Here is a 44,386-nt window from a genome sequence, read left to right on the forward strand (position 1 = left end):
AGCGGTCTCGGCGGGCTTGGTGAGGGCGATGGCGATTTTGCCCGGGACAGGTTGGGCGTGGTAGTCGAGTGCCTGTTGGCGGAGATCGTGCTGCTGATCGGACATGGGGGACCCCGATACGGAAATGAATGAGTGATGCGTTGGCTCGCCAGCGGGCGAGGGCTGAGGATCATAAAGAAATCCCCCGCCCTTTCACAGCATAAAATATCGCTGGATAGCAATGACAGGCTAATCAGTAGCATGTCATGCCACCCAAAACTACCCAATTAGTTATAGATTCGATTTCAATCCATGACTGGAATGCCGGCTTTTGCCTCTGCCTGCCGGGCGATGGCCTCCGTCATCCCCTGGAAGATGAAGAGGTGAAACGGCAGCATGGCAAGCCAGTAGGCCAGCCCCCAGGCCCCCTGCGGATGCCAGTGGGCCGTCACCCGCAGCCGGGTCAGGCCGGACTCCAAGGGCTGGATGTTGAACTCCAGCCGACCGACGCCGGGGGCCTTCATGTTGAACAGCAGATCCAGCCTGCGTCCTTCATCCACCCCGAGGATCTGCCAGGAGTCCAGCATGTCCCCCTTCACGAAGCGATCCGGGTTGGTGCGTCCCCGGGTCCGGGCCGGGCCGCCGATCAGGTGATCCATCCATTCGCGCACCACCCACAGCTCGTTCATGTAGAAGTAGCGCTGCTCACCCCCCAGTTGCTGCAACACCTGCCACACCACCTCGGGGGCGGCGAGGCAATCCGCCTCCCCGCTGGCGGTGCGGTCGTAGAAGCCATACTCGGGATGACGCCAGCGCAGACCAAGGGGCGTCTCCTCCCCGTGCTGCTCGGCACCGAGCCTCTGCTCCAGCGCCAGGCTCTCCGCCAGCGCCTCATCGAAGCTGAGCAGATGCTGGGGCAACAGGGCGCGCAAGGGGCCATCATCCGCCGGGATGTCGTGCTTGAGCCCCCCCACCAGCGCCTTGGCGATGGGCTGGGGAACCGAGGTGGCGAACTGCAGCCACCAGGCGGAGAGCCGGGGGCTCAAAAAAGGTATCGGAATGATGGGGCAGCGTTTGCCGATATGGGTGGCGAACTTCTGGAGCTGCTGCTGGTAGCTGAGCAGCTCGGGGCCGGCCGCATTGAAGATCTGGCCATCCACCCCGTCGGCTTCCACCAGCCCGCCCAGATAGTGCAAGAGGTTGGAGAGGGCAATGGGGGGCGTGCGGGAACGCACCCACTTGGGCGTCACCATCATGGGCAGGTTGTACACCAGATCCCGCATCACCTCGAACGCCGCCGAGCCGGGGCCTATGATGATGCCGGCACGCAGCTCTACCGTGGGCACCCCTGCGCTGCGAAACAGCTCCCCACAGTAGCGCCGGGAGTTGAGGTGGCGACTGTTGCAGGGCTCGGGCTGGATGGCGCCGAGATAGACGATACGGCGCACCCCGGCGGCACGGGCGGCGGCGGCGAAGTTCTTCACTCCCTGCTGCTCCAGCCGGTGAAAACCGGCCCCCGCCCCCATGGCGTGAACCAGATAGAAGACGGTGTCGACCCCCGCCAGCGCAGGGGGCAGGGTGGCCGGCTTGAGGCTGTCGGCGAGGCGAAACGCCACCCCCTCCGGCAGACGGCAGGGACGACGGGCCCCGGCGATGACCCTGTACCCCAGACCCTGCAGATGAGGCACCAGGTAGGATCCTATGTACCCGGCAGCTCCCATCACCAGACATGTGCGCATCGGCTCTTCTCCCTTGGTTGAGCCAACACCATAGGGCAAAGCGGGGAATTACAGAATGGCGGCCAATAAAAAAGGCACCCGATGGGCGCCTTTTTCAGAATTCTTCAGAAGCAAGATTACTTCTTGGAGGTCAAGCCACCGAAACGCTTGTTGAACTTGTCTACGCGGCCGCCGCTAGAAACTTCTTTCTGCTTGCCGGTGTAGAACGGGTGGCACTCGGAGCACACGTCCAGGTTCAGATCTTTACCGATGGTAGAGAAGGTGTTGATGACGTTACCGCAAGAGCACTTGGCGGTGATGGCTACGTAGTCAGGATGGATACCAGCTTTCATGGACAACCTCAATTATCAGGCCGTGTCGCCATCCGATCTCTTGTCGGACACCACACGATTGTTGAACACAGTTTCAAAGGCTGCGAATAATATAGGAAACGCCTGAGATCAGGCAAGTGGCTTCGCAGAAAAAATAGGCAACCCCTGGTGAATTCTTCCCAAACGCTGGATCTGGTTCGTGTGGCTGTACCGGTGCCGTTACGCCGTCATTTCGACTATCTCTCTCCCCTGCCCTTGCCTGCCCCCGGTTGCCGGGTCGAGATCCCGTTCGGCCCGCAGACCCTGGTTGGTCTGGTGGTGGATCACCCGACCGAGAGCCAGGTCCCCCGCAACAAATTAAAACCCTTGAAGAGGGTGCTCGACCGCTCCCCCGTGCTGGGGCCCGACATTCTGGCGCTGATGGCCTGGAGCGCCGGTTACTACCAGCATCCGCTGGGGGAAGTGCTGCCCCATGCCCTGCCGGTGCTGGTGCGCAAGGGTGAGCCCGCCGCCTATCGGGAGCTGGAGTTCTGGTTTGCTACCGATGCGGGCATGGCCATCGACCTCAACGAGCTCAAGCGGGCGGCCAAGCAGCAGCAGGCCCTCGCCTTGCTGCGCAAGGGGCCGCAGACCCCCTCCGCCCTCAAACAGGAGGAGATCCAGAGCGCGGCCCTCACCGCGCTGGAGAAGAAGGGACTGCTGGAGAAGCGCTCGCTGGAGCCGAGCCATGATGGCGACTGGGCCACCCGCTTCGAGCCGGGTGAGGGGCTGCGCCTCAACGGCGAGCAGGCGCTGGCGGTGGCCGCCGTCACCAGCCAGAGCAACAAGTTCGGTGCCTTCCTGCTGGACGGCATCACGGGCTCCGGCAAGACCGAGGTTTACCTCAGCATCCTCGAGCCCCTGCTCAAGGCGGGCAAGCAGGCGCTGGTGATGGTGCCGGAAATCGGCCTCACCCCCCAGACCATCAACCGCTTTCGCCGCCGCTTCAACGTGCCCGTGGTGGCGATGAACTCCGCCATGAACGACAGGGAGCGGCTCGATGCCTGGCTGGCCTGCCGCGACGGTGGTGCCGCCATTCTGATCGGCACCCGATCCGCGGTGTTCACGCCGTTCAAGGACCTCGGCATCATCATCATCGACGAGGAGCACGACGGCTCCTTCAAGCAACAGGACGGCTTTCGCTACCACGCCCGGGATCTGGCGGTGATGCGGGCCCATCGCGCCGGCATTCCCATCCTGCTTGGATCTGCCACCCCGTCGCTGGAGACGCTGCACAACGCCCGTAGCGGCAAGTATCACCACCTCAGCCTGACCCGGCGCGCCGGCAACGCCCAGACCGCTCGCCAGGTGATCCTCGACATCAAGAACGCGCGGCTGCAGGCCGGGCTCTCCCCCCAGCTGGAGCAGCTGATGGCCGAACACCTGGCGGCGGGCAACCAGGTGATGCTGTTTCTCAACCGCCGGGGTTATGCGCCGGCACTCATCTGCCACCAGTGCGGCTGGAGTGCCGCCTGCGAGCGCTGTGACGCCTGGTACACCTGGCACCAGGCCGGTCGGCGGCTGCACTGCCACCACTGCGACAGCGTGCGCCCGCTGCCCCACCACTGCCCAGAGTGTGGCAGCAACGAGCTGATCGGCTCCGGGGTCGGCACCGAGCAGCTGGAGCAACTGCTTGGCACCGTGTTCCCGCAATATCCGGTGGTGCGCATCGACCGGGACAACACCCGCCGCAAGGGGGAGCTGGAGACGCACCTCGGCGACATCAAGGCGGGCAAGTACAAGATCCTGATCGGCACCCAGATGCTGGCCAAGGGCCACCACTTCCCGGACGTGACGCTAGTGGGCCTGCTGGACGTGGATGGCGCCCTGTTCAGCGCCGATTTCCGCGCCGCCGAGAAGCTGGCCCAGCTCTACACCCAGGTGGCGGGCCGGGCTGGTCGCGCCAGCAAACCGGGGCTGGTGGTGCTGCAGAGCCACCATCCCGAACACGCCCTACTGCAGGATCTGACCCAGAACGGCTATGGCCACTTCGCCGACACGGCGCTGAAAGAGCGCCGCCTGCTGGGGCTGCCACCGTTCAGCCATCAGGGACTGTTCCGGGCCGAGGCCAACGGCCGCGACGAGGTACAGCTGTTCCTCAGTCGTCTCGCCGATACCCTGCGCAGCGCCCGCTATCCCCAGGTGCAGGTGCTGGGGCCCATCAGCGGCTTCATGGAGCGCAAGGCGGGCAAGTTTCGCATGCAGCTGCTGGTGCAGGGGCCCAGCCGTGCACCGCTGGCCCAGCTGCTCGACTGGGCGGTGACGGAGCTGGAGGGGTGGCCCGAGACCAAGCGGGTGCGCTGGAGTCTGGATATCGACCCCACGGAACTGAACTAGCGCGGCTCTGCCAGCACGGCCTCCGCCAACACCCTGGCCTGTTCCAGAGCCAGGGGCTGCTCATAGCTGTGGGCCATCACCACGGCCCCTTCCAGCAGCAGGCATAACCCGGTGGCCTGCACCTCGGTGCATTCGAGGGCCTCCCTGACCCAGTTCAGCAACGCACGCTTGTGGGCCACCACCAGCTTGCGCACCGGGTGGCGAGGATCGGAGAACTCGGCGCTCGCGTTGATGAAGTTGCAGCCGTAGAAGTCGCGGCGGCCAAACCAGTCTGCAAAGCCATCGAGCAGCGCCAGCAACCTGGCCTCCCGCCCCGACACCCCATCCATCCTGGCATCGAGCAGGGCAAAGAACTCCGCATCCCGTGCCATCAGCACGGCTTCGATCAAGGCATCCTTGGTGGGGAAGTGGCGATAGAGGGTGCGTTTGGTACTGCCCGCCTCGGCCCAGATGCGATCGATGCCGGTGGCGTGAAAGCCGTGACGATTGAACAGCCGATAGGCTGTCGTCATCAGCTGTTGCCGTTTTTCGCTCATGGTGAATTTCCTCTTGAAGTACACCGATCTGTCTACCTAATGTCGCAGGCTGGATCAAGTGATCCGGCACAGACAAGGAGACAGGAGATGGAAACAAGACGATGGCGAAGTGCCTGGCTGGCAGGGCTCGGTGCCTGCCTGGCCATAATGTTGCTCGGCTGGCTGGACATGAGCTGGCAGTCAACCCTGTTGATGGCACCGTTCGGGGCAAGCTGTGTGCTGCTCTTCTCACTGCCGGACAGTCCGCTGGCCCGTCCGCAGAACGTGCTGGGAGGCCACCTGTTATCGGCCACCGTGGGTTTGGTGGTGCAATTGCTCCCGCTACCGATGGAACTCAAGCTGGCGCTGGGTGTGGGCCTGTCCATTGCACTCATGCAGGGACTGGGGCTGATCCACCCCCCCGCCGGAGCCAATCCACTGTTGATCCTGCTCACCACCCAGTCCTGGCCTTTCCTCTGGCAAACAGTGCTGCCCGGCGCCTTGCTGCTGATCATGGTGAGTCATTGCGCCAAGCGGCTGCAAACGTCACGGCTCACACCCACATAAACAACGAGGGGGCCAAGGCCCCCTCGTTGTTTAATAGCAAGGCAAAGATGGCTTATTCGGCGACCTGGGAGACCCCGGTCAGGCGCACCTCGACCCGGCGATCCGGGGCCAGGCAGGCGATCATCTGCGCCTTGGCGCCATCCGGGCAGCTGCCCCCGGTCACGGGCGAAGACTCTCCCCGCCCTTCGGCACGCACCTTGTCGGCAAACAATCCCTTGGCGATGAGATAATCCGCCACCGTGCGGGCACGCTGTTCGGAGAGGGACTGGTTGTAGGCCTCCGAGCCGATGCGGTCGGTATGACCGATCACCGTCGCCACCCCGTCTTTCGGATTGGCCGCCAGAATCTGGGCAAACAGGTTGTCGAGGGCCTGGCTGGCGGCTGGCTTCAAGGTCGCCTTGTTGAACTCGAACAGCACATCGGAATCCAGGCTGAACTGCTTCTCCACCAGCACGGGGGCCGGGGCGGGCGCAGGTTCAGGCGCAGGCGTTGGTGCCACCGGCTCGTCGCCGATCTGGCCGAAGCGATAGAGCATGCCGACCGACAGCAGGCCGTTGTCCATCTCGATGCCTGACTCGTCGAGGGAAGTCTTGCCAAGGGGTGTGGTGTACTGGTATTCGAGGCGGGCGGCCCAATCCTTGTCGATGGCGTATTCGACCCCCAGCGCCCCGACAAAGGCGGCACCATGATATTTGTTGCCCTCATGGGATTCGGAGAGGCTGCTGGTGCCATCGCTGGCCCTGACGTTGAGTGAGCTCTCGGTCCAGGCATAGGCCCCCCCGAGACGGCCGTAGATATCCAGTGCCGAGGTTGCAGGCAGGATGATCTTCATGGTGGCCTGCACCATCTGGGCCTTGGCCTCGCCATCGAGTGCGAAATCAACTCCGTTGCCCGAGTAGTGCTTGTCCACCTGATACTTGCCGAGCCAGTCATAGCCGAGCTCAACCGCCACGTTTCTGTTCACCTGATAACCGGCAAACAGCCCCAGACCGAGATCATCGCTGTTCTCGTTCACCTTGGTCGCATCGAACAGCTCTTCGACCTGAGCGTTGTAATCCACCCCGTAATAATTTGACCAGCCGGCCTTGCCGCCGACATACCAGGTGTTGTCCTGGGCGGCAGCCTGCACCGTCCCTGTTGCCATCAAAGCGCCGATCAGGACGGCGAGCATAGATCTGTTCATGGATGAGCCCCTGCAATGAATTGTTATGACGCGGCTGCGTCTCTCTTCCCTGACGGGGCCCTGAACCCATGCCCCGCATTCAGATTATCCCATCTGCAACCAGCCTCAAACGACCAGGGACTCAGGAGTGTGATATTGGCGACATTATCAGCCACCGTGCCCCCAATCATGGGGGCCGGCGCGTTGCCCATAAAAAAACGAAGAGCCGGGCTCTTCGTTTTTCATCTGGCAAGGGGATGGCCCCCGCTCACTGACTGCCCTGGCTCGCCAGGAACAGGCGGTAGGCGGGATCCTCGCTCACCTCTTTCCAGCCGTAGCCAATCTCGTGCAGGTAGTCGTGGAAAGCCGCCACGTCCTCGTCCGGCAGCTCGAAGGCGCAGAGCACCCGTCCGTAGTCGGCGCCGTGGTTGCGGTAGTGGAACAGGCTGATGTTCCAGCGACAGCCCAGGGTCTCGAGGAAGCGCATCAGGGCCCCCGGCTGCTCAGGGAACTTGAAGCTGTAGAGACGCTCACCGAGGGGCCGGGCCGGGCGGCCGCCAATCATGTAGCGCACGTGGTTCTTGGCCAGCTCGCTCTCGGTCATGTTGACCACCGGATAACCGTTGCCGCCGAGCTGATCGATGATCTGGCCCAGCTCCTCGTCACCGCCGGTGAGGCGCACCGAAACGAACAGCGACGCCTGCTCGGCATCCGCATAGCGGTAGTTGAACTCGGTCACCATGCGCGGCCCCAGCTGACGACAGAAGTCGAGGAAGGCCCCCTTGCGCTCGGGGATGGTCACCGCCAGCATGCCCTCGCGCTTCTCGCCGATTTCGCAACGCTCCGACACATAGCGCAGGCTGTGGAAGTTGACGTTGGCGCCGGACAGAATGGCCGCCATCCGTCCCCCTTTCACCTGCTCTCGCTCGCTGTAGGCCTTGAGGCCTGCCAGGGACAAGGCCCCCGACGGCTCGGCGATAGCGCGACAGTCATCGAAGATGTCTTTCAGTGCGGCGCAGATCTGGTCGTTGGAGACGGTCACCACCTCGTCCAGATACTGGTTGCACAGGCGGAAGGTCTCCTCGCCGATGCGCTTGACCGCCACCCCGTCCGCAAACAGGGAGACCCGCTCCAGATTGACCGGCTCGCCGGCCGCCAGCGCCGCCTTGAGGCAGGCGGACCCCTCCGCCTCCACCCCGATCACCTTCACATCCGGCAGCAGCTGCTTGATGTAGACCGCCACCCCGGCGGCCAGGCCGCCGCCGCCCACCGGCACGAAGACGTGGGTGAGGTGGGTATCCTGCTCCAGCAGCTCCTTGCCGATGGTGCCCTGGCCCGCGATCACCTCGACGTCGTCGAACGGCGGGATCAGGGTGTAGCCCTCCAACTCGGCGAGTCGGCGGCTCTCGCCGTAGGCCTCATCGAAGCTGTTGCCAAACAGCATGACGTTGCCGCCCTGACGGCGCACCGCGTCGATCTTGATGTCCGGCGTGGTCTTGGGCATCACGATGATCGCCTTGATGCCGAGCTTGGCGGCCGACAGGGCGACCCCCTGGGCGTGGTTGCCGGCAGAGGCGGCGATGACGCCGCGTTCTTTCTGCTCCTGGGTCAGGGTGGCGATCTTGTGGTAGGCGCCGCGCAGCTTGAAGGAGTGAACCGGTTGCAAATCCTCCCGCTTCAGGCTGACGTGATTGCCGAGCCGCTCGGAGAGTTTCTTCAGGGTTTGCAAAGGGGTGACCCTCGCCGCCTCGTAGACGGGGGAGAGCAGTACCTTGCGTAGATAATCCGCCGCAGAGACCATGGTTTATACCCCCGTCTCGTGGCGAAGGGCGTGCAATGCGCCCATATCATGACAGTTCATCCTCTCACTCCCCCAGCAGGGTGCGATCGCGCACCGCGCCCTTGTCGGCGCTGGTGGCGAACATGGCGTAGGCACGCAGGGCAAAGGAGACCTCGCGCTGACGATCGACCGGCTTCCAGCCACGGGCAGAGACGGCGGCGCGACGAGCAGCCAGCACGCTGTCGGCCACCTCCAGCACCATGCTGCGGGCCGGGATGTCGATGTTGATGATGTCGCCATCCTCCACCAGACCGATAGTGCCACCGGAGGCCGCCTCCGGGGAGACATGGCCAATGGAGAGACCCGAGGTGCCGCCGGAGAAGCGACCGTCGGTGATGAGGGCACACGCCTTGCCCAATCCCATCGACTTGAGATAGGTGGTGGGATAGAGCATCTCCTGCATGCCGGGGCCCCCTTTCGGGCCTTCGTAGCGGATCACCACCACTTCACCGGCTTTCACCGTGCCGTCCAGAATGCCGCTCACCGCGCTCTCCTGGCTCTCGAATACCCGGGCCGGGCCGCGGAAGGTGAGGTTCTCCTCGTCCACCCCGGCGGTCTTGACGATGGCCCCGTTGAGGGCGAGGTTGCCAGCGAGGACCGCCAGGCCACCTTCCTGGCTGTAGGCGTGATCGAAGGAGCGGATGCACCCCTCGGCGCGGTCCAGATCCAGCTCGGGCCAGCGGCAATCCTGACTGAACGCCTTGGTGGTACGGATGCCGGCAGGACCTGCACGGTAGAAGTCGTGAACCCCCTTGTCATTGCTGCGGCTGACGTCATATTCAGCCAGCAGCTCCACCAGGGAGGTGCCCAGCACGTTGCGGGTATCGCCGTGCACCAGGCCCGCTTTTTCCAGCTGACCCAGGATGGCGACCACGCCGCCGGCGCGGTGCACGTCTTCCATGTGGTACTTCTGGGTGGAGGGCGCCACCTTGCAAAGCTGGGGCACCTTGCGGGACATGCGGTCGATATCGGCCATGGTGAAGTCGACACCCGCCTCCTGGGCTGCCGCCAGCAGGTGCAGCACGGTATTGGTGGAGCCGCCCATGGCGATGTCGAGCGCCATGGCGTTCTCGAACGCCGCCTTGGTGGCGATGTTGCGCGGCAGTGCCGAGGCATCGTCCTGCTCATACCAGCGCTTGGCCAGAGTGACGATGCGCTGGCCCGCCAGCTTGAACAGCTGCTCGCGATCGGCGTGGGTCGCCAGCAGGGAGCCGTTGCCCGGCTGGGAGAGACCCAGTGCCTCGGTCAGGCAGTTCATGGAGTTGGCGGTGAACATGCCGGAGCAGGAGCCGCAGGTGGGGCAGGCGCTGCGCTCGATCTGATCGCTCTGTGCATCGGAGACCTTGGGGTCGGCGCCCTGGATCATGGCGTCCACCAGATCCAGCTTGATGATCTGGTCGGAGAGCTTGGTCTTGCCCGCTTCCATGGGGCCGCCGGAGACGAAGATCACCGGGATGTTGATGCGCAGGGCAGCCATCAGCATCCCCGGGGTGATCTTGTCGCAGTTGGAGATGCAGACCATGGCGTCGGCACAGTGGGCGTTGACCATGTACTCCACCGAGTCGGCGATGAGCTCCCGGGACGGCAGGGAATAGAGCATGCCACCGTGGCCCATGGCGATGCCGTCATCCACGGCGATGGTGTTGAACTCCTTCGCGACCCCGCCAGCCGCCTCGATTTCGCGGGCGACCAGTTGGCCCAGATCCTTGAGGTGGACGTGGCCCGGCACGAACTGGGTGAAAGAGTTGACCACGGCGATGATGGGCTTGCCGAAATCCTGATCGGTCATGCCGGTGGCACGCCAGAGGGCGCGGGCCCCGGCCATGTTACGTCCGTGGGTGGTGGTGGCGGATCTCAACTTCGGCATTGTCTCTACTCCCTGAATGCCCCTGGGGCGCATTGTCTTTCAACATGAATGTGTGATTCGCGGATCGGGAATCGATCCTGGTGAAGGCACCTCGGGGAGCCTTCACCGGAAGCGACTCGGGGAGGCGTGACGCCTCCCCGCTATCATCAGTCGTTGACCGGCGTCAGCCAGCCCCACTTGTCTTCGGTCTTGCCGTTGAACAGGCCGAAGAAGGCGTTCTGCAACTGCTCGGTCACCGGGCCACGGCAACCGGCGCCCACCTTCATCCGATCCACCGAGCGCACCGGGGTCACCTCGGCCGCCGTGCCGGTCATGAAGATTTCGTCTGCGACGTACAGCGCCTCACGGGGCAGCGCCTGCTCGCGCACCTCGTAACCCAAGTCGCGCGCCAGCGTCATGATGGTGTCGCGGGTGATGCCGGGCAGGATGGCGGCAGTGGCGGGCGGGGTGAACAGCACGCCGTTCTTCACCAGAAACAGGTTCTCCCCCGCCCCTTCGCTCAGGTAGCCGTTCACGTCCAGCGCCAGCCCCTCGGCGAAGCCGTTGCGCTTGGCCTCGCGGCTGATGAGCTGGGAAGAGAGATAGTTGCCCCCCGCCTTGGCACCGGTCGGGATGGTGTTGGGAGCGAGCCGGTTCCAGGAGGTGACGCACACATCTACCCCGTTTTTCAGCCCCTCTTCTCCGAGGTAGGCGCCCCAGGGCAGGGCCGCGACCATGAGGTCGGCCTTGGCATCCAGCGGCGGATGCAGCCCCAGCCCCACGTTGCCGACAAAGGCCAGCGGGCGCAGGTAGCCGCTCTTCAGGCCGTTCTCGCGCACCACGGTGCGGCAGGCTTCATTCACCTCAGACTCGCTGTAGGGGACGTCCATCCAGTAGATCTTGGCGGAGTCGAACAGGCGGCGGGTGTGCTCCTGCAGGCGGAAGATGCAGGTCCCCTTGGGAGTGTCATAGGCCCGCACCCCCTCGAACACCGAGGAGCCGTAGTGCAGGGCATGGCTCATGACATGCACCTGGGCATCCTGCCAGGGGACCAGCTTGCCGTTGAACCAGATGTATTGGGGGTGGGCGGCGGATTGGGAAGGCTGTGACATTGGCTTGGCTCCTTAAGCTCTGATCCGGGGTTGCTGTTCCAGTGCATCGACCCGGGAGACATCCACCAGCTTGACCAGCTGGCTCCACAACTGCTGGATGGGACGTACCGATTCGACAGTAACCGTGATCCGCAGCTGTTGGCAATCCTGCTCCATGTTGAGGGCGCAGAGATTGAAACCGCGGTGACGGACCACCCGCAGCACCCGTTCCATCACTTCGGGTCTGGGTTGGGCATGGATTTCCAGGGTGCTGGTATTGAGCTGGTTCATGGGCGTTGCTCCATCATCTTGTGGTTGGCGACTCCTGGCGGAACCAGGGGCCAGACATTTTCTTCCTCTGAAATAGCCACATGCAGCAGATAGGCACTCTCGCTCGCCAGCAGGCGATCCAGTGCCGGACCTATCTCTTCCTTGCATGTGATGGTCTCGCCGGGAATGCCGAAGGCGGCAGCCAGGGCGACGAAATCGGGGTTGTCGGACAGATTGGTCTCGCTGTAGCGACCGTCGAAGAACAGCTCCTGCCATTGGCGCACCATGCCGAGGCGCTGGTTGTCCAGCAGCACCATCTTCACCTTGAGCCGGGCCCGGCGGATGGTGCCGAGCTCCTGCACGTTCATCATGAAGGAGCCGTCCCCGCTCACCAGCACCACCTCGTCATCGGGGCGCGACATCTTGGCGCCGATGGCGGCGGGCAGGCCGAAGCCCATGGTGCCGAGGCCGGCACTGGAGAGGTGGTTGCGCGGGCTGGTGAAACGCATGTGCTGGGCCACCCACATCTGGTGCTGACCCACGTCGCAGGCCACCACGCTGGTGTCAGGCAGCTGGCTTGAAAGCTCTTTGAGCAGGGCCGGGGCGTAGATGGCCTGACCCGGATGGTCGTAGCGGAAGGCGTATTCCCGAGCCATGGTGGCGCAGTGCTCGCGCCAGGGGTCGAGGGTCAGCGTCATCGCCAGGGCGGGCAGCACACGCTTGAGATCCGTGGTGATCCCCACATCGGCGGCGCGGCGCTTGCCGAACTCGGCGGCGTCCACATCCAGGTGGATCACCTTCGCCTCGGGGGCAAATTCCTCCAGCTTGCCGGTCACCCGATCATCGAAACGGGCGCCTACCACCACCAGCAGATCGCACTGCTGTACCGCCAGGTTGGCGGCCTTGGTACCGTGCATGCCGAGCATGCCCAGATAAACGGGGCTGTCGGGGTCGAGGGCACCTATCCCCTTGAGGGTGGTGACCGCCGGCATCCCCGTGGTGGCGGCAAAGTCGCGCAGCTGCTGCTCGGCATTGGCCATGCCCACCCCGCCGCCGACGTAGAGTACCGGACGCTCAGCTCCGGCCAGCAGGGTACGGGCGACCGTCAGTTCGGCCGGATTCAGGGGGTCGGGTTCCTCCACGGCAAACAGCGGGCTTTGAGAGGGAACGGCGGCCAGTTGCACATCCTTGGGCAGGTCGATGAGCACGGGGCCTGGACGCCCTTCGGTGGCGATGGCGAAGGCTTCGGCAATGACCCGTCCCAGATCCGCCGGGTCCGTCACCATGAAGGAGTGCTTGGTGCAGGAGAGGGACATGCCGAGCACGTCCACTTCCTGAAAGGCATCGGTACCGACGGCGGCGCAGGGCACCTGGCCGCTGATGGCCACCAGCGGTACAGAGTCGAGCAGTGCCTCCGCGAGGCCGGTGACCAGGTTGGTGGCGCCGGGGCCAGAGGTGGCGATGCAGACCCCCACCTGACCGGAAGCGCGGGCATAACCCACCGCAGCCATGGCGGCACCCTGCTCGTGGCGGCAGAGCTGATGGGCCAGGCCACCGTCATACAGGGCGTCGTAGACCGGCATGATGGCCCCGCCCGGGTAACCAAATACCTGGGTCACACCCTGTTTTTTGAGAGCCTGTACCAAAAACTGCGCGCCGTTCATGTGGAAAATCCTGTCCTTTGGTCGAAAAAAAACCCCCGGGCCGTGAGGCTCGGGGGTCGCTTGTTTCGTTCTGTCCGGTGGTGGGTCTATCCCTTGTTCCGTGCAGCCAAACGAGCCCCGAGCGGTGAGATAATAATCACCACTAGGACCACAATAATGCTGACGAAACGGGAGGCCATGTTCATAGTTACAACCGGAAATCCTGTGAAATGGGAGCGGAGCTTGCCGCGAATGGCTATTAGAACTAGCACGGTGATTTTTATTGGGCAAGCACTTTTTACCTGACAAGACTCTGATTTTTACTGCTCTGAAACCTGACGACTGGAACAAAAAACTAATAAAAAACGGTTAACCAGCATATACATCAAACCAAGGACGGTATTTATGTCATTAGCTGTTGTTTATAGCCGTGCCAGCCTGGGGATAGCGGCGCCGCAAGTCACGGTGGAGGTGCACCTCTCCAACGGCCTGCCCGCCTTCAACATGGTGGGGTTGCCGGAAACCTCGGTGAAAGAGTCGCGGGATCGGGTGCGCAGCGCCCTGCTCAACGGCAATTTCGAATTTCCGGCCAAGCACATCACGGTCAACCTGGCACCTGCGGATCTGCCCAAAGAGGGGGGCCGCTTCGACCTGGCCATCGCCATCGGCATTCTCGCCGCATCCAAGCAGATACCCGCAAAATACCTGCTAGATCACGAATTTTTAGGGGAATTGGCCCTGACCGGCGAGATCCGCCCCGTGCTTGGGGTGCTCCCCTCGGTGCTCGCCTGCCGCGACGCGGGGCGCACCCTGCTGGTCCCACGGGAGAACGGTCCGGAGGCTTCCCTCATACAGGATGCCGAGGTGCGCACCGCCCACCAGCTGCTGGCGGTCACCGCCTGGCTGGCGGGCCAGTACGAACTACCGCTGCCGGAACCCCAGAGCGCGGAGACCCTGCCCGACGTGCCGGATCTACAGGACGTGATCGGTCAGTCCCAGGCGAAGCGGGCGCTGGAGATCGCCGCAGCCGGCAGCCACAACCTGCTGTTCATCGGCCCCCCCGGCACCGGCAAGAGCATGTTGGCCAGCCGTCTGCCCGGCATTCTGCCGCCGCTCAGCGAACAAGAAGCGCAGCAGACCGCCGCCATCCACTCCATCGGCGGCCTCACCCCCCGCGCGGGCCACTGGCACCACAGGCCGTATCGCACGCCCCATCACAGCGCCTCGGCGGTGGCGCTGGTGGGCGGGGGTACCCATCCCAGGCCTGGCGAAATTTCCCTCGCCCACAACGGGGTACTGTTTCTGGATGAACTGCCGGAGTTCGAGCGCAAGGTGCTCGACTCCCTTCGCGAGCCGCTGGAGACCGGGCACATCACCATCAGTCGTGCCGCCCGCCAGGTGGATTTTCCCGCCCGCTTCCAGCTGGTGGGTGCCATGAATCCCAGCCCCTGCGGCCATTATGGCGACGGCCAGACCCGCTCCAGCCCGGATCAGATCCTGCGCTATCTGGGCAAGCTCTCCGGCCCCTTTCTCGATCGGTTCGATCTGACGGTAGAGGTCCCGCTCTTGCCCAGGGGGAGCCTGACCGGCAAGGCGGAGCGGGGGGAATCGAGCCAGCAGATACGCGAACGGGTGCTGGGGGCGCGAGAGCGCATGCTGAGTCGCAGCGGAAAACTCAACAATCTGCTGGATAGTCGTGAAATCGAAGATGTTTGCAGATTATCGCCACAGGATGCCGAGTTTCTGGAGGGTGCAATCCAGAAGCTGGGGCTCAGCATCCGGGCCTGGCACCGCATCCTGCGGGTATCGCGCACCATCGCCGATCTGGCGGGACACGCCACCATCGAGAGAGCGCATCTGATCGAAGCCCTGGGCTATCGTGCCATGGACAGGCTGTTGTCACGGCTGCGCGGGGGCCAGTGAGCGGGGGAACGGCAGCAGCCACCTCCCGACCCGGAAAGGGCGCCACCATGGTCTAGTCGTGGGCCGGCTGATATTATGGCCACAGATCTGACCACTTGGTTGCCATCCACCGATACGAAGACGGATTCCACCATGCCCAACAAGCTGATAGAGCGACTGCGCGGCAGCCTCTCGACCCTGCTCTATTTCATCAACACCCTGTTCTGGTTTGTCCCCGTCCTGCTGCTTGGCCTCATCAAGCTGCTGCTGCCCTTCAAGGGGGGGCGACGTCTCTGCAACACGCTCCTGGACGGCTGCGCCACCCACTGGATAGGTTTTAACAATCTGATCCAGAAAACCATCATCAACACCCCTTTCGATGTGGTCGGAGTGGACAAAGGGCGCCGGAATGAGTGGTATATGGTGATTGCCAACCATCAATCCTGGGTCGACATACTGGTACTGCAGCGGATTTTTAATCAAAAAATCCCCTTCCTGAAGTTTTTCCTCAAGAAAGAACTGATTTGGGTACCTTTTCTCGGCCTGGCCTGGTGGGCGCTGGATTTTCCCTTCATGCGGCGATATTCGCGCAAGTTGCTGGAAAAGAAGCCGCATCTGAAGGGAAAAGACATAGAGACCACGCGCCAGGCCTGTGCCAAGTTCCGCCATATGCCGGTGAGTGTGATGAACTTCGTGGAAGGGACCCGCTTCACCGTCGGCAAGCACGACAAGCAAGGGGCACCCTATCGTCATCTGCTGCACCCGAGAGCAGGGGGCATCGCCTTCACCCTGGCGGCCATGGGGGATCAACTGCACAAGCTGGTGGATGTGACCATCGCCTATCCCGGCGGCGTCCCCAGCTACTGGGACTTCATGTGCGGTCGGGTCAAGGAGATCAAGGTTCGGGTCCGCTTTCTGCCGATCGAACGCAATCTGGTGGGGGATTACTTCAATGACCCCGAGTTCCAACAAGAGTTTCAACAGTGGTTGAACGGGATCTGGCATGAGAAGGACCAGACTCTGGATAAGCTGCTGGCGGACAAGACGCAGTAAGACACTCATGCCAAACCTGCTCCCGGGCCCCCTGGTGCTGTTCATCAGCGCCGGCCTGACCATACTGTTTACCGCCCTGTGTGCCAGCCTGATCCTGCTGGTTTCTCTGGCCAAACTGCTGCTGCCCGTGCCGGCCTTTGGTCGCGCCTGCAGCCGGCTCAACAATCGCTTCATGGGCCTGTGGCTCGGTTGCAACGCCCTGGTGATCCGCCTCACTACCCGCATCGACTGGCAGATTGAGGACAATACCCGGCTGCGCAAGGATGGCTGGTATCTCATCATCAGCAACCACATGAGCTGGACCGATATCGTGGTGCTCGGCCACCTGTTTCGCAATCGGCTGCCGGTGCCCAAGTTCTTCATGAAGCACGAGCTCATTTACATCCCGCTGCTGGGGCTCGCCTGCTGGGGGCTGGACATGCCCTTTATGCGCCGCTATTCGAGAGAGTTTCTGTTAAGAAATCCGCATCTGCGGGGCAAGGATATCGAGACCACCCGCAACGCCTGCGAGAAGTTTCGCCACATTCCCACCACCGTCATCAACTTCGTGGAGGGGACCCGCTTCACCGATCAGAAGCGCGAGGCCACCCGCTCCCGCTATCGCCACCTCATGCCCCCCAAGGCGGCAGGACTCGCCTTCACCCTGGCAGCCATGGGCGATCAGTTCGACAGCCTGATCAACGTCACCATCAGCTACCCGGACAACCCCGACACCCCCTTCAAGGATTTCCTGATGGGGAAGATGAAGCGCATCCGGGTGCGGATCGAGGAGCTGCCGGTGGACGAGCAACTGGTGGGGGATTACTTCAACGACAAGCAGTTCAAACGCGGTTTCCAGGAGTGGCTGAACGCACGCTGGAAGGAAAAAGACGACGTGCTGGCGCAGTGGCAGGCGGCCGATGCGGCGGCTCAGACCGATCCGCAGGCAGCCAAGGCGAGCGCCGAGGCCAGCTCGGGCAGCTGATCCTCGCTGAACACCGCGATGCCATGGCGGCGCAGCAAAGCCGTGGTCTTGCCCTCTCCTGCCAGTGAACCCCCTTCGAAGCGGCCATTGTAGATGCGGCCGCTGCCGCAGGAGGGGCTCCCCTCCTTCAGAAGGGCGAAGCGAATGTCCTGCTGCTGACAGAGGGCCAGCGCAAGGGCGGCGCCCCGATCGAACTCCTCCGTCACATCCAGCCCGCTTTCGGTAACCACCCGCTCCCCCTGGCGCTCGGCAGGGGGGCGTGGCGTCGGCAGGCCACCCGCCACCTCGGGGCAGAAGGCCAGTACCCGCCCCTCGGCTCCCAGCGCCTGCAGCCAGTCGCTGACAATCCCCTTGCTCTGGCCGTCGTAACGCACTGGCTGCCCCAGCAGACAGGCACTCACCAGCACCTTGTGCATTCCCGTCTCTCCCATGTTTTCACTTCCTGTGTGAGGTGCCAGTGCACCAGACCCGCTATGGGGCAACAATCCGGCTTTCGCAGACATCAGCTTATGCTTCCGCACCGTGCATGACCTGATCGAACATGACGCAGCAGGGGGTCTCCAGCCGATAGAGGATGGCGGGACGTTGCTTGCCGGTGCGCTTGCGCCCTGTGTCCACCAGGATGTCGGCACGGTGGAGCCGCTTGCGAAAGGCGGCCGTGTTCATGGGGGTCTGCAGGACGATCTCGAACGCCCGTTGCACCTCGGAGAGGGTGAATTCTGCCCCCAGCAGATGCAGCGGCAGGGTGCTGTAACGGCTCTTGATGCGCAGCCGCTCCAGCCCCATGGCGACCAGCTTGCCGTGATCGAAGGCGAGTTGCAGGCCGGGCAGATCGTCCAGAGGATGCCAGCGACCGCGCACCGCCCCCCCATCGGGATCCGCCAGACAGAGATAGACGAGGGTGGTGGACCAGCCGCGGGGATCCCGCTCCAGGTTGCCGAGGGTACAGACCTGCTCGCTGTAGCAGTGCTCCAGCCCCCACTCTGCCAACAGGCGATGGCGAGCCGCGTCCAGATCCCGATCCCGGGCCTCGTCGATGCGCAGGGCCGGCAACTGCCAGCAGTGGGCAAAGGGGGGGCGATCCCGGGTCTCGAGAAGCAGCTCGAGCCGCTCCTCGCGCAACCGCAGCACCACCATATCCAGACTCATTCTCGGCATCCTGGTCGACCTGCTCGCCTTCTAATAATGTTTGGTAGATAATATCACAAGAATATTATGTGAAGGAGCCATCCATGGGAATCATCGCCAGCCTGGATATTGATGCGCAGAAGGGATTCACCCCCCTCTGCCCGAACGAGCTGCCCGTCGCTGGCGGGGATACCATAGTAGCGGCGCTCAATGCCCAGGCTGCCCTCGCCACCCTGCGAGCCGGCAGCAAGGATGCCCACCCCGCGAACGCCCCCTGGGTGGTGACCGAACCCGGCGCCATGTTGCAACCCCTTGCACTGGCGAATGCCGATCTCACCTGGCCGGCCCACTGCGTGCCCGGCACACCTGGGTTCGAGCTGCTCGACGGCCTGCCCGCCCCCATCGACTACGACTTCTTCGTCTGGAAGGGGGTCGAGCCGGACCTGCATCCCTATGGCGCCTGCTATCACGACCTGGCGGAGCGGCGCAGCACCGGGCTCATCGAGTTTCTGCAAGCCCGCGGCGTCACTACCGTGCTGGTCGGCGGTCTCGCCACCGACTACTGCGTCAAGACCAGCGTGCTGCAACTGCGTCGCGCCGGTTTCCGGGTCATCGTCCACCTCGACGCCTGCCGCGGCATCGCCCCCGAGACAATCGACCAGGCCCGCACCCGGATGATCGAGGCCGGCGCCGAGCTGGCCCAGACCCTGGCCGACATTCAACGCCTGCTGGATGCCTGACATGCCTTCCATTTTCCACTGCCCACCCGACACCGGCGCCCACCCGTCACAGATGCAGCCAGAGTGCGTTGCCCGCGCAGCACTCATCACAGGAGCCTGATATGCCTCCCATCCTCCACAGCCTGCTCGACACCGATGCCTACAAGCTGCACATGCAGCAGGCGGTGTTCCATCGCTATCCGGATGCCGACGTCGTCGCCGAGTTCCACAGCCGCAACGAAGAAGATCTGCTGCCCATGATGGGCCAGATCGAGGAACAACTGCGCCTCGCCGGCTCCCTGCGCCTGACCCGGTCCGAACTCGACTTCCTGGCCGAACGCCCCTTCTTCACGCCCGACTACCTGGACCACCTGCGCCGCAAGCCGCTGGACGCCTCCCTGCTCAAGGTGTTCGAGCAGAATGGCCGCATCAATGTGCGGGTCGAAGGCCCCTGGCAGGACGTGATCCTGTGGGAGATCCCGGTGCTCGCCATCATCAGCGAGATGCGTAACCGCTTCCGTTATCCCCAGTTCGGTGTCAGCCAGGCACTGGAGCGGCTCGATCAGAAGATCGACAAGCTGGAACGGGAACTGAGCCGGGAGGAGATGAGCGAGTTCAACCTCATCGACTTCGGCACCCGTCGCCGCTTCTCCCTCGCGGTACAAGACGCCGTGGTGGGTCGCCTCAAGGAGCGGCTGCCGGCGTTTCGCGGCACCAGCAACTACCTGCTGGCCCAGAAGTACCGGTTGCCCGCGGTGGGCACCCAGGCCCACGAGTGGTTCCAGGCCCACCAGCAGCTCGGCTTCCCGCTGGAGCTCAGCCAGCGCGCCGCCCTCACCAGCTGGCTGGACGAATTCACCAACCACCTCGGTATCGCGCTCACCGACTGCATCACCATGGATGCTTTCCTGCGTGACTTCGACTTCGAGCTGGCGAGCCGCTACCAGGGGCTGCGCCACGACTCCGGCGATCCCGTGGTGTGGGGCGAGAAAGCCATCAGCCACTATCAGCGGCTCGGCATCGACCCTGCCGAGAAGACACTGGTCTTCTCCGACGGGCTCAACCTCGACAAGGCCGTCGAGCTGCTGCGCCACTTCCGCGGCCGCATCAACACCAGCTTCGGCATCGGCACCAAGCTCACCTGCGATCTGCCCGGCGTCAGCCCGATGAACATCGTGTTCAAGCTGATGGAGTGCAACGGCGGCCCGGTCGCCAAGATCTCCGACAGCCCGGGCAAGACCCTCTGCCGGGATGCGGACTTCATTCGCAACCTCAAACAGGCCTTCCACGTCGGGGTCTGAGTCAGGCCCGCGAGACGCCAAACAAAAAGCCCGCCGGTTTGCACCGGCGGGCTTTTGTATCGACTCAGGAATGATCAGTCCTTCTTGGCCAGCAGGAATTTCACCAGCTGGTTGAACTGCTCCTGGGAAGTGATGGATTCAATCTTCACCATGTACTTGCCGTTGACCAGAAAGGCCGGCACACCGCGCACATTGTAGCTCTCGGTGTTGCGATCGAACTGGGAGACCATGCCGGAGACGGCGAAGCTGTCGACGGCACCGTCGAACTCCTCGGCCGGCACGCCATTGTCCACGAAGACCTGCTTCACGTCGGCGCGGCTCTGGGGGATCTGGCGCTGGGTGTGGATCTTGTCGAAGATGGCCGGGGTCAGCTTGCCTTCCACGTTCAGCAGATTGGCGACGGCGTAGGCACGCTGCATCTCGGGACCCATTTCACGGCCCAGGAAGGCCACCGGGTTCTTCTTCATCGGCACGCCTTCCGGCAGGCTCTTCTTCAGATCCTCGGCAATCGGCTCGAACTTGGCGCAGTGCGGGCAGAAATAGGAGAAGAACTCCATCACTTCCGGCTGGGCGCTGCCGGTCTGGCTGACCACGTCATAGTTGACACCTTCCTTGAATTGCGGGGCGGCGTGAACCATGGGGATCATCAGCATGGCAGCGAGGAAAAATAGTACTTTTTTCATGACGTTTCCTGTTAAGGGATCACTGTGAGGCACGCCCGGCGAACCGAAGCAGTCCAAGCCTATTGCCTCACCCTCGTGCCGTCAATGGCAAAGGCAGACAGGCGGGACCGCCATCCCGCCTCCCACGGGCACCTTGCCGCTGTGGCAATGGTGCGGGCAACACCACCAGCGGACGCCCCGTGGTGTGGCGATCTGCCGGGTTCACGCCCCTACCACTGCGGCATCAGGCTGAGCGGCGGGGCCTTCAATGCCTCGAGCTGATCATGCAGGGTCGCAATCTGCTGGCGCCAGTAGTGTTCGGTGTTGAACCAGGAGAAGTGGCGGGGGAAGGCGGGATCTTCCCAGCGTCTTGCCAGCCAGGCCATGTAGTGGACGATGCGCATTGCACGCAGCGGCTCGATGAGCGCCAGCTCCCGCGGGTCGAACTCCATGAACTCCTCATACCCCGCCAGCAGGGTATCGAGCTGGATCTGCTGCTCATGACGCTCCCCGTTCAGCATCATCCAGAGATCCTGGATGGCAGGGCCGGTGCGGCAATCGTCGAGGTCGACAAACAGGGGGCCGTCACGCCACAGGATGTTGCCCGGGTGGCAGTCCCCATGCAGGGAGATGCGCGCCACATCCAGGGTCATGGCGTCGCATACGTGCCGGATCAGCTCGTCCAGCACCCCGAAGAAGGACTTGGCCAGCCCGCTCGGCAACCACTCGCCTGCCGCCAGCAACTGACGCGGCTCGTGCAGCATGCTCTCCACATCGAGCCGTACCCGGTGATGAAAGGCATGGCTGGCACCGACGCTGTGGATGCGACCGAGGTAACGCCCCACCCACTCCAGCTGGTCCAGGTTGTCCACCTCGAACTGACGCCCCCCGACGCTCTGCCAGATGGCAAACGGGTAGCCCTGATGCTCCAGCAGGGTCTCGCCGGCAAAGGCAATGGGAGCGGCGACCGGGATCTCAGTTTCACAGAGGTGAGCGGCAAACGCGTGCTCTTCCAGGATCTGGGCCCGGCTCCAGCGACCGGGGCGGTAGAACTTCACCACGTAGCGACGGCGATCCTCATCCTGAAACTGATAGACGCGGTTCTCGTAACTGTTGAGCTCGATAAGGCCGGAGTCGATGCGCAAGCCGCTGAGATCGATGGCATCCATGATGAGATCGGGATTGAGGTCGGAATAGTTGAAACGCATGTCATCCACCATAGAAAAGGGGCGCTGTTGCGCCCCATTCTATCACCACTGTCTGCCGTTGCCGTGCATGGCGGTGCGCCTTGCCGTCACAACCTGCTGATAAACTTGCTCGGTTGGCGCAAGGTCCCCTTGCTGTCATCCGGCGCCGCACCTTCCCGCTTGAGCACGAACTGGACGTCCAGAGTGGGGCGCTTCAGGTTGAAGGGATCCACCGCCAGACTCACCGGCAGGGTATAGATCTCGCCCGCCTTCAGGGTCACCTCGCGAGGACCGAACCACTGGTACTCCGGCAGCCCTTCCACGTCCAGCCGGTAGGTCTGGGAGTTCAGGGTCTTGTTGAGGATCTTCAGGGTATAGGTGTTTTCGATGAGCCCTTCACTGTTTTCCCGGAACAGCTGGTTGCGATCCCGCAGGATGTCGAGCCCCATGGGCATGATGGACATGGCGTTATAGACGAAGACCCCCAGCATGACGACCATCACCAGGCCATAGCCAATCAGCTTGGGCCGCGCCACCTGGGTTTCACTGTGGGCCAGCTTGTGCTCGGTGGTGTAACTGATGAGCCCTTTCGGATACCCCATCCGCTCCATGGTCTGGTCGCAGGCGTCGACACAGGCGCCGCAGTTGATGCACTCGTACTGCAGACCGTCACGGATGTCGATACCGGTCGGGCAGACCTGCACGCAGAGGTCGCAGTCGATGCAGTCCCCCAGCCCCAGAGCCTTGGGATCGGCCTTGCGACCACGGGCGCCGCGGGTCTCGCCACGCTGGCTGTCATAGCCGACGATGTAGGTGTCCTTGTCGAACATGGCGGACTGGAAGCGGGCATAGGGGCACATGTGGATACACATGATGGCGCGCATCCAGCCGGCGTTGCCATAGGTGCAGGCGGCAAAGAACAGCACCCAGAAGATGACCCAGCCTCCCGCCTGCAGGGTGAAGAAATCGGGTACCAGGTGGAAGACATCCTGGAAGTAGGCGACGAAGGTCAGCCCCGTGCCCAGCGACAGCAGGATCCAAGCCAGGTGCTTGGCGCCCTTACGGGCCAGCTTCTCGCCGCTCCAGGGCGCCGCATCCAGCTTGCGACGCTTGTTGGCGGCCCCTTCCAGCTTCTCCTCGAACCAGATGAACAGGAAGGTCCACACCGTCTGGGGACAGAGGTAGCCGCACCAGACCCGGCCCAGGAAGGTGGTCACAAAGAAGAGGGCGAAGGCCGCGATCATGAAGACCCAGGCCAGCAGGGTGAGATCCTGCGGCCAGATGGTGGCACCGAAGATATGGAACTGCTGGTGCTCCAGATCGAACAGCACCGCCTGACGGCCGTCATAACGCAGCCAGGGCAGGAGGACAAAGAGCGCGACGAAGAACCAGCCCATGGCCTTGCGCACCCGCTGCCAGTAGCCGGTCTGGGAGCGGACATAGATGCGGTTGCCGGGGTTGAACCTGTCATCTCCCGCCTTGAAGGTGTTGGGATTGAAAGTCCCGGTGACGTCACCGGTCACATCCTTGATGTCGATCTTGTCCTTGTCGGCCATTGCAACACATCGCTCCACTCATATTGTTATGAAAGCGATTATATCTTAAACAACCTGCTAATTGTGTGGGTTAAATGTATCTATAGTTCGAGTCCCGTCGCAATTTCAGGCAACAAAAAAGGCCCATAGCCAGTTGACTATGCGCCTTTTCACAGATTCTCTTGAAACCTTTCTCTGATGGCGATGTGACGCCCGGATTACTTGATGCCGCGGGCCTTGAGCAGGGCTTCCTTGAAGTCGGGCACGTGATCCTTGGCCAGCCCCGGGATCATCGCCTGCTTGTCGGATTCCCGCATCTTGAGGTGGTAGATCAGCATGTCGTCGGTCAGTGCGGACAGCGGACCGTCAAATCCCGCTTCCTCGGCCAGTTTGGCAACAAACTGCACCAGGCTGAGATCCTGCTCCTTGATCCAGGCAGGCTGCAGCAGTTCCAGCAGCTCTTCGATACGATGACATTGCATAGACGACCTCTTTAATCTGTCTTGTGAAACTCAGGCAACCTTACCCATCAAGGCTACTTCGATACGATCCCGGCCATTATGCTTGGCCTGATAGAGCGCCGCATCCGCTTTCTGGATAAGCTCGGCAATGGAGTGATGCTGATCCGGCACCAGGGTCGCCACCCCGAAGCTGCAACTGACCCGCCCCGAGACCCGGGATTTGTGGTGGGGAATGCCGAGGGCTCGCAACGAGGTACGCACCTGCTCGGCGATCTGCATGGCCCCCTGCAAGGTGGTGCAGGGCAGCAGCAGGGCGAACTCCTCTCCGCCGTAACGGGCAGCGAGATCGTCTTCCCGCCGCAGCACTTCGGCCAGCAGGCTCGCCACCTGTTGCAGGCACTGGTCCCCCACCTGATGACCATAGTGATCATTGAACTGCTTGAAGTAGTCCACATCCACCAGCACCAGAGAGAGAGGCGCCCTGGCACGGTGGCAGCGACGCCAGGCGCGCGCCAGGGAGTCGTCGAGATGGGCCCGGTTGGCGATGCCGGTCAGACCGTCGAGGCGGGACGTGAGCTTGAGGTGCTCGGAGACCGCCTTCAGCTCGGCCACCAGATCCGCATTGGAAAAACTGTGGTAGAGAGAGGCCACCTGATCCCGCCGCAGGCGCCGCAGCAGGGTCGGCAGAAAGACGAACAGATACCCCGCCAGCATGCAGGAGACGATACGCTCCTGGGTGTTGCCGCCACTGAGCTCGAACAACATGGCAAACCCGAGGGGCAGCACGGCCCCATAGAGGGTACGACGGCTGCCGAACAGCATGATGGCGCTGCCGGTCAGGATCAGGCTGGAGAGCATCATCATGGCGGCACGATAGGTGTCGGGCAGCTTGTCCATGTAGAGCAGCACGCCCAGTGCCCAGACGATGGAGGTGATGGTCACCCCGACAAAGAGCTCGCGCTCGAGCACCGGCAGCGGAAGCTCCGCCAGCCTGGGCTGGCGCCAGCGCAGATGCCACCAGCGCCCCAGCAACAGCAGCAGGACCAGACCGAGCCAGCCCAGCGACTCGCTGGCCGGCAGGTAATCGTGGAACAGCAGGCTCCAGCTGATCGCCAGCAGCCCCAGGCAAGGCAGGCTGAAGGAGGCATGGGTATAGAGCTGGACCATGATGGCCCGCCGCACCTGATATTTCACACTCTGTGTCAACTGGGTACTCCCTGTACAAGAGCCGCACAGTTTAACACTCCCCTTTCCTGCTCAACAATCAATCGACCGCTATTAAGCTGCCACTCAGCGCGTCCTCTCCCGCACAGGCCCCGACAGACCCTTTTCTGCAGGGTCGAATGGCGCAGCCCTCCCTCACCCTTTCTCCAGCTCGTCGAGGATGGGACACTGGGGATTCGCATCTCCGTGACAGCAGCTCACCACCTCCTCGAGGGCGCTGAGCATGGCTTGCAAACCGGCGATGCGGGAGCGCAGATCGACGATTTTCTCCTGGGCCAGCTTCTTCACCTGGGCACTGGTTCTGTGCTCGTCCCGATAGAGCGCCAGCAGCTCCTGACACTCCTCCAGATTGAAGCCGGTCTCCCGCGCCCGCTTGACGAAGCGCAGCTCCCGCAGGGAGGCATCCGTATAACTGCGATACCCGTTGTCGCTGCGGACCGGCGACGAGATGAGGCCGATGCTCTCGTAGTAGCGGATGGTCTTGGCGGTCAGGCCGGTGGCCTTGGCGACCTTGCTGATGTTCATGAATGACTCCTTTGGGATTCAGATGCACGCAGGCTGCCCGCCCGGGGCTGCCAGCGCTTCAATAACAGGGAATTGCTCAAGACGGTGATGCTGCTAAGGGCCATGGCCGCCCCCGCCAGCTCGGGGCTGAGGTAACCCAGCGCCGCCAGCGGAATACCGATGATGTTGAACACGAAGGCCCAGAACAGATTCTGCTGGATGGTGCGCCAGGTGGCCGCCGAGATGTCGATGGCATCGGCCACCAGCCGCGGGTCGGATCGCATGAGAGTGATGGAGGCGGTCTCCATCGTCACGTCGGAGCCGGAGCCCATGGCGATACCCACATCCGCCGCCGCCAGCGCCGGGGCGTCGTTTACGCCGTCTCCCACCATGGCGACCAGCCCGCTGGTTTGCGCCCGCAGCGCCTCGACTTTTTCCACCTTGCCGGCTGGCAGCACGGAGTCAAAGGCCCCGTCCAGCCCCAGCTTGGCGGCGATATGGGCCACCGGCGCCGGTCCATCACCGCTCACCAGCCAGCTGGCGATGCCGCGCTGACGCAGGGTGGCGATGGCATCCGGACTCTCGGGGCGCAGGGTATCTGCCAGCGCCGCAATGCCAGCCACCACGCCGTCGATGGCCACCCAGACCCGGGTCGCGCCGTCGGCGGGTTGTTCATCGTGTTGTGACGGTTCAATACCGAGCTGGGCCAGCAGAGAGCCATTGCCGATGGCGACCCTATGGCCCGCCACCTGACCGACAATACCGGCACCGACCCGCACCTCGACGGCTTCCGGCTGGGGCAGCATCGCCTCTTTGCCGACCGCCTCGCGCATGGCCAGCGCCAGCGGGTGTTCGCTCGCCTGCTGCAGGGCGGCGGCCAGACGCAGCTGCTCGGCTGTGCCGCTCCAGCTCGCCAGCACGGGCCTGCCCTGAGTGAGCGTACCTGTCTTGTCGAAGATAAGCGCCTTGATGGCGTGGGCCTTCTGCAGGGTATCCACGTCTTTTATCAGAATGCCGTGGCGCGCCGCCACCCCGGTACCGGTGACGATGGCCGCCGGCGTCGCCAGCCCCAGCGCACAGGGACAGGCGATCACCAGCACGGCCACCGCCGCCAGCAGCGCCTGACCGAAGTCGCTGCTGATGGCGTACCACACCAGCAGGGTGAACAGGGCAATGGTCATCACCACCGGCACGAACACGGCAGAGACCTTGTCCACCAGCTGTTGCAGCGGCGCCTTGCCCATCTGGGCACTCTCCACCAGGGCGATGATCTTGCTGAGGCTGGAATCCTCCCCCACCGTAGTGGCTTCAATTTCCAGCACGCCGGAGCGGTTGATGGCACCGCCCAGCACCTTGTCGCCCTCACCGCGCGGCACCGGCAGGCTCTCGCCGGTGAGGATCGACTCGTCCAGCTCACTCTCACCGCTCACGATTCTGCCATCCACCGGTACCCGTTCCCCCACCAGCACCCGCAGCCTGTCGCCGCGCAGCACCTCGTCGATGGCGACGCTCTGCCAGCGCTCGCCGCGCCAGACGGTGGCGGTTTCCGGCCGCAGCGCCATCAACTCGCGAATGGCGGACTGGGTGCTGCGTCTGGCTCGCGCTTCCAGCAGTTTTCCGAGGGAAATCAGGGTAATGATGATGGCACTCGCCTCGAAGTAGAGTTGGCCACTGGCGGCCACCCCCAGATTAAGCAGCAGATAGAGGCTGTAGAAGTAGGCCGCACTGGTACCGGTCGCCACCAGCACATCCATGTTGGCGGAGCGGTTCTTGATGGCGAGCCAGGCGCCGCGATAGAAGCGGGCCCCAATCCAGAACTGCACCGGGGTGGCGAGCAGCAGCTCCAGCCAGGCGGGCAGATGCCAGGGGAACAACCCGGCCATGGCCAGCATCCCCGCCAGCAGCGGCAGGGTAAGCAAAGCCGAGACGATGACCCGGGTTTGCGCCTGACGGGCGCTGGCGGCCTCCTGCGCTTCCCGCTCCAGCAACTGCTGGCGGCGGCCGCTGGCCGAGCCCTGCGCCAGTTGGGCGCCAAAGCCGAGGGCCTCGATCTGCTCGCGCAGGGCCGCGGGCGTCTGCACCCCGGGTACCAGCACGATACGAGCCTGCTCGATGGAAAAGTTGACGTCGGCGGAGATGACGCCGGGCAGCGCCGCCAGCATCTTGTTCAGGCGGGCCGAGCAACCGGCACAGGTCATACCGGTGATTTGAAACAGGATGGTCTCACTGCCGTAGTCATAACCCTGCGCCTGGATGCTCTCCAGTACCGCCGGCAGACGGTCGGGGCTGGTCAGCTCGATGGCCGCCTGCTCCAGCGCGAAGTTGACGGTGGCCGATACCCCGTCGAGCTTGTTGAGGGCGGTCGTGATGCGGCCGGCGCAGTTGGCGCAGCTCATGCCGCTGAGCGGCAACTGCAGATGAATGGGTGATTGAAGATGAGTGGTCATGTTGTTCCTCCCAGGAACCCGTCGGCACCACAAAACGCCGACTGGCAAACCCTAACCTTTACTGTAAGGGTAAGCTCAAGCCACATGATCCACTTTTTGCAGATGAAAAAACGGCGCCCGTTTGCTGCCAGAGAACAAACGGGCGCCGCCTTCAACTATTGCGCGGTATGCGCGGCGACTCAGATACCGTACTGGGCGCGGTAAGCCTTCATGGCGGCCAGTTGCGCCGCCAGCTCCGGCTGTTCGGCCTGCTTCTCTTCCAGATACTGGATCAGATCGCTCATCTGGATGATGGCGATGATGTGGGCACCGTAGTCACGCTCCACTTCCTGAATGGCGGAGAGCTCGCCCTTGCCCTTCTCCTGACGGTCCAGCGCGATCAGCACGCCAGCCAAGGAGGCGCCGTTGGCCTGGATCAGATCCATGGATTCGCGGATGGCGGTGCCGGCAGTGATGACATCGTCCACCAGCATGATGCGCCCCTTGAGCGGGCTGCCCACCAGATTGCCACCCTCGCCGTGATCCTTGGCCTCCTTGCGGTTGAAGCACCAGGGCACGTCCACGTCGTGCTGCTCCACCAGCTGCACCGCGGTGGCGGAGGCGATGGGGATCCCCTTGTAGGCCGGGCCAAACAGCACGTCGAATTCGATGCCGGCATCCATCAGGGCGGCGGCATAGAAGCGGCCGAGACGGGCCAGATCGCGGCCGCTATTGAACAGGCCGGCGTTGAAGAAGTAGGGGCTTTTACGACCGGATTTCAGGGTAAATTCACCGAATTTGAGGACCTGTTTCTCCAGGGCGAACTCGATAAATTGACGCTGGTAGGCTTTCATTCTGGCTCCTTGCTTGGCTTGTCGTTTACTGGTGTGGGGGTATAAAAAAACGCGGTCAATGCCGCGTTTGCAGGATCTGTTGACGCTTCGTCACAGCCGCGACGGAGTCGGTTTTTGCGCAGAACTAGGCATGAGATGCGAAGTTTGGTAATCCAAACGAGGCATCGAATAACGACGTTATGCACAAAAACAGACCCGTCCCTACGGGTTGCGTGGCAAAGGATGCCATGCGTTGTTGCAGGACTTGCCAAGGGAATAACCATTGGCGGCATCCTGCGCCTAGCCTGGCATCCTTTGACACTGCAACGCGACTTGTGCCGAAACATCAACAGGTCCTGGTATCAGGAAAGTGACTGCTTCTGCAGCGCAATGATGTCGGCGATGCCGCCCTTGGCGAGGGCCAGCATCTCCAGCAGCTCCTCGTGGGTGAAGGGTTCGGCCTCCGCGGTGCCCTGCACCTCGATGATGCGACCATCTTCGGTCATCACCACGTTCATGTCGGTCTCGGCGGCGGAGTCTTCGATGTACTCCAGATCGCAGATGGCCTCCCCTTCGAACATACCGACGGAGACGGCCGCGATCATCTGCTTGAGCGGGCTCTGTTTGATCAGCCCCTTCTCCACCATCCAGTTCAGCGCATCCACCAGCGCCACGCAGGCACCGGTTATGGCGGCGGTACGGGTACCGCCGTCGGCTTGCAACACATCGCAGTCAACGGTAATGGTGTGCTCGCCCAGGGCACTCAAGTCTACCGCCGCGCGCAGGGAGCGGGCGATCAGACGGGAGATCTCCAGGGTGCGGCCGCTCTGCTTGCCGGAGGCCGCTTCGCGGTTCATCCGGGAGTGGGTCGAGCGCGGCAGCATGCCGTACTCGGCAGTGACCCACCCCTGCCCCTTGCCTTTGAGGAAGCGCGGCACGCTGGTGTCGACGCTGGCGGTGCAGAGCACACGGGTGTGGCCGAATTCCACCAGCACGGACCCTTCAGCATGCTTGGTGAAGTGGCGGGTGATGGTTACCGGACGCACCTGGGCGGCGCTGCGATCGCTGGGACGGGACATGGGACTGACCTCTGGGCTGGCTGAATTGGCGCAGGAGTATAAGCGATCGCTACTCAAATATCAGCCGCTAAAACCACCTCGTCGGCTGACGGAGCAGGCCTGGCTGAGTATACTGGCCGCACACTTCATCAAGCCCGGAACAATCAATGATTCACAGCATGACCGCCTACGCCCGCAAGGAACTCAAGGGCGACTGGGGCACAGCCGTTTGGGAAATTCGTTCGGTCAACCAGCGCTATCTGGAGACCTACATTCGCCTGCCGGAACAACTGCGCAGCCTGGAGCCGGTTCTGCGTGAGCGCTTCCGCGCCAAGCTGCAGCGCGGCAAGGTGGAGTGCAACCTGCGCTTCGAGGCCGCCCAGGCCGCTGCCAGCCAGCTGCACATCAATGAAGAGCTGGCGAAACTCATCATCGAGAGCGCCAACTGGGTGATGAAAGAGGCGGGCCAGGGTCAGCTCAACCCGGTGGACGTGCTGCGCTGGCCGGGCGTGATGGCTGCCGCCGAGCAGGACATGGACGTGGTCGCCACCGAGCTGATGGCCGGCTTCGACTTGACCATGGAAGACTTCCTCGCCTCCCGCGCCAGCGAAGGGGCCAACCTCAAGGCGCTGATCGAACAGCGTCTGGCCGGCATTCAGGTAGAAGTGAAGAAGGTGCGGGAGCACCTGCCGCAGATCATCGAGTGGCAGCGCCAGAAGCTCACCGACCGCCTGGCCGAGGCCAAGGTGGAGCTGGATCCTGCCCGCATCGAGCAGGAGATCGTGCTGCTGGCCCAGAAGATCGACGTGGCCGAAGAGCTGGATCGCCTGGAGATGCACATCAGCGAAACCAACAAGATCATGAAGAAGGGTGGCGCCTGCGGCCGTCGCCTCGACTTCATGATGCAGGAGTTCAACCGCGAGTCGAACACGCTGGGCTCCAAGTCGATCAACGCCGAGGTGACCCAGTCCGCCGTCGAGTTGAAAGTGCTCATCGAGCAGATGCGCGAGCAGATCCAGAACATCGAGTGATCCCCCTCATCGATGCACCAGCCCCCGCCACCCGGGGGCTTTTTTATGCTCGTTTCCCGCAGCGCTCAGCCGCTTGACTGATGGCAACCCCTAGCAAAGGGAGCCCGACATGTGCCATCACGCAAAGAGGGTCTGCCATGCAGACCCTCTCCTTCTTTTTGATCCATCCCCCGCCCGTGCAGGCTAGACCGGTGACTTCAGCCTTCGGCTGCGCAGCAGCAGGGGGAGCTGGTAGAGCACCAGGGCGCCCAGCACCAGGCCGGCGCCTGCCAGCTTGGCGGGGCCCAGCGGTTCGTCATAGAAGAGGGTGCTTAAGATCAGGGTCCAGACCGGTTCCAGCAGCATCAGCAGGGCGGCGTGGGCCGTGGTCATCCGGCTCAGGGCGTGGGTGAGCAGCCAGTAACGCAATGTGGTGGCGATCAGGACGCTGGCCGCAAACCAGCCCCAGATGCCAGTGCCGATGCTGGCGGGCCACTGCTCGGTCAGCAGGGAGAGCAGGGTGCCGAGCAGTCCGGTCACCGCCAACTGGATGCAGGTGAGCCAGGTGGGGGGGATGGACTGGGCGAAGTGGCGGTGCACCGCGAGCTGGACCCCCAGGGTGGCGGCCGCCGCCAGAAACCAGAACAGGGAGAGCGACACACCCCAGTGGGTGCTGCTGGAGAGCAGCAGCAGACCCGCGACGGCCACGGGCAGAGTCAGCCAGTAGTGGCGGCCGGGTCTGGCCTTGAAGGCGGCCCAGGCGGCGAGCGGCGCCATCAGGGTGGCCACGCTCATGATGAAGGCGCCACTGCCGAGCGCATCGCTCTGGCTGATGGCGGTAACCCAGAACAGCAGGCTGGCCCCGAGCAAGGTGCCGCACCCGGCGGCGCGCAGCAGCTGTGAGCCACTGGGGGGCGGCTCGCGCAACCAGGCGAGCGGCAACAGCAGCAGGGCGGCCAGCAGGAAGCGGCTGCCGATAAAGGCGGCGGTGGGCAGTTCGCGAATCGCCTCTTTCGAGAAGAGCCAGCCAGCGGCGGCCAGCAGGGTGACCAGTATCATCAACAGCAGGGGAGCGCGGTTCATCGGGGCATCACAGGGTCAGGGGCAAAGGGCAGAGCATAAAGGAAAGGGACGCGGATTGTCTCCCGGGGTTTGGCAGACATGCTGGCGGGGCGGCCACCACGCCGCCCCGCCTCAGTCGTCACTTTCCAGGCTAGCGAGGCAATGGGAGAGGGTGCGCGCCAGCGCCCCCTGGTTGCGCAGCACCACGGCGCGGGCCTGCTCCCCCATCTCGCGGCGGGCAGGGGCATCGCCGAGCAGGGTGCTCACCCGGTGGCCGAGCGCCTCGGCGTCCGCCACCACGGCCGCGCCCCCCTGGGCCACCAGCTGGCGGGTGATGTCGCTGAAGTTGAAATAGACGGGGCCGGTCAGGCAGGGTTTGCCCAGCGCCGCCGGTTCCAGCAGGTTGTGACCGCCCACGGGCACCAGGCTGCCACCGACAAAGGCGAGATCCGCCGCCGCCAGCATCAGCGGCAGCTCGCCCATGGTGTCACCCAGGTAGATCTTGTCGCTCTCGCCGACCGCACTACCCGCCGTACGCCGCACGCAACCGTAGGGGGCGCACAGCTCGGCCACCCGATCGAAACGCTCGGGATGGCGCGGCACCAGGATCAGCAGGGCGGAGGGATGGGCCTTGAGCACCCGATCGAAGGCGGCCAGCACCTGCTCGTCTTCCCCCTGGTGGGTGCTGGCGGCGATCCAGACAGGTCGTGCCTCCCCCAGTTGCTGGCGCAGGGCACGGCCCCTGGCCTGCACCTCGTCGCCAAACTGGATGTCGAACTTGATGGATCCGGTCACCGCCAGCCGGTTGCGCGCTATGCCCAGCCGATGGAAGCGATCCGCATCGTCCTGATGCTGGCACAGCAGGTGGGTCAGCGGGCGGCTCAGGGCATCGAAGGCACCCTGGAAGCGACCATAGCGCTGACAGGATCGCTCCGAGAGGCGGGCATTAAGGATGGTCACTGGCAGGTGGCGTGCCTCGCAGGCCGCCAGCCAGTTCGGCCACAGCTCTGTCTCCATCACCCAGAGGGCGCGGGGCTTGACAGTGCTCAGAAACGCCGAGACGGCCCAGGGATAGTCGAGAGGCGCATAGCGGTGCACCACCAGCTCCCCGAGCTTGGCCGCCTGTTCGGCGCCGGTGCGGGTGGTGGTGGTGAGCAGGATGGGCAGCTCGGGGCGCTCGGCCTTGAGGGCGCGGATGAAGGGGGTGATGGCCAGTGTCTCCCCCACGCTCACCGCATGGATCCAGAGGGGAGCCTCCTGTCCGGTCGGCGGCAATCGTCCCAGATGCTCGGCCCAGCGCGCCCCGAAGCCGGGCTTGCCTTTTTTGGGCTTGTAGAGCGCCAGCAGCGCCAGGGGCAACCCCAGGTGGATCAGCAGGTTGTAGAGCAACCGGTAGATCATGCTAGCTATTACCTGGTTCAGCAGCAGAGGATTCCACCGGATGCTGCACTATGGTCAGATCTGCCGTTTCACCACGCTCCAGCCGATTTCCCGCCTCGATGACCTGTTCCGGCATCAGCTCGATCAGGCACTTGAGGTGGCCGAACTTGCAGGTGCGCTTGAAGCAGGGGCGGCACTCGATGTCGGTGTGGACGATCTCGACCCTGTCCGCCAGCGGTGGGGTATAGAGGGGCGAGGTGGAGCCATAGACGCCGATCAGCGGCCGGTTGAGGGCGGCCGCCACGTGCATCAGGCCCGAGTCGTTGGCAATGACCCGACCGGCCAGCGCCATCAGGTCGATCGCCTCGTGCAGGCTGGTCTTGCCCGCCAGCACGTGGCAGTTGGGGCGCGACAGGGGGTTGATCCGATCGCGGATGGTGTTGGCCACGTCCACGTCCTTGCCCGAACCGAAGATCCACACCTGCCATCCCTCGTCGAGGTGCTTTTGCGCCACCACGGCGTAGTGCCCTTCCGGCCAACGTTTGGCCGGGCCGAACTCGGCCCCCGGACAGAGCACCAGCACAGGGCGGGCACGATTCAGGCCGAGCCGCTCCAGCGCCTTGCCCTGGTTGATGAGATCCACGTGCAGGGAGGGATGGGGAATAGCGGGAATGTCGTCCCGACTCTTCATCTGCCCCTTGGGGTAGGCCAGAGCCACATAGCCTTCCACCATCAGCGGGAAGGCCTGCTTGTTGCTGCGCATGTCGTTGAGCAGACCGAAGCGGTGCTCCCCCTTCCAGCCGGTGCGCACCGGGATCCTGGCAAACCAGGGGATGAGGGCCGACTTCATGGAGTTGGGCTGGATGATGGCCTGATCGTACTGCTCGGCGGCCAACTGCTTGCCAAGGCGGCGGCGTGCCCCCAGCTTGAAGTCACCGTGGCCAAGCGGCATGGGGATGGCCTTGTCCACCTCGGGCATGCGCTCCAGCAGCGCCACGCACCAGGCCGGCGCCATCACATGGAGCTCGCTGCCCGGGTGGTTGCTCTTGAGCGCCTTGTAGAGGCTCTGGGACATCACCATGTCGCCGACCCAGGAGGGGCCGATCACCAATATCTTCATCGCGCGTCTTCTCTCGGGACTGGCCCGGCTGTTGATCATTACTGGGCAAGATTATGCCCCAAGAAAGGCCGAAGAAATAACAGAAGATACCCGTCTGCCCCCGCAAAACGCCTACCTGGCAGGATCTGCTCCCCCGCGCCCCCCTCCTGAGGCCCTCTTCCACCCGGACACGGCGTGCCCTGGGCCACCGACTGCCGGGTAGCAGAGATCCCCCTTCCCCCGCATTCAAAAGCGGGCCCACCGGGCCCTCGGGTCATGCCCCGCGCGGGGTTTTAGGCTAGAATGGGCGCCAATCCGAGCATGACCCGCCCGCCGGGCACCAACAAGAGTCCCTTGCCTGTGAAAAAACCGACCCTGGCGGCCGTCCTGATCGTCAAGAACGAAGCCGACAACCTCCGTGCCTGCCTCGCCTCCCTCGAAGGCCTGGCGGATGAAATCGTCATCCTGGACTCCGGCAGTCAGGATGACACCCCGGCCATCGCCGCCGAATTTGGCGCCCGCTTCTTCGTCAACACCACCTGGCCCGGTTTCGGCCGTCAGCGCCGCCTCGCCCAGTCCCATGTCCAGTCGGAATGGGTGCTGTGGCTGGACGCGGACGAGCGGCTCACCCCGGAACTCAGGGAAGCCATCCAGGGGGTCATGGCCAACCCGGCCAGCGACACCATCTACTCCATCCCGCGCCTCTCCTGGGTGTTCGGCCGCTTCATCCGCCACAGCGGCTGGTACCCGGATCGGGTGCTGCGCCTCTACCCCAAGGCGCTGACCGGCTACAACGAGGCGCTGGTACACGAGAAGGTGGAGGTGCGCGCCAACATGAAGATCGTCAACCTGCAGGGCGACCTCCTCCACTACACCTACCGGGATCTGGAACACTACCTGGTCAAATCCGCCGGCTACGCCCGCGCCTGGGCCGATCAGCGCACCGCCCGCGGCAAGAAGGGATCCCTCGGCCAGGGGCTGGTCCACGCCGTCGGCTGCTTCCTCAAGATGTACCTGCTCAAGGCCGGTTTCCTCGACGGCAAGCAGGGCCTGCTGCTGGCCATCCTCTCCGCCCACTCCACCTTCGTCAAATACGCCGATCTCTGGGTTCGCCAGCAGCCCCAGCAGCCGAAATAGGGCATCGCGCCTCAAACATCCCATTAATCACTCACCCCTTGTTCCAGCGGAACAAGGGGCAAACCCCATTGCCATGGAGCGGGCGCAGCCCTCGCGGGGCCGCTCACGGCGCAAACCTGGGCGCCACGGACGAAAACTGGCCGCTATAAGCCGAATGCATGAATATTGGCAACATGACCCGACTCCGGCTTATACCGACAGGTTTCCCCTGCCCGGAGCCCGGGCAGGCCCGTAAAGGGGCTGTCGGGAGCCACGCCCGGTCGGCCGGTCTGCCAGCAGGGCGCATCCCCATACAGACAGGGCCCCGCGGGGCCCTGTCTGTATGTTCTGTGTGCGCTCTCAGCGCTCGGCGCGCCAGAAGGGCGGCGCCCAGCGGGCGATCTCTGCCGCCATGGCCTTGGGATCGAGCTGGCTCATGTCCTCCGGGTGGTCGCTGTCTTCCGGCGGGCTGAAGGGCAGATGGCGCCCCTCGCCGTTGAGCGGCCGCCAGCGCAGCGGCGTCGCCGAACGGTGTGCCGGGAAGAAGCCGACCGTCGGCACGTCCATGGCCGCGGCGATGTGCAGGGGCCCCGTGCTGCCCGCCACGAACAGGGCGGCGTTGGCCATCACCTGGCAGAACTTCGGCAGCCCCTCGTCGGAGCGATAGATCCAGCCGTTGCCCCCATGGGCCAGTAGTTCGGCCGCCAACTGCTCCGCCTTCCCCTCCTCCCCCGGGCCTGCCGTCAGCACGCACTGCAACTCGGGACAGGCCTGGTTGAGCTTGATGATGAGGCGCGAGTACTGCTCGATGGAAAGGTTGTTGGCCGAGCCACCGCTGCCCGCATGCACCATCAGCCAGGGGCGGCTGGCGTCGAGCCTGAGACGGGCGGCGACCTGCTCGCGCACCTGCAGCAGGCTCTCGGGGTCAAAGCCGAGGTAGGGGCCTTGTGGCTCCACCACGGTCTGATGCTGATCGGCGAGGAAGCGGCGCACCAGATCCAGGTTGTATTCGTACTCCGGCTTCTGGGAGCGGGAGCGGCGCTGCACCAGGCGCTGGTTGTAGAGCACCTGGGCCAGCTTGGTGGCTGGTGCCAGCCGGTAGGGAATGTGCGCCTTCCACACCAGCTTGGCATTGCGGGTGTTGGAGAAGAGGCAGATGGAGGCATCGAAGGCGGCCGCCTTGATGCGCGCCAGCAGGGCGCGTTGCTGCTCCTTGTCGGCCCGGGCACCCGGATCCAGGATGATCTCGTCGATCCATGGGCAGAGGCGGGCCAAGGGCGCCGTGTAGGCGGGAACCAGGGCAGTCACATGACACTCCATGGAGCGCTTGAGCATGGCAAAGCTCGGCCACGCCAGCATGAAGTCACCAATCTTGTCATTGCGGACTACCAGAATACGTTTCATAAAAAATCCCTATGCTCCCTGTCACCAGCGAAGGAGGCTTGATGCGCGATGCGGGTATTCTTGCCTGATGCAGGGCGATTCTCAAGCGAAGACGCCACGGGGCCTTGATTTGTGCGACCCCGGCCGCCGATCAGCGCCAGAAATCCGCGCCATCCCGGTCGCGACAAACCGGCAACAGCCCCTATAATGCGACCAGTTTTCCGGTTTCAGGAATCAGCAGCATGACCAACAAGGTAATCTATCCCGGCACCTTCGACCCCATCACCAACGGCCATACCGATCTCATTGGCCGCGCCGCCAGACTGTTCGACGAGGTGGTGGTCGGGGTGGCCAACAGCCCGAGCAAACGGCCGCTGTTCGATCTCGAGGAGCGCGTTCAGCTGGCCCGGCAGGTGACGGCTCACCTGCCCAACGTCAAGGTGGTGGGCTTCTCCGGCCTGCTGGTGGATTTTGCCAGGGAGCAGCAGGCCAACGTGCTGATCCGCGGCCTGCGCGCCGTCTCCGACTTCGAATACGAGTTCCAGCTCGCCAACATGAACCGTCGCCTGATGCCCACCCTGGAGAGCGTCTTCCTCACCCCGGCGGAGGAGAACTCCTTCATCTCCTCCACCCTGGTGAAGGAGGTGGCGCTGCACGGAGGTGACATCCACCAGTTCGTCGACCCCCTGGTGGCTCAGGCCATTGCCGCCAGACAGCAGCGCTAATCCCCTCCCCTGATGGGCAGAAACGAACAAGGGCTACCCGCGGGTAGCCCTTGTTGCATCAACGCACTGCACGCCTAGCTGCGGGCAAACTGCTGGCGGATCGCCAGCTCCAGCTGATCGAGCCACTCGTAACGGCGCCGGTACATGGCCCGCTTCTTGGCGGCCACCTCCTCCAGCGGCTTGCGCACCACGGGTTGCAGCCGCACGAAGTTGGCGTCCTGATCGAGGGCGCCAAACTCCTGCCACAGCTCGTCGTAGTCCGCCTGCAGGCAGGCTTTCTTCTTCTTGCTGTACCGTCTTGCCTGGAAGATGTGGGCCTTCATGCGCACCGCACAGACCCGGTGGGCCCCCATGGCCCCGGCCAGCGCCATCACCAGCATCACCACCAGCGACTTGGGTCTCAGACCCTGACCCGCCCGGGTCAATGCCCGCACCTGCTCCTGGGGCTGCTCGACACAGGGCTCTGGCCCCTGCACCGACCCGATCACCAGGGCCAGCTCCTGTTCGTTGCCCGCCAGGGAGAAGGCACAGCTGTAGAGTCGCTCCCCCCGCGCGTTGACGATGGAGAGCGCCAGCTCCGCCTCCCGGCGGAAGGTGCCGTCGTGACGCAGCACGATGCGCCAGCCGCCATCGGGATAATGGCCCAGCACTATCCCCTCCCCCAGATAGAGCGGGTCGATGAGCTCGGGGTACAGGCCCAGCAGCAGGCGGTAGTGATCCTCCACCATCTTGACCCGCTGGTTCACCGTCGAGCAGGCGAAGCGATAGGGGCGCATCGGCTTGTCGAGCAGCTCGGGGTGGCGGGCGGGAAGCGCCCGCAGGGGGGCGCTCTGGAACAGCTCGAACACCCGGTTCAACTGCGCACGGTAGAGCAGACTGCGCAGCAAAAACTTGCCGCGATTGAAAGTCTTGCGGGCGCTGTCTTCGGGATAGAGGAAGCGGGCCATATCGTGGGCACAATAGTGCCCCTGCCGGGATAAATGTTCCCAGTCTATTGATTTAGCTGTCATTTTATTACCTCGCAGCCTGAACTGGCGAGATAGTAGTCATGGGCTGACGCCGCTTCAACAGACCGGAAATACTCTCTTACAACTTGGCCGATCCCGGCTCAAAAATCCCACTTTCAGCGTTGGCAGTGGGAGCAGAACACCGTGGTTCGCTGGCCCATCTTCACCTCGGTGAGCAGGGTGTGGCAGTGGAAACAGGGCTGGCCGCCACGGCCGTAAACCTGCAGCTGCTGCACGAAATAGCCCGGCTTGCCGTCGGCGCTGGTGAAATCCTTGAGGGTGGTGCCCCCCTGGCGAATGGCTTCGGCCAGCACCCGCTTGATCTCGCTCACCAGGGTGCCCAGCCGCTCGGCGCTGATGTTGCCCGCCGCCCGCCTGGGATGAATGCCGGCGGCATAGAGCGCCTCGTTGGCGTAGATGTTGCCCACCCCGACCACCACGTGGTTGTCCATCAGGAACTGCTTGATGGCGGTGCTGCGTCCCTTCGCCCGCTCCCGCAGGTAATCGGCATGGAAGGCATCGGTGAGGGGTTCCGGCCCCAGCTTGGCGAGCAGGGCATGGGCCTCGGCCGGTTCGCGGGTCCACAGCAGGGCACCAAAACGGCGCGGATCGTTGAGCCGCAGCAGCTTGCCGTTGGCCAGCTCGATATCCACGTGATCGTGCTTCTCGGCCGGGGTGCCGATGTCCAGCACCCGCAGGCTGCCGGACATCCCGAGATGGAGGATGGCGGTGCCGAAGTCGGTCTCCAGCAACAGGTATTTGGCGCGGCGGCTGACCCGGTGGATGACGAGATCCACCAGCTCCTGGATCTCGCCGGGCACGGGCCAGCGCAAGCGGCCGTCCCGCACCACCACGCGGGTCACCTTGATGCCGGTAAGCCAGGGGGAGATGCCCTGGCAGCTGACTTCGACTTCCGGTAATTCAGGCATGGGCGATCTCTCGTTCAGGGAATGGGGCGCATCAGGTCACGGTATTGCGCCTGACTCAAGCTGAGCCAGGTCGAGGAGGGCAGTAGGGCGGCAAACTTGCCGTCGTCCTGATAGAGCCCGACTTCCACAGGATCGCTCTGTCCGGCGATCCAGATCTTGAGGGTCACCGGGGTGCCGCGCACGGGCTCGCCGGGGGGCAGCAGCCAGCCTTGCCACGCCTCGATGCGGGCCGCCAGCTGGGTGCTGCCAAGCCCCAGATCCGGCGCGCTGCGCCAGCCCTGGCCGATACGCTCTATCTGCCAGCTCGGCCCCTGCCAGGTCAGCACCACGGCACTCTCCGGCAACAGCGGACGCGCGCGTTTGGCACTGTTCTCCTGCTGGGCCTGCTCCAGCCGGTGCAACAGGGTAATGACGATCAACACGACCACGATGATCACGTTGTTCCAGCCTTTGCGGCTCAGTTTGAACATGGCTAGCCTCCCTTCGAATCGGCAGTGTACTGAATTCCAGCCATAAAAAAACCCGGCACGAGGCCGGGTTTTTGCAGCGAAACCAAGTAATTACTTGATTTTGCCTTCTTTGTAGATCACATGCTGACGAATCACGGGATCAAATTTCTTGATCTCCATTTTTTCGGGCATGGTGCGCTTGTTCTTGGTAGTGGTATAGAAGTGACCAGTACCGGCGCTGGAGTTCAGGCGAATCTTATCGCGAATACCTTTAGCCATGATCTAATTCCTTATACCTTAACGCCGCTGGCACGCAGTTCAGCCAGAACCACTTCAACGCCGCGCTTGTCGATGATACGCATGCCTTTTGCGGATACGCGCAGGCTCACGAAGCGTTTTTCACTCTCAACCCAGAAACGGTGAGTGTGCAGGTTCGGCAGGAAACGACGCTTGGTAGCGTTGTTAGCGTGCGAACGGTTGTTACCAACTGCCGGGCGCTTGCCGGTTACTTGGCATACTCTAGACATGTCAGTCTCTCCAAATCTTACTTCATTGCTCGAGCAAATATCTGCCCCGCTGGCCTTCGATTGCGGGGCAAACAGAAGGCGGCATTTTATACAGCATCCGTGATCAAAGATCAACTAATACAGTGCCAGAGCCCAGTCACAACCAACCACGCTCTGCGAAAGAAACCGTGATGCCATCACCGATCACCAGGTGATCAAGCACTCTGATATCGACCAGGGCCAGGGCGGCCAGGATCCGATCCGTGATCTGGCGGTCCGCCCGACTGGGCTCGGCCACGCCGGACGGGTGATTATGCGCCAGAATCACGGCGGCTGCATTATGTTTGAGCGCGATCTGCACGATTTCTCTGGGCCAGACGCTCGCCGAGTCGAGGGTGCCGTAAAAAAGTTCGACAAACCGGATGACCCTGTGCTGGTTGTCGAGCAGCAGCAGGGCGAACACCTCCCGCCCCCGATCCCGCAACTGGGCTTGCAGAAAGTCACGGGTGAGCCCTGGCGAGGTGAGCGCCTCTCCCCGTTGCAACTGTTCGGCCAGATGGCGCCGCCCCATCTCCAGCACCGCCTGCAACTGGGCATACTTGGCAGGTCCCAGCCCGTGAGCGCCACAAAAATCCTGCTGCTCGGCCCCCAGCAGTGCCCGCAGGGAACCAAACTGCTGCAACAACTGGCGGGAGAGATCCACCGCACTCAACCCGCTGACCCCGGTGCGCAGGAAGATGGCCAGCAGTTCGGCATCGGAGAGCGTCGCCGCCCCTCGGCGCAGCAGCTTTTCCCTCGGGCGCTCCTCTTCCGGCCACTCCTTGATGCTCATTTGTCTCTCCCTCATGGCTATTGAGAGAAAACATAGCAAAGAATCCCGCGAGCCCGACCACAACTCCCCCATGTCAGCCTCTGTCGCCACCCATTGCCTGTGCTATCTTAGCCGACCAGTCAGAGTGAGCCGGAAGAGAAGCAGCAGATGAGATTGGCCGATAAACGCATCCTGTTGGGTGTCAGTGGCGGGATCGCCGCCTACAAGAGTGCCGAACTGGTACGTCGCCTGAAAGATCAGGGGGCCGAGGTGCGAGTGGTGATGACCCGCTCCGCCAAGGAGTTCATCACCCCGCTGACCCTGCAAGCCGTCTCAGGCCACCCGGTGGCCGACAGTCTGCTGGACCCGGCTGCCGAGGCGGGCATGGGCCACATCGAACTGGCCAAGTGGGCCGATCTGGTGCTGATCGCCCCCGCCAGCGCCAACCTGATGGCCCGCATGGCCGCCGGCATGGCGGACGAGCTGCTCACCACCCTCTGCCTTGCCACCCCGGCGACTGTCGCCCTGGCGCCAGCCATGAACCAGCAGATGTACCGCAACGCCGCCACCCAGGCCAACCTTCAGACCCTCGCCGAGCGCGGCATTCAGCTGTGGGGGCCGGATTCCGGCAGCCAGGCCTGCGGCGATGTGGGCCCGGGCCGGATGCTGGATCCCCTGGAACTGGTGGAACGCTGCTGCCAGCAGCTCGCCGCCGAACCGCTCCTGGCAGGCGTCAGGCTGCTGCTCACAGCCGGGCCGACCCGCGAGGCGCTGGATCCGGTGCGCTATATCAGCAACCACAGCTCCGGCAAGATGGGCTACGCCATCGCCCGCGCCGCGCGCGAAGCGGGCGCGGAGGTGACCCTGGTGAGCGGCCCGGTGGCACTGGCCACCCCGGCCGGCGTTACCCGCATCGATGTGGAGAGTGCCCTGCAGATGCACGAAGCAGTGATGAGCCGGGTCGGTGAGTGCGACCTCTTTATCGGCTGCGCTGCCGTCGCCGACTACCGTCCCGCCCAGGTGGCCGAGCAAAAGATCAAGAAGACCGGCGACAACGACCAGATGCAGCTGACCCTGGTCAAAAACCCCGACATCATCGCCGATGTGGGGGCGTTGTCAGACAAACCCTTCACCGTCGGATTTGCCGCCGAAACCGTGGATGTGGAACAATACGCCCTCGACAAACTTCGACGTAAGCGGCTGGACATGATCGCAGCCAACGATGTGTCCCGTGCAGGCCAGGGTTTCAATGCCGATGACAACGCCCTGACCGTCTTCTGGCAAGGGGGTCAAGCCGCCCTGCCCCTGGCCGATAAGCTGACGCTCGCCCGTCATCTTGTCGCCCTGATTGCACGCCATTATCGACCCTGAGCCCATTGAACATGCCGGGAGCCCCAGGCTCCTGCAGTACCACCCGATCGCCAGGCGATCCAATTGAAAAAGATTCATGACGACACAAATTGAACTGAAAATCCTGGATGCCCGCATCGGCACCGACTTCCCGCTGCCCGCTTACGCCACACCGGGCTCCGCTGGCATGGACTTGCGCGCCCTGCTGGATGCCCCGCTGACCCTGGCCCCGGGCGACACCACGCTGGTGCCAACCGGGCTGGCCATTCACATCCAGGATCCGAGTCTGTGCGCCACCATCCTGCCCCGCTCCGGCCTCGGCCATAAGCACGGCATCGTGCTGGGCAACCTGGTCGGCCTCATCGACTCCGACTATCAGGGTCAGTTGATGGTCTCGGTCTGGAACCGTGGCAACGACAGCTTCACCATGCAGCCTGGCGAGCGCATCGCCCAGCTGGTGATCCTGCCGGTGGTACAGGCTAGCTTCCAGCTGGTCGACGAATTCAATCAGAGTGAACGGGGTGAAGGCGGGTTTGGTTCTTCTGGTCGCCAATAACAAGACCACACGGCCCCCTGGGGCACGTGCCAAATAATAGAATCAAGCCATTGTTTTTTTAGGGGAATCCATGGCAAGCAGTAACCAGAAACAGAGTCGGCGCGATCAGATCCTGCAGGCACTCGCCCACATGCTGGAAACCAGCCCGGGCCAGCGCATCACCACGGCACGCCTCGCGGCCGAGGTGGGCGTGTCCGAGGCGGCCCTCTACCGGCATTTTCCCAGCAAGGCGAGGATGTTCGAGGGGCTGATCGACTTTATCGAGGATTCCCTGCTGTCACGGGTCAACCTGATCATGGCCGAAGAGAAGGACACCATGGCCCGCTGCCATCACATACTGCAGCTGCTGCTGGTGTTCGCCGAGCGCAACCCCGGCATCACCCGCATTCTCAATGGCGATGCCCTGCTGGGCGAACACGATCGGCTGCGGGATCGCATCAGCATTCTGTTCGACAAGCTGGAGACCCAGATCAAGCAGGTACTGCGCGAGAAACGGCTGCGGGAAGGCCAGGGCTTCCAGCTCGACGAGACCATGCTGGCCAACCTGCTGCTGGCCTATACCGAGGGCCGCATCAGCCAGTTCGTCCGCTCGGAGTTCAAAATCAAGCCCACCGCCGGGTTTGAAGATCAGTGGCAGTTTATCCGCAGCCAGCTGCTGCAAAGCTGAGCCAGCAGACCGCATCAACCAATGCACGTCCGCTCCGAGT

The 44,386-nt window shown here is 63.5% G+C and carries 44 protein-coding genes (1 of these 44 cut by a window edge); 13 read left to right on the plus strand and 31 right to left on the minus strand.

Features of this window, described 5'->3' with window-relative positions; all coding sequences use genetic code 11:
• From AB5Y47_RS00530 to rpmE, 3 genes are all read right to left on the minus strand, one after another.
• A protein-coding gene (locus AB5Y47_RS00530; RefSeq protein WP_043153426.1) for a malic enzyme-like NAD(P)-binding protein crosses the window boundary here: on the minus strand, nt 1-105 show its beginning. Its footprint begins 1,152 nt before the window's first position; 105 of the gene's 1,257 nt are visible here — the first part of the coding sequence; it begins with the start codon at nt 103-105; its stop codon lies off the left edge, out of view.
• A gap of 179 nt (nt 106-284) precedes the next feature.
• Nucleotides 285-1,718: a DUF2867 domain-containing protein gene (locus AB5Y47_RS00535; RefSeq protein WP_042864746.1), complete on the minus strand. Its 1,434-nt coding sequence runs from the start codon at nt 1,716-1,718 to the stop codon at nt 285-287.
• A 116-nt stretch (nt 1,719-1,834) separates the two neighbouring features.
• Complete coding sequence (gene rpmE / locus AB5Y47_RS00540; protein ID WP_010676078.1) at nt 1,835-2,050, minus strand: 50S ribosomal protein L31; 216 nt, start codon at nt 2,048-2,050, stop codon at nt 1,835-1,837.
• 147 nt (nt 2,051-2,197) lie between these two features.
• On the opposite strand from rpmE, the gene priA reads away from it, so the two are divergent.
• Complete coding sequence (priA, locus tag AB5Y47_RS00545) at nt 2,198-4,405, plus strand: primosomal protein N' (protein WP_368219594.1); 2,208 nt, start codon at nt 2,198-2,200, stop codon at nt 4,403-4,405.
• Here priA and AB5Y47_RS00550 read toward each other — a convergent pair.
• Entirely contained in the window at nt 4,402-4,941 is a 540-nt protein-coding gene (locus AB5Y47_RS00550; protein ID WP_213320517.1) for a TetR/AcrR family transcriptional regulator, read from the minus strand. The genes priA and AB5Y47_RS00550 overlap by 4 nt on opposite strands.
• A 150-nt stretch (nt 4,942-5,091) precedes the next feature.
• Here AB5Y47_RS00550 and AB5Y47_RS00555 point away from each other — a divergent pair, with 150 nt between their 5' ends.
• Complete coding sequence (locus AB5Y47_RS00555; RefSeq protein ID WP_171864758.1) at nt 5,092-5,487, plus strand: HPP family protein; 396 nt, start codon at nt 5,092-5,094, stop codon at nt 5,485-5,487.
• Between the two features lie 52 nt (nt 5,488-5,539).
• Here AB5Y47_RS00555 and ompA read toward each other — a convergent pair whose 3' ends face one another.
• The 6 genes from ompA to ilvG form a co-directional block, all read right to left on the minus strand.
• Complete coding sequence (gene ompA / locus AB5Y47_RS00560) at nt 5,540-6,670, minus strand: porin OmpA (protein ID WP_048209598.1); 1,131 nt, start codon at nt 6,668-6,670, stop codon at nt 5,540-5,542.
• A 247-nt stretch (nt 6,671-6,917) separates the two neighbouring features.
• On the minus strand, nt 6,918-8,450 hold the full coding sequence (gene ilvA, locus AB5Y47_RS00565; protein ID WP_041211987.1) for a threonine ammonia-lyase, biosynthetic: 1,533 nt from the start codon (nt 8,448-8,450) through the stop codon (nt 6,918-6,920).
• Nucleotides 8,451-8,514: 64 nt separating this feature from the next.
• Nucleotides 8,515-10,356: a dihydroxy-acid dehydratase gene (gene ilvD, locus AB5Y47_RS00570; protein ID WP_043153414.1), complete on the minus strand. Its 1,842-nt coding sequence runs from the start codon at nt 10,354-10,356 to the stop codon at nt 8,515-8,517.
• Nucleotides 10,357-10,502: 146 nt separating this feature from the next.
• Nucleotides 10,503-11,447, minus strand: coding sequence for a branched-chain amino acid transaminase (locus AB5Y47_RS00575; protein ID WP_039039680.1), 945 nt, complete (start codon nt 11,445-11,447; stop codon nt 10,503-10,505).
• Nucleotides 11,448-11,459: 12 nt separating this feature from the next.
• Nucleotides 11,460-11,717: an acetolactate synthase 2 small subunit gene (ilvM, locus tag AB5Y47_RS00580; protein WP_010676086.1), complete on the minus strand. Its 258-nt coding sequence runs from the start codon at nt 11,715-11,717 to the stop codon at nt 11,460-11,462.
• Nucleotides 11,714-13,360: an acetolactate synthase 2 catalytic subunit gene (gene ilvG, locus AB5Y47_RS00585; RefSeq protein WP_041211990.1), complete on the minus strand. Its 1,647-nt coding sequence runs from the start codon at nt 13,358-13,360 to the stop codon at nt 11,714-11,716. The genes ilvM and ilvG overlap by 4 nt, the downstream gene beginning before the upstream one ends.
• Before the next feature lie 384 nt (nt 13,361-13,744).
• Between ilvG and AB5Y47_RS00590 the strand changes: the two genes are divergently transcribed.
• From AB5Y47_RS00590 to AB5Y47_RS00600, 3 genes are all read left to right on the plus strand, one after another.
• Nucleotides 13,745-15,262: a YifB family Mg chelatase-like AAA ATPase gene (locus AB5Y47_RS00590; RefSeq protein ID WP_052815775.1), complete on the plus strand. Its 1,518-nt coding sequence runs from the start codon at nt 13,745-13,747 to the stop codon at nt 15,260-15,262.
• 132 nt (nt 15,263-15,394) lie between these two features.
• The gene (locus AB5Y47_RS00595) at nt 15,395-16,294 is read left to right on the plus strand and encodes an acyltransferase (protein WP_201888815.1); all 900 of its coding nucleotides are present in this window, start codon (nt 15,395-15,397) and stop codon (nt 16,292-16,294) included.
• A 7-nt stretch (nt 16,295-16,301) separates the two neighbouring features.
• Nucleotides 16,302-17,258 carry an acyltransferase gene (locus tag AB5Y47_RS00600; protein WP_323952964.1) on the plus strand — a complete coding sequence of 319 codons (957 nt, stop codon included), beginning with the start codon at nt 16,302-16,304 and terminating at the stop codon, nt 17,256-17,258.
• On the opposite strand, the gene AB5Y47_RS00605 is transcribed toward AB5Y47_RS00600, so the two are convergent.
• Both AB5Y47_RS00605 and AB5Y47_RS00610 read right to left on the minus strand, forming a co-directional pair.
• Nucleotides 17,204-17,689: a DUF523 domain-containing protein gene (locus AB5Y47_RS00605; protein ID WP_368219596.1), complete on the minus strand. Its 486-nt coding sequence runs from the start codon at nt 17,687-17,689 to the stop codon at nt 17,204-17,206. The genes AB5Y47_RS00600 and AB5Y47_RS00605 overlap by 55 nt on opposite strands.
• Before the next feature lie 76 nt (nt 17,690-17,765).
• Nucleotides 17,766-18,416, minus strand: a complete 651-nt coding sequence (locus tag AB5Y47_RS00610; protein WP_049636082.1) for a DNA mismatch repair protein MutT — start codon at nt 18,414-18,416, stop codon at nt 17,766-17,768.
• 74 nt (nt 18,417-18,490) lie between these two features.
• On the opposite strand from AB5Y47_RS00610, the gene AB5Y47_RS00615 reads away from it, so the two are divergent.
• On the plus strand, nt 18,491-19,126 hold the full coding sequence (locus AB5Y47_RS00615; RefSeq protein WP_041214225.1) for a nicotinamidase: 636 nt from the start codon (nt 18,491-18,493) through the stop codon (nt 19,124-19,126).
• A 101-nt stretch (nt 19,127-19,227) separates the two neighbouring features.
• Nucleotides 19,228-20,406 carry a nicotinate phosphoribosyltransferase gene (gene pncB, locus AB5Y47_RS00620; RefSeq protein ID WP_049636083.1) on the plus strand — a complete coding sequence of 393 codons (1,179 nt, stop codon included), beginning with the start codon at nt 19,228-19,230 and terminating at the stop codon, nt 20,404-20,406.
• Between the two features lie 74 nt (nt 20,407-20,480).
• Here pncB and AB5Y47_RS00625 read toward each other — a convergent pair whose 3' ends face one another.
• The 9 genes from AB5Y47_RS00625 to rph form a co-directional block, all read right to left on the minus strand.
• Entirely contained in the window at nt 20,481-21,089 is a 609-nt protein-coding gene (locus tag AB5Y47_RS00625; RefSeq protein WP_010676095.1) for a thiol:disulfide interchange protein DsbA/DsbL, read from the minus strand.
• 209 nt (nt 21,090-21,298) lie between these two features.
• Nucleotides 21,299-22,288 (minus strand): serine/threonine protein kinase, encoded by a 990-nt coding sequence (locus AB5Y47_RS00630; RefSeq protein ID WP_049636084.1) that lies wholly within the window; start codon nt 22,286-22,288, stop codon nt 21,299-21,301.
• A 74-nt stretch (nt 22,289-22,362) separates the two neighbouring features.
• Nucleotides 22,363-23,811: a cytochrome c oxidase accessory protein CcoG gene (gene ccoG / locus AB5Y47_RS00635; protein ID WP_010676097.1), complete on the minus strand. Its 1,449-nt coding sequence runs from the start codon at nt 23,809-23,811 to the stop codon at nt 22,363-22,365.
• Nucleotides 23,812-24,008: 197 nt separating this feature from the next.
• On the minus strand, nt 24,009-24,272 hold the full coding sequence (locus tag AB5Y47_RS00640) for a YihD family protein (protein ID WP_010676098.1): 264 nt from the start codon (nt 24,270-24,272) through the stop codon (nt 24,009-24,011).
• Between the two features lie 30 nt (nt 24,273-24,302).
• Complete coding sequence (locus tag AB5Y47_RS00645) at nt 24,303-25,457, minus strand: diguanylate cyclase (protein WP_039039690.1); 1,155 nt, start codon at nt 25,455-25,457, stop codon at nt 24,303-24,305.
• A 153-nt stretch (nt 25,458-25,610) separates the two neighbouring features.
• On the minus strand, nt 25,611-26,000 hold the full coding sequence (gene cueR / locus AB5Y47_RS00650) for a Cu(I)-responsive transcriptional regulator (protein ID WP_010676100.1): 390 nt from the start codon (nt 25,998-26,000) through the stop codon (nt 25,611-25,613).
• Nucleotides 25,997-28,426 (minus strand): heavy metal translocating P-type ATPase, encoded by a 2,430-nt coding sequence (locus tag AB5Y47_RS00655; RefSeq protein ID WP_368219599.1) that lies wholly within the window; start codon nt 28,424-28,426, stop codon nt 25,997-25,999. Before AB5Y47_RS00655 ends, cueR begins: the two co-directional genes overlap by 4 nt.
• A 179-nt stretch (nt 28,427-28,605) precedes the next feature.
• Nucleotides 28,606-29,259, minus strand: coding sequence for an orotate phosphoribosyltransferase (gene pyrE, locus AB5Y47_RS00660; RefSeq protein WP_010676102.1), 654 nt, complete (start codon nt 29,257-29,259; stop codon nt 28,606-28,608).
• 341 nt (nt 29,260-29,600) lie between these two features.
• On the minus strand, nt 29,601-30,317 hold the full coding sequence (gene rph, locus AB5Y47_RS00665; protein ID WP_223953809.1) for a ribonuclease PH: 717 nt from the start codon (nt 30,315-30,317) through the stop codon (nt 29,601-29,603).
• A gap of 146 nt (nt 30,318-30,463) precedes the next feature.
• Here rph and AB5Y47_RS00670 point away from each other — a divergent pair, with 146 nt between their 5' ends.
• Nucleotides 30,464-31,327, plus strand: coding sequence for a YicC/YloC family endoribonuclease (locus AB5Y47_RS00670; RefSeq protein ID WP_010676104.1), 864 nt, complete (start codon nt 30,464-30,466; stop codon nt 31,325-31,327).
• Between the two features lie 183 nt (nt 31,328-31,510).
• On the opposite strand, the gene AB5Y47_RS00675 is transcribed toward AB5Y47_RS00670, so the two are convergent.
• The 3 genes from AB5Y47_RS00675 to waaF form a co-directional block, all read right to left on the minus strand.
• A complete protein-coding gene (locus AB5Y47_RS00675) occupies nt 31,511-32,389 on the minus strand; it encodes a DMT family transporter (protein WP_049636086.1) in 879 nt (292 codons plus the stop codon).
• 111 nt (nt 32,390-32,500) lie between these two features.
• Nucleotides 32,501-33,769 (minus strand): lipid IV(A) 3-deoxy-D-manno-octulosonic acid transferase, encoded by a 1,269-nt coding sequence (gene waaA / locus AB5Y47_RS00680; protein WP_368219601.1) that lies wholly within the window; start codon nt 33,767-33,769, stop codon nt 32,501-32,503.
• A 1-nt stretch (nt 33,770) separates the two neighbouring features.
• Nucleotides 33,771-34,868 (minus strand): lipopolysaccharide heptosyltransferase II, encoded by a 1,098-nt coding sequence (waaF, locus tag AB5Y47_RS00685; protein WP_124244394.1) that lies wholly within the window; start codon nt 34,866-34,868, stop codon nt 33,771-33,773.
• Between the two features lie 339 nt (nt 34,869-35,207).
• On the opposite strand from waaF, the gene AB5Y47_RS00690 reads away from it, so the two are divergent.
• A complete protein-coding gene (locus tag AB5Y47_RS00690; RefSeq protein WP_010676108.1) occupies nt 35,208-35,984 on the plus strand; it encodes a glycosyltransferase family 2 protein in 777 nt (258 codons plus the stop codon).
• Between the two features lie 339 nt (nt 35,985-36,323).
• Here AB5Y47_RS00690 and AB5Y47_RS00695 read toward each other — a convergent pair whose 3' ends face one another.
• Nucleotides 36,324-37,367: a glycosyltransferase family 9 protein gene (locus tag AB5Y47_RS00695; RefSeq protein ID WP_010676109.1), complete on the minus strand. Its 1,044-nt coding sequence runs from the start codon at nt 37,365-37,367 to the stop codon at nt 36,324-36,326.
• 221 nt (nt 37,368-37,588) lie between these two features.
• Between AB5Y47_RS00695 and coaD the strand changes: the two genes are divergently transcribed.
• Nucleotides 37,589-38,071 (plus strand): pantetheine-phosphate adenylyltransferase, encoded by a 483-nt coding sequence (coaD, locus tag AB5Y47_RS00700; protein ID WP_010676110.1) that lies wholly within the window; start codon nt 37,589-37,591, stop codon nt 38,069-38,071.
• A gap of 74 nt (nt 38,072-38,145) precedes the next feature.
• On the opposite strand, the gene AB5Y47_RS00705 is transcribed toward coaD, so the two are convergent.
• The 6 genes from AB5Y47_RS00705 to radC form a co-directional block, all read right to left on the minus strand.
• Nucleotides 38,146-39,018 carry a VirK/YbjX family protein gene (locus tag AB5Y47_RS00705; RefSeq protein ID WP_042879078.1) on the minus strand — a complete coding sequence of 291 codons (873 nt, stop codon included), beginning with the start codon at nt 39,016-39,018 and terminating at the stop codon, nt 38,146-38,148.
• Between the two features lie 176 nt (nt 39,019-39,194).
• Nucleotides 39,195-40,007 carry a bifunctional DNA-formamidopyrimidine glycosylase/DNA-(apurinic or apyrimidinic site) lyase gene (gene mutM / locus AB5Y47_RS00710; protein WP_368219602.1) on the minus strand — a complete coding sequence of 271 codons (813 nt, stop codon included), beginning with the start codon at nt 40,005-40,007 and terminating at the stop codon, nt 39,195-39,197.
• A gap of 14 nt (nt 40,008-40,021) precedes the next feature.
• Entirely contained in the window at nt 40,022-40,477 is a 456-nt protein-coding gene (locus tag AB5Y47_RS00715; protein WP_041212007.1) for a hypothetical protein, read from the minus strand.
• 90 nt (nt 40,478-40,567) lie between these two features.
• Nucleotides 40,568-40,735 carry a 50S ribosomal protein L33 gene (rpmG, locus tag AB5Y47_RS00720; RefSeq protein WP_005323752.1) on the minus strand — a complete coding sequence of 56 codons (168 nt, stop codon included), beginning with the start codon at nt 40,733-40,735 and terminating at the stop codon, nt 40,568-40,570.
• A gap of 11 nt (nt 40,736-40,746) precedes the next feature.
• A complete protein-coding gene (gene rpmB / locus AB5Y47_RS00725) occupies nt 40,747-40,983 on the minus strand; it encodes a 50S ribosomal protein L28 (RefSeq protein WP_005307492.1) in 237 nt (78 codons plus the stop codon).
• Nucleotides 40,984-41,119: 136 nt separating this feature from the next.
• Nucleotides 41,120-41,794 (minus strand): DNA repair protein RadC, encoded by a 675-nt coding sequence (radC, locus tag AB5Y47_RS00730; protein ID WP_039040991.1) that lies wholly within the window; start codon nt 41,792-41,794, stop codon nt 41,120-41,122.
• A gap of 147 nt (nt 41,795-41,941) precedes the next feature.
• Here radC and coaBC point away from each other — a divergent pair, with 147 nt between their 5' ends.
• The 3 genes from coaBC (at nt 41,942) to slmA (ending at nt 44,346) form a co-directional block, all read left to right on the plus strand.
• Nucleotides 41,942-43,144, plus strand: a complete 1,203-nt coding sequence (coaBC, locus tag AB5Y47_RS00735) for a bifunctional phosphopantothenoylcysteine decarboxylase/phosphopantothenate--cysteine ligase CoaBC (protein ID WP_042879081.1) — start codon at nt 41,942-41,944, stop codon at nt 43,142-43,144.
• Nucleotides 43,145-43,220: 76 nt separating this feature from the next.
• Nucleotides 43,221-43,679: a dUTP diphosphatase gene (gene dut / locus AB5Y47_RS00740; protein WP_069652422.1), complete on the plus strand. Its 459-nt coding sequence runs from the start codon at nt 43,221-43,223 to the stop codon at nt 43,677-43,679.
• Between the two features lie 70 nt (nt 43,680-43,749).
• Nucleotides 43,750-44,346 (plus strand): nucleoid occlusion factor SlmA, encoded by a 597-nt coding sequence (slmA, locus tag AB5Y47_RS00745; RefSeq protein ID WP_010676117.1) that lies wholly within the window; start codon nt 43,750-43,752, stop codon nt 44,344-44,346.
• Nucleotides 44,347-44,386: the final 40 nt, after the last annotated feature.

This window comes from Aeromonas sp. R7-2, from assembly GCF_040908105.1.
Taxonomy (GTDB): domain Bacteria; phylum Pseudomonadota; class Gammaproteobacteria; order Enterobacterales; family Aeromonadaceae; genus Aeromonas; species Aeromonas caviae.

What these genes read in the sequence shown, in the direction of transcription:
- ilvD (WP_043153414.1), bottom strand. Translation starts at nt 10,356, where the DNA reads ATGCCGAAGTTGAGATCCGCCACCACCACCCACGGACGTAACATGGCC.
- AB5Y47_RS00535 (WP_042864746.1), bottom strand. Translation starts at nt 1,718, where the DNA reads ATGCGCACATGTCTGGTGATGGGAGCTGCCGGGTACATAGGATCCTAC.
- ilvG (WP_041211990.1), bottom strand. Translation starts at nt 13,360, where the DNA reads ATGAACGGCGCGCAGTTTTTGGTACAGGCTCTCAAAAAACAGGGTGTG.
- rph (WP_223953809.1), bottom strand. Translation starts at nt 30,317, where the DNA reads ATGTCCCGTCCCAGCGATCGCAGCGCCGCCCAGGTGCGTCCGGTAACC.
- waaA (WP_368219601.1), bottom strand. Translation starts at nt 33,769, where the DNA reads ATGATCTACCGGTTGCTCTACAACCTGCTGATCCACCTGGGGTTGCCC.
- dut (WP_069652422.1), top strand. Translation starts at nt 43,221, where the DNA reads ATGACGACACAAATTGAACTGAAAATCCTGGATGCCCGCATCGGCACC.
- AB5Y47_RS00615 (WP_041214225.1), top strand. Translation starts at nt 18,491, where the DNA reads ATGGGAATCATCGCCAGCCTGGATATTGATGCGCAGAAGGGATTCACC.
- pyrE (WP_010676102.1), bottom strand. Translation starts at nt 29,259, where the DNA reads ATGAAAGCCTACCAGCGTCAATTTATCGAGTTCGCCCTGGAGAAACAG.
- coaBC (WP_042879081.1), top strand. Translation starts at nt 41,942, where the DNA reads ATGAGATTGGCCGATAAACGCATCCTGTTGGGTGTCAGTGGCGGGATC.
- cueR (WP_010676100.1), bottom strand. Translation starts at nt 26,000, where the DNA reads ATGAACATCAGCAAGGTCGCCAAGGCCACCGGCCTGACCGCCAAGACC.
- AB5Y47_RS00590 (WP_052815775.1), top strand. Translation starts at nt 13,745, where the DNA reads ATGTCATTAGCTGTTGTTTATAGCCGTGCCAGCCTGGGGATAGCGGCG.
- AB5Y47_RS00550 (WP_213320517.1), bottom strand. Translation starts at nt 4,941, where the DNA reads ATGAGCGAAAAACGGCAACAGCTGATGACGACAGCCTATCGGCTGTTC.
- AB5Y47_RS00575 (WP_039039680.1), bottom strand. Translation starts at nt 11,447, where the DNA reads ATGTCACAGCCTTCCCAATCCGCCGCCCACCCCCAATACATCTGGTTC.
- AB5Y47_RS00695 (WP_010676109.1), bottom strand. Translation starts at nt 37,367, where the DNA reads ATGAAACGTATTCTGGTAGTCCGCAATGACAAGATTGGTGACTTCATG.
- AB5Y47_RS00600 (WP_323952964.1), top strand. Translation starts at nt 16,302, where the DNA reads ATGCCAAACCTGCTCCCGGGCCCCCTGGTGCTGTTCATCAGCGCCGGC.
- AB5Y47_RS00610 (WP_049636082.1), bottom strand. Translation starts at nt 18,416, where the DNA reads ATGCCGAGAATGAGTCTGGATATGGTGGTGCTGCGGTTGCGCGAGGAG.
- coaD (WP_010676110.1), top strand. Translation starts at nt 37,589, where the DNA reads ATGACCAACAAGGTAATCTATCCCGGCACCTTCGACCCCATCACCAAC.
- waaF (WP_124244394.1), bottom strand. Translation starts at nt 34,868, where the DNA reads ATGAAGATATTGGTGATCGGCCCCTCCTGGGTCGGCGACATGGTGATG.
- ilvM (WP_010676086.1), bottom strand. Translation starts at nt 11,717, where the DNA reads ATGAACCAGCTCAATACCAGCACCCTGGAAATCCATGCCCAACCCAGA.
- AB5Y47_RS00630 (WP_049636084.1), bottom strand. Translation starts at nt 22,288, where the DNA reads ATGGTGGATGACATGCGTTTCAACTATTCCGACCTCAATCCCGATCTC.
- AB5Y47_RS00625 (WP_010676095.1), bottom strand. Translation starts at nt 21,089, where the DNA reads ATGAAAAAAGTACTATTTTTCCTCGCTGCCATGCTGATGATCCCCATG.
- radC (WP_039040991.1), bottom strand. Translation starts at nt 41,794, where the DNA reads ATGAGCATCAAGGAGTGGCCGGAAGAGGAGCGCCCGAGGGAAAAGCTG.
- AB5Y47_RS00655 (WP_368219599.1), bottom strand. Translation starts at nt 28,426, where the DNA reads ATGACCACTCATCTTCAATCACCCATTCATCTGCAGTTGCCGCTCAGC.
- rpmB (WP_005307492.1), bottom strand. Translation starts at nt 40,983, where the DNA reads ATGTCTAGAGTATGCCAAGTAACCGGCAAGCGCCCGGCAGTTGGTAAC.
- AB5Y47_RS00675 (WP_049636086.1), bottom strand. Translation starts at nt 32,389, where the DNA reads ATGAACCGCGCTCCCCTGCTGTTGATGATACTGGTCACCCTGCTGGCC.
- AB5Y47_RS00605 (WP_368219596.1), bottom strand. Translation starts at nt 17,689, where the DNA reads ATGGGAGAGACGGGAATGCACAAGGTGCTGGTGAGTGCCTGTCTGCTG.
- ompA (WP_048209598.1), bottom strand. Translation starts at nt 6,670, where the DNA reads ATGAACAGATCTATGCTCGCCGTCCTGATCGGCGCTTTGATGGCAACA.
- AB5Y47_RS00670 (WP_010676104.1), top strand. Translation starts at nt 30,464, where the DNA reads ATGATTCACAGCATGACCGCCTACGCCCGCAAGGAACTCAAGGGCGAC.
- mutM (WP_368219602.1), bottom strand. Translation starts at nt 40,007, where the DNA reads ATGCCTGAATTACCGGAAGTCGAAGTCAGCTGCCAGGGCATCTCCCCC.
- rpmG (WP_005323752.1), bottom strand. Translation starts at nt 40,735, where the DNA reads ATGGCTAAAGGTATTCGCGATAAGATTCGCCTGAACTCCAGCGCCGGT.
- AB5Y47_RS00640 (WP_010676098.1), bottom strand. Translation starts at nt 24,272, where the DNA reads ATGCAATGTCATCGTATCGAAGAGCTGCTGGAACTGCTGCAGCCTGCC.
- pncB (WP_049636083.1), top strand. Translation starts at nt 19,228, where the DNA reads ATGCCTCCCATCCTCCACAGCCTGCTCGACACCGATGCCTACAAGCTG.
- AB5Y47_RS00715 (WP_041212007.1), bottom strand. Translation starts at nt 40,477, where the DNA reads ATGTTCAAACTGAGCCGCAAAGGCTGGAACAACGTGATCATCGTGGTC.
- rpmE (WP_010676078.1), bottom strand. Translation starts at nt 2,050, where the DNA reads ATGAAAGCTGGTATCCATCCTGACTACGTAGCCATCACCGCCAAGTGC.
- ilvA (WP_041211987.1), bottom strand. Translation starts at nt 8,450, where the DNA reads ATGGTCTCTGCGGCGGATTATCTACGCAAGGTACTGCTCTCCCCCGTC.
- AB5Y47_RS00705 (WP_042879078.1), bottom strand. Translation starts at nt 39,018, where the DNA reads ATGGCCCGCTTCCTCTATCCCGAAGACAGCGCCCGCAAGACTTTCAAT.
- ccoG (WP_010676097.1), bottom strand. Translation starts at nt 23,811, where the DNA reads ATGGCCGACAAGGACAAGATCGACATCAAGGATGTGACCGGTGACGTC.
- slmA (WP_010676117.1), top strand. Translation starts at nt 43,750, where the DNA reads ATGGCAAGCAGTAACCAGAAACAGAGTCGGCGCGATCAGATCCTGCAG.
- AB5Y47_RS00595 (WP_201888815.1), top strand. Translation starts at nt 15,395, where the DNA reads ATGCCCAACAAGCTGATAGAGCGACTGCGCGGCAGCCTCTCGACCCTG.